A 57,671-nucleotide genomic window follows, 5' to 3' on the forward strand; every position below is an offset into this window, starting at 1 on the left:
CAACGGCGACGAATCCGAACCCGCGACCTGCAAGGACCGCGAGATCATGCGCCACGATCCGCATACGCTGATCGAGGGGGCGCTGATCGCCAGTTTCGCGATGGGCGCGCATGTGGCCTATATCTATCTGCGTGGCGAATTCATCCGCGAGCGTGAGGCCCTGCAATCGGCCATCGACGAATGTTATGATGCCGGGCTGTTGGGCGCGAATGCCGCCGGTTCGGGCTGGGATTTCGACCTTCATCTGCATCACGGCGCCGGCGCCTATATCTGCGGCGAGGAAACCGCGCTGCTGGAATCGCTGGAAGGCAAGAAGGGCATGCCCCGGATGAAGCCGCCTTTTCCGGCGGGGGCAGGGCTTTACGGCTGCCCGACCACGGTCAACAACGTCGAATCCATTGCCGTCGTGCCGACCATCCTGCGCCGCGGGGCGGAATGGTTTGCGGGCTTCGGCCGTCCCAACAATGCTGGCGTCAAGCTGTTCGGGCTGACCGGCCATGTCAACGCGCCCTGCGTGGTCGAAGAGGCCATGTCGATCCCGATGAAGGAACTGATCGAGAAACATGGCGGCGGCGTGCGCGGCGGCTGGAAGAACCTCAAGGCGGTGATCCCCGGCGGCGCCTCTTGCCCGGTGCTGACGGCGGAACAATGCGAAACCGCGATCATGGATTACGACGGCATGCGCGAGTTGCGCTCGTCCTTCGGGACCGCCTGCATGATCGTGATGGATCAGCAGACCGACATTATCAAGGCGATCTGGCGGCTGTCGGCTTTCTTCAAGCATGAAAGCTGCGGGCAATGCACGCCCTGCCGTGAAGGCACCGGCTGGATGATGCGGGTGATGGAGCGTCTGGTGCGCGGCGAGGCCGAGGTCGAGGAAATCGACATGCTGTTCGACGTCACCAAACAGGTCGAGGGCCACACGATCTGCGCCCTTGGCGACGCCGCCGCATGGCCGATCCAGGGCCTGATCCGCAATTTCCGCGAAGAGATCGAGGATCGCATCAAGGCGAAACGCACCGGACGCATGGGGGCGATGGCGGCGGAATGAGGCTTGCACCGGCATATGCTCACATCCCACGCACGGGCCTGCGCACGAGGACGTGTGGGGCAAAAGCCCCGGCCAGTGGTTATGTCTGCGGACGTAACCACCGAAAGGCCGATGCCATGATCCGCAAGACCCTGACCGCCTTTGCCGCCGTTGCCGCGCTGGCTTCTCCTGCCGCCGCGCTGGAGCCGCTGTCGCAGGAACGCCATATCAATGACAGCCTGATTCAGGCGCGTGTGGCCGATGTGCTGCGCCGGGGCTGCCCGACGCTGAACGCCCGCATGGTCCGCGCCTTCAACGAGGCGCGAAAGCTGAAACGCTATGCGCGGGACAAGGGTTACAGCGAGACCCAGATCGACGCCTTCCTTGATGACCGGGAAGAGCGTCAGCGCATTTATCGCGAGGCCGACCGCTATATGGTCGCCAATGGCGTCGTGAATGGCGAGCCCGAAACATTCTGCCGTCTGGGACAGCAGGAAATCGCCCGGAAGACGATCGCCGGATCGCTTCTGGTTGCCAGGTAAGGATTTGGAATGATGGCCGAATTGCGGACAATCAGGATCGACGGCAAGGAAATCGAGGTTGATCCCAACCTGACACTGATCCAGGCCTGCGAGCAGGCAGGGGTCGAGGTGCCGCGCTTCTGCTATCACGAGCGGCTGTCGATTGCCGGTAACTGCCGCATGTGTCTGGTCGAGGTCGTGGGCGGCCCGCCCAAGCCCGCCGCATCCTGCGCGATGCAGGTGCGCGATCTGCGTCCCGGTCCCGACGGTGCGCCTTCGGAAATCCGCACCAACAGTCCGATGGTCAAGAAGGCCCGCGAAGGAGTGATGGAGTTCCTGCTGATCAACCACCCGCTGGATTGCCCGATCTGCGATCAGGGCGGCGAATGTGACTTGCAGGATCAGGCCGTGGCTTACGGCGTCGATTTCAGCCGCTATCGCGAGCCAAAGCGGGCGACCGAGGACCTGAACCTTGGGCCGCTGGTCGAAACCCATATGACCCGCTGCATTTCCTGCACCCGCTGCGTGCGCTTTACCACCGAGGTCGCCGGGATCACCCAGATGGGCCAGACCGGGCGCGGCGAGGACAGCGAGATCACCAGCTATCTCAATGAAACGCTGGATTCGAACCTTCAGGGCAACATCATCGACCTCTGTCCGGTCGGCGCGCTGGTCAGCAAACCCTATGCCTTCACCGCCCGCCCGTGGGAACTGGTCAAGACCGAGAGCATCGACGTGATGGACGCGCTTGGTTCCTCGATCCGCGTCGATACCAAGGGCCGCGAAGTCATGCGTATCCTGCCGCGCAACCATGACGGCGTGAACGAGGAATGGATCAGCGACAAGACCCGCTTCGTCTGGGACGGGCTGCGTCGCCAGCGGCTGGATCGGCCCTATATCCGCGAAGGTGGCAAGCTGCGCCCGGCGACATGGCCCGAGGCGCTGGACGCTGCCGTCCGTGCGATGAAGGGCAAGAAGGTGGCCGGTCTGATCGGCGATCTGGCCCCGGTCGAGGCCGCCTTCAGCCTGAAGCAACTGATCGAAGGGCTGGGCGGCCATGTCGAATGTCGCACCGATGGCGCGCGGCTGCCTGCGGGCAACCGCTCGGGCTATGTCGGCACGGCGCGGATCGAGGATATCGACAATGCCGCGATGATCCAGCTGATCGGCACCAACCCGCGCGACGAGGCGCCGGTGCTGAACGCGCGGATCCGCAAGGCATGGACCCACGGCGCGCAGGTCGGGCTGGTGGGCGAAGCGGTCGATCTGACCTATGATTACGCCCATGTCGGCAATGACCGGGCGGCGTTGGAAAGCCTGTCCTCGCGCGCAATCAGCGATGAGACCAGGGAAAAGTCCTCGATCGTCATCGTCGGGCAGGGCGCGATCCGCGAGGCCGATGGCGAGGCGGTGCTGGCCCATGCGATGAAGCTGGCCGAGAACTCGAACTCGAAACTGCTGATCCTGCATACGGCTGCCAGCCGCGTGGGCGCGATGGATGTGGGCGCCGTGACCGAGGGTGGGCTGACTGCCGCCATTTACGGTGCCGAGGTGGTCTTCAATCTGGGCGCGGACGAGGTCGATGTCGCGCCGGGTGCTTTCGTGATCTATCAGGGCAGCCATGGCGACCGGGGGGCGCATCGCGCCGATCTGATCCTGCCCGCCGCCTGCTATACGGAAGAAAACGGGCTGTTCGTGAATACCGAGGGCCGCCCGCAACTGGCCATGCGCGCCAATTTCGCGCCGGGCGAGGCCAAGGAGAACTGGGCGATCCTGCGGGCGCTGTCGGCGGAACTGGGCGCGACGCTGCCCTGGGACAGTCTGGCCGCCCTGCGCCGGGCGCTGGTCGCAGAGGTGCCGCATCTGGCGCAGATCGATCAGGTGGCCGAGAACACATGGCAACCGCTGGAGGTTCGCGACATGGGCAAGGCGACATTCGTCAACCCGATCCGTGATTTCTATCTGTCCAACCCGATTGCGCGCAGCTCTCCGCTGATGGCGGAACTGTCACGCATGCAGGCGGCGCGTCGTGCCCCTGCCATGGCCGCGGAGTAGGTCCGATGTGGCCAGCCCCCCGCCAGCCCCGGATCCTGACCGCTGCGTTCGCCATGGCTGCGCTGCTGGCGGGCTGTGGCCAGCAGGGAGACGAGAACCCCCGTCCGCCCGCCAAGCCTGCCGAGGTTTCGGCCAGCGTGGTGTCATCGGGCGGGGCGCCGCTGTCGCGCGCCCGGATCTCGACCAAGACCGGCGAGATCCTGATTCTGGAACCTGACGGGTCGGTCTCGACCATGGCGCTGGACAGCGCCGGCGGGCAGAACGCCTTTGCCGTGACCGAGGCCGATCTGACGGCGCTGAATGCCAATCTGGATCTGAACCTTGCCGGGGTGGCGCTGCCGGCCCGCCGGGTGGGGCCGACGGCGCAGGAACTGGCGATCGAGGCTTTCGCGGCACGGACCCAACCGGCGCTGCCCGTGTGGCGCGAAGGCACCGAGGTTCAGCCCGAGGATTTCATCGGCACGCGGATCGCGGTCCTGAACGAATCGGGCGCCGGCGATCTGGTCGAGGTGACAGCAAATCTGCGCCGGGGGGTGGACGCCGATATCGCCTTTGCGTATGCCACCTGCGCGTTGGCAGGATGGGCCAAGCAGAACGGCGACCGCTATGGCCGCCATATTCGGACCCTGCAGGAAACCCGCAACGGAAAATTGCTGATCGGAGCCGCGTTCACGGTTTCGGAGAAACAGCCGATGGGGCTGCGGGTGATGGAAACGAACGAGACCTTGCAGGAATGCAAGGCACGCGGCATTCCCGCGGCCTAGGAAGAGGGACGGATGATCATGGCTGAATTCTGGGCATCCTCATGGGGCATCACGCTGATCATGCTGTTGCAGGGTCTGGCGATCATTGCCTTCGTGATGCTGTCGCTGGTCTATATGGTCTATGGCGACCGCAAGATCTGGGCCGCCGTGCAGATGCGTCGCGGCCCCAACGTGGTCGGGCCGTGGGGGTTGCTGCAAACCTTCGCCGATGCGCTGAAATATGTCGTCAAGGAAGTCGTGGTGCCCGCCGGTGCCGACAAGTTCGTGTTCTTCCTTGCCCCCTTCCTGTCGATGACGCTGGCCCTGCTGGCCTTCGTGGCGATTCCCTTCGCGCCGGGCTGGGTGATGGCCGATATCAACGTCGGCATCCTGTTCATCTTCGCCGTCTCCTCGCTGGAGGTGTATGGCGTGATCATGGGCGGTTGGGCGTCGAACTCGAAATATCCGTTCCTCGGCGGGCTGCGCTCTGCCGCGCAGATGATCTCCTACGAGGTCAGTCTGGGCCTCATCATCATCGGCATCATCATCTCGACCGGCTCGATGAACCTGACCGCTATTGTCGAGGCGCAGCGCGGCGCGGGCCTGCTGTCGTGGTACTGGCTGCCGCATCTGCCGATGGTGGTGCTGTTCTTCGTTTCGGCGCTGGCCGAGACCAACCGCCCGCCCTTCGACCTGCCCGAGGCTGAATCGGAACTGGTCGCGGGCTTCATGGTCGAATATTCCTCGACCCCCTATCTGCTGTTCATGGCCGGCGAATATATCGCCATGTGGCTGATGTGCGCGCTGATTTCGCTGCTGTTCTTCGGCGGCTGGCTGTCGCCCATCCCCGGTATCCCCGACGGGGCGCTGTGGATGTTCATCAAGATGGTGTTCTGGTTCTTCATGTTCGCGATGGTGAAGGCGATCGTGCCGCGCTATCGCTATGACCAGTTGATGCGGATCGGCTGGAAGGTGTTCCTGCCGCTGTCGCTGGCCTGGGTCGTGATCGTGGCGTTCCTTGCGAAATACCAGGTGCTTGGCGGGTTCTGGACCCGTTGGGCAGGAGTGTAAGCCGATGGCATTCGATATCGTTCGCGCCACCAAATACTTTCTGATGGTGGACTTCATCAAAGGCTTCGGGCTGGGGATGCGTTACTTCTTCGCGCCCAAGCCGACGCTGAACTATCCGCATGAAAAGGGGCCGCTTTCGCCTCGTTTCCGGGGTGAACACGCGCTGCGCCGCTATCCCAATGGCGAGGAACGCTGCATCGCCTGCAAGCTGTGCGAGGCGATCTGCCCCGCGCAGGCGATCACCATCGACGCCGAACCGCGCGAGGACGGATCGCGGCGGACAACGCGCTATGACATCGACATGACCAAGTGCATCTATTGCGGTTTCTGCCAAGAGGCCTGCCCGGTGGATGCCATCGTCGAGGGACCGAATTTCGAATTCTCGACCGAAACCCGCGAAGAGCTGTTCTATGACAAGCAGAAGCTGCTTGACAACGGCGCACGCTGGGAGGCCGAGATCGCCCGCAACCTTGCCATAGATGCGCCCTACAGATGAGTGACGCGCTGCAAAAGATGTTCCGGCAGATGCTGCAATCGGGGCAGGAGATGGCGCGCGCCTTCAATCCGGCGCTGGAGAATGTCGATACCAAGGCATTCGAGAAGCTGATCCCGACCATGCCCTCGGACATGCTGGAAATGTGGTTCGGCAAGACCTTCAACCGCGATGGTCTGGACGCGCGGACGCGGCTGCTGGTGACCATCGCCGCGCTGACCGTGCAGGGCGCCTTTGCCGAGCCGCAGCTGCGCCTGACCATCCGCCACGCGCTGGCCGCCGGCGCGACCCAGCGCGAGATCGCCGAGGTGATCTATCAGATGGGGATGTTCGGCGGTATTCCGGCCATGCAGAAGGCACTGGAAGTCGCGCAGGGCGTCTTTACCGAATCCGAGGGGGACGAGACCTCATGATTACCTTTGCATTCTACCTGTTCGCGATCTCGGTCTGCGTCTCGGGCTTCATGGTCGTGCTGGCGCGCAACCCGGTCCATTCGGTGCTGTGGCTGATCCTGTCCTTCGTGTCGGCGGCGGGCCTGTTCGTGCTGGCGGGGGCGGAATTCGTCGCCATGCTGCTGGTCGTGGTCTATGTCGGCGCGGTGGCGGTGCTGTTCCTGTTCGTCGTGATGATGCTGGATGTCGATTTCGCCAAGCTGAAGGGCGAGCTGGTGCGCTATCTACCGCTGGCCGGGCTGATCGCCATCGTGCTGCTGGCGCAGCTGGGCATTGCCTTCGGCGTCTGGGAAACCTCGCATCTGGCGGAAAGCCTGCGGACCGCGCCGATCTCGGATCAGGTCTATAACACCTCGGCGCTGGGGATGCTGCTGTATGACCGCTATCTGCTGGCCTTCCAGTTGGCGGGGCTGATCCTGCTGGTGGCAATGATCGGCGCGATCACCCTGACCATGCGGCACCGCCGCGACATCAAGCGGCAGGACGTGCTGGAGCAGATGTATCGCGATCCCGCCAAGGCGATGGAATTGCGCAACGTCAAGCCGGGGCAGGGGCTTTGAGCCGGGCCGACTGAACGCGGCGAACGGAATATTCAACGGGTAAGGGCCCGGAGGGACAGAAACGATGATAGGGCTGACACATTATCTGGTCGTGGGGGCGATCCTCTTCGTCACCGGCATTTTCGGGATCTTCGTGAACCGGAAGAATGTCATCGTCATCCTGATGTCGGTCGAGTTGATCCTTCTGGCGGTGAACATCAACTTCATCGCCTTCTCGGCCCATCTGGGCGATCTGGCGGGGCAGGTATTTACCATGTTCGTGCTGACCGTCGCCGCGGCCGAGGCCGCGATCGGGCTGGCGATCCTGGTGGTCTTCTTCCGCAACCGCGGCACCATCGCGGTTGAAGACGTCAACGTGATGAAGGGTTAAGGGATCATGGCGCAATTCATCCTCTTTGCCCCGCTGCTGGCGGCGATCATTGCCGGTTTCGGCTGGCGCGTGATCGGCGAGACCGCGGCGCAGTATCTGACCACCGGCATCCTGTTCGCGGCGGCGCTGTTCTCGTGGATCATCTTCTTCAGCTTTGACGGTCAGACGCAGCATATCCCGGTGCTGGACTGGGTTGTCGTCGGCGATCTGCATACCGAATGGGCGATCCGGCTGGACCGGCTGACCGCAATCATGCTGATTGTGGTGACCAGCGTCTCGGCGCTCGTTCACCTCTATTCGATGGGCTACATGGCCCATGACGACAATTTCGAGCATCACGAACATTACAAGGCGCGTTTCTTCGCCTATCTGTCCTTCTTCACCTTCGCCATGCTGATGCTGGTGACGGCGGACAACCTGTTGCAGATGTTCTTCGGCTGGGAGGGCGTGGGTCTGGCCTCTTATCTGCTGATCGGTTTCTATTACAAGAAACCGTCGGCGGGGGCTGCGGCGATGAAGGCCTTCATCGTCAACCGGGTCGGCGATTTCGGCTTTCTGCTGGGGATGTTCGGCCTGTTCTGGCTGACCGGCGCGCTGCAATTCGATGCGATCTTTGCGCAGGTGCCGCAACTGGCCGAGACGCAGCTGCATTTCCTGTGGCGCGAGTGGAACGCGGCGAACCTGCTGGCCTTCCTGCTGTTCGTGGGCGCGATGGGCAAATCGGCGCAGCTGTTCCTGCATACATGGCTGCCCGACGCGATGGAGGGTCCGACCCCGGTCTCGGCCCTGATCCACGCCGCGACGATGGTGACGGCGGGGGTGTTCCTTGTCTGCCGCATGTCGCCGCTGTTCGAATTCGCCCCCGACACCAAGGCGTTCATCGTGGTGATCGGCGCCTCGACCGCGTTTTTCGCCGCGACCGTGGGTCTGGTGCAGAACGACATCAAGCGCGTCATCGCCTATTCGACCTGTTCGCAGCTTGGCTATATGTTCGTGGCGGCGGGCGTCGGCGTCTATTCGGTGGCCATGTTCCACCTGTTCACCCATGCCTTCTTCAAGGCGATGCTGTTCCTTGGCGCCGGTTCGGTGATCCATGCGATGCATCACGAACAGGACATGCGCAACTATGGCGGTCTGCGCAAGAAGGTGCCGCTGACCTTCTGGGCGATGCTGATCGGCACGCTGGCCATTACCGGCGTCGGTATTCCGCTGACCCATATCGGTTTCGCGGGCTTCCTGTCCAAGGATGCCGTGATTGAGAGCGCCTATGTCGGCTCGTCCTATGCCTTCTGGCTGCTGGTGATCGCTGCGCTGATGACCAGCTTCTACAGCTGGCGGCTGATGTTCATGACCTTCTGGGGCAAGCCGCGCGGTGACCATCACGCGCATGAGCACGCCCATGAAAGCCCGCCGGTGATGACCATTCCGCTGGGGGTGCTGGCGATTGGTGCGATATTCGCCGGGATGGTGTGGTATGGCAGCTTCTTCGGCGACAACGTGCAGCGGTTCTTTGCGATCCCCGTGGCCGAGGCGCAGCATGAAGCCGGCGCGGCCGAGGATCACGCGAATGGGGAAGCCGCCGCCGAAGCCGGGGACGACCACGATGCCGAAGGCGATCACGGAACCACCGTCGTGACCGAGATCACGCCGGGCGCGATCTACATGCACCCCGACAACCACGTCATGCACGAGGCGCATGGCGTTCCGGCCTGGGTCAAGCTGTCGCCCTTTGTCGCGATGCTGACCGGGCTGGGGCTGGCATGGCTGATGTATATCCGCTATCCGCGGGCACCGGCGCAACTGGCGGCGCAGCAACCCGCGCTGTATCAGTTCCTGCTGAACAAGTGGTATTTCGACGAGATCTATCACGTCGTCTTTGTCCGTCCGGCGCTGTGGCTGGGCCGCAAGCTGTGGACGGGCGGTGACGGAGCCGTTATCGACGGCGCCATCAACGGGGTGGCCATGGGAATCATCCCGCGCCTGACCCGTTTCGCCGGGCGGGTGCAGTCGGGCTATCTGTTCCATTACGCCTTCGCGATGGTTCTGGGCATCGTGGGCTTGCTGATCTGGGTGATGATGCGGGGCGCGCACTGACATGACGAACCTTCTTTCCATCATCACCTTTCTGCCGATCGTCGCAGCGGGGATCCTCGCCATCTTTCTGCGCGGCGAGGATGAGGCCGCGCAGCGCAATGCCAAATGGCTGGCGCTGATCGCGACTTCGGCCACCTTCCTGATCTCGCTGTTCCTGCTGGCGGGTTTCGACCCATCCGATACCGGCTTCCAGTTCGTCGAGGATCACCCGTGGATCATGGGTCTGCGCTACAAGATGGGCGTGGACGGCATCTCGATCCTGTTCGTGATGCTGACCACCTTCCTGATGCCGCTGACCATCCTGTCCACATGGGAGGTCAAGGCCCGGGTCAAGGAATACATGATCGCCTTTCTGGTGCTGGAAGGGCTGATGATCGGCGTCTTCACGGCGCTGGACCTGATCCTGTTCTATCTGTTCTTCGAGGCCGGGCTGATCCCGATGTTCCTGATCATCGGCATCTGGGGCGGGGCGAACCGCATCTATGCGGCGTTCAAGTTCTTTCTCTATACCTTCCTCGGTTCGGTGCTGATGCTGATCGCGATGATCGCCATGGCGCGCGTGGCGGGCACAACCGATATTGTCGCGCTGCTGGACCCGGCGCGCACCGCCTTCCCGTCCGAGACCTTCCGCCTGCTGGGCCTTACCATCACCGGCGGCATGCAGACGCTGCTGTTTCTGGCCTTCTTTGCCAGTTTCGCGGTCAAGATGCCGATGTGGCCGGTCCATACATGGCTGCCCGACGCCCACGTTCAGGCCCCGACCGCCGGTTCGGTCGTGCTGGCCGCCGTGCTGCTGAAGATGGGCGGCTATGGTTTCCTGCGCTTTTCGATGCCGATGTTCCCGGTCGCGTCCGACCTGTTCCAGCCGCTGGTCTTCTGGATGTCGGCCATCGCCATCGTCTATACCTCGCTGGTGGCGCTGGCGCAGTCGGACATGAAAAAGCTGATCGCCTACAGCTCGGTGGCCCATATGGGTTACGTCACCATGGGCATCTTCGCGGCCAACCAGCAGGGCGTTGACGGGGCGATCTTCCAGATGCTGTCGCACGGCTTCATCTCGGGCGCGCTGTTTCTGGGCGTCGGCGTGATCTATGACCGCATGCACACGCGCGAGATCGAGGCATATGGCGGACTGGTCAACCGGATGCCGGTCTATGCGCTGGTCTTCATGTTCTTCACCATGGCCAATGTCGGGCTGCCGGGCACCTCGGGCTTTGTCGGCGAATTCCTGACGCTGCTGGGTGTGTTCAAGGCGAATACCTGGGTGGCCTTCGTCGCCGCGACCGGGGTGATCCTGTCGGCGGGCTATGCGCTGTGGCTGTATCGCCGGGTGACGCTGGGGGCGCTGATCAAGGAAAGCCTGAAGACCATCACCGACATGACCCCGCGCGAGAAATGGATCTTCGCGCCGCTGATCGCGATGACGCTGATCCTTGGCGTCTATCCGCGGCTGGTCACCGACATCACCGGCCCCTCGGTCGAGGCCATGCTGGTGAACTTCCACGACGCCCTGCCGTCCGAGGCCGAAGGCCTTGCCGCGGCCGACGCCAGCCATTGAGGTAAGCAAGATGACCGCGCTCGATTTCTCGACAATCCTGCCCGAGCTTTTGCTGGCCATCTATGCGCTGGTGGCGCTGATGGCGGGGGCTTATCTGGGCAAGGATGCCATCGCCCGGCAGATCCTGTGGGTCACTGTGGCGGTGCTGCTGTTGCTGGCCGTCAACCTGGGGCTGACCGACCGGCCGGAGGGCGTGGCCTTCTTCGGCATGTTCATCGATGACGCCTTCGCCCGCTTTGCCAAGGTCACCGTGCTGATCGCCGCCGCCGCCGTTCTGGCGATGAGCGCCGATTACATGCACCGGACCAAATTCCTGCGGTTCGAGTTTCCGATCCTGATTGTTCTGGCCATCATCGGTATGATGATCATGGTGTCGGCGGGCGATCTGCTCAGCCTCTATATGGGGTTGGAACTGCAATCGCTGGCGCTGTATGTCGTGGCCGCCATGCGCCGTGACAGCGTGAAATCGTCCGAAGCGGGGCTTAAATATTTCGTTCTGGGCGCCTTCAGCTCGGGGATCCTGCTTTACGGTGCCTCGCTGGTTTACGGTTTCTCCGGCACGACCAGCTTTGCGGGCATCATCACCACCATCGCGTCGGATCAGATGTCGCTGGGGGTGCTGTTCGGCATGGTCTTCCTGATGGTCGGTCTGGCCTTCAAGGTCTCTGCCGTGCCGTTCCATATGTGGACGCCCGATGTCTATGAGGGCGCGCCGACGCCGGTCGCCGCCTTCTTTGCCACCGCGCCCAAGGTCGCCGCGATGGCGCTGATCGCGCGGCTGCTGTTCGAGGCTTTCGGCACCGTGCCGGGCGACTGGGGGCAGATCATCGCGGCGCTGGCGGTGATGTCGATGTTCCTCGGCTCCATCGCCGGGATCGGGCAGCGCGACATCAAGCGGCTGATGGCCTATTCCTCGATCGCGCATATGGGGTTTGCGCTGGTCGGGCTGGCGGCGGGAACGGCCTATGGCGTGCAGACCATGCTGCTTTACATGGCCATCTATGCGGTGATGAACGTGGGCACCTTCGCCTTCATCCTGTCGCTGGAGCGTGAGGGCCGTCCGGTCACCGATCTGGCCAGTTTGAACCAGTTGGGCAAGGCGGAACCGTTGAAGGCGCTGGCCGTGCTGCTGCTGATGTTCAGCCTTGCCGGGGTGCCGCCGCTTCTGGGCTTCTTCGCCAAGTTCGGCGTGCTGGCGGCGGCGGTCGATGCGGGCATGGCGTGGCTGGCGGTGGCGGGCGTTATCGCCTCGGTCATCGGCGCGTTCTATTACCTGCGCATCGTCTATTACATGTATTTCGGCGAGGAAGCCGAAGGCGTGTCCTGTCGCATGGGTGCGGTGCAGCTGACCGCGCTGCTGGTGCCCGCGCTGGTGCTGATCCTTGGCGCGATCACCATGCTGGGGGTCGAGGACGCGGCTGCGCTGGCCGCGCAATCGCTGGTGGGCGGAGAGGTCGCCGCCGTGGTCGAGCCTGCGCTGGGTGGCTGAGCCATCGCGGCACATCTGGCCCGAGGGTGTGGCCAGACATATCCTCGAACGGGTGGACAGCACCAATGCCGAAGCGATGCGGCTGGCCCCCACGCTTGGCGGGCCGGCATGGATTCTGGCGCGGCGGCAAGTGGCCGGTCGCGGCCGGCGGGGGCGGGCATGGGCCGACCCGCCGGGGAACTTCGCCGCCACGCTGGTGATGCGCCCCGAGGGCGGGCCGGGCGATGCGGCGCGGCTGTCCTTTGTGGCGGCGCTGGCGCTTTATGATGCGCTTGGCGGGCTGATCGGCCCGCATGGACGGCTGGCGCTGAAATGGCCCAATGACGTGTTGCTGAATGGCGGCAAGCTGTCGGGTATTCTTCTGGAAAGCAGCGGCACCGGGCCGGGCGTTCACGCGCTGGCCATCGGGGTCGGCGTCAATCTGGCCGCCGCCCCCGACAATGCCGTGGTGGAAGGCGGCGCGCTGCGCCCCGTCAGCCTGAAGGACGAGACCGGTCTGACCATCCTGCCCGAGGAATTGCTGGACGCGCTGGCCCCCGCCTTCGACCATTGGCAGCGCCAGCAGCGCGATTTCGGCTTTGCCACGATCCGCAATGCCTGGCTGGCCCGCGCCGCCCGACTGGGCGAAACCATCATCGCCCGCACCGGCCAGTCCGAAACCGAGGGGCGTTTCGACGGCATCGACGATTCCGGCGCGTTGATGTTGACCACATCACGGGGCAGGGTGCTGATCCCCGCCGCCGACATCTATTTCCGCGAGGGCTGAGATGCTGCTCTGTATCGATACCGGCAATACGAACACGATCTTTTCCGTCTGGGACGGCGAGAAGTTTCTGGCCCATTGGCGGATCAGCACCAATCACCGCCGCACGGCGGACGAATATTTCGTCTGGCTGACGACGCTGATCGAGGCGCAGAAGCTGGACCTGCAAATCAACGCCTGCATCATCAGCGCCACCGCGCCGCGCGTCGTGTTCAACCTGCGGGTACTGTGCAACCGCTATTTCGACACGCGCCCGCTGGTGGTGGGGCGGCCCGACTGCCTGCTGCCGGTGGCGCCGCGGGTGGATTTCGGCACCACGGTCGGGCCTGACCGGCTGGTGAATACGGTGGCCTCGTTCGACCGGCATGGCGGCGACCTGATCGTGGTCGATTTCGGCACCGCGACGACCTTTGACGTGGTCGATGCGGATGGGGCGTATATCGGGGGGGTGATCTCGCCGGGGGTGAACCTGTCGCTGGAGGCGTTGCATATGGGTGCCGCCAGCCTGCCGCATGTCGATGTGACCTTGCCACAGATGGTGATTGGCACCAATACGGTCGCCTGTATCCAGTCGGGCATCTTCTGGGGCTATATCGGGCTGGTCGAAGGCATTGTGAACAAGATCCGGGACGAACATGGCAAAACCATGAAGGTGGTGGCCACCGGAGGGCTTGCGCCGCTGTTCGATCAGGGATTTGATCTTTTCGACGCAATCGAGGACGACCTGACGGTGCACGGCCTGCGATTGATACATGATTTTAACAAGGAGATGGGCAATGGCTGAGCGCCTGATCTATCTGCCGCTTGGCGGCGCGGGCGAAATCGGCATGAACGCCTATGTCTATGGATATGGCGCGCCGGGCAAGGAAAGGCTGATCCTGATCGATCTGGGGGTGACCTTCGGCGACATGGACGGCACTCCCGGCATCGATCTGATCATGCCGGACATGACGTGGCTGGAAAAGAACCGCGACCGGCTGGAGGCGATCTTCATCACCCACGGGCATGAGGATCATCTGGGCGCCCTGGGCCATCTGTGGCAGCGTCTGGGCGTGCCGATCTATGCCCGCCAGTTCACCGGCGCGCTGGTGCGACTGAAGCTGGAGGAAATGGGCCATCCCGGCAATACGGTGAACATCACCGGCGCCCGCCCCGAGGTGACCCGGATCGGGCCGTTCACGGTGCAATTCGTGCCGGTCAGTCACTCGATCCCCGAAAGCGCGGCGCTGATCATCGACACGCCTGCGGGCCGCATCCTGCATACCGGCGATTTCAAGCTGGACGGCACGCCGGTCGTGGGTGACCCCTTCGACCCCGAGATGTGGCACGAGATCGCCAATGAGGGGCGCGGCGTCAAGGTTCTGGCCTGCGACTCGACCAATATCTTCACGCCCCATCCGGGCCGGTCCGAGGCGCTGCTGGCCGATCCGATCCGCGAATGGGTGCTGTCGCAGCCCAATCTGGTCGTCGCCACCACGTTTGCCAGCAATATCGCGCGGCTGAAGACGCTGGCCGAGGCCGCCATTGCCGCGGGCCGCAAGGTCTGCCTGCTGGGCCGGGCGATGCGGCGGATGGTTTCGGTCGGGATGGAAACCGGGGTGCTGACCGATTTCCCCGACACGATCAGCCCCGAAGAGGCCACGAACCTGCCGCGCAATCAGGTGATGCTGATCGTCACCGGATCGCAGGGCGAACGCCGCGCCGCCAGTGCGCAATTGTCGCGCGGCCGCTATCTGGGGTTGCAGTTGAAAGAGGGCGACAGCTTTCTGTTCAGTTCCCGCACCATTCCCGGCAATGAACGCGGCGTCAGCCGCATCATGAACGCGCTGAGCGAGCTGGGGGTCGAGGTCTATGACGCCGATGACGGGTTCTATCACGTCTCGGGCCATGCCAACCGCCCCGATATCGAGGCGCTGCATGATCTGCTGAAGCCGCGCATCGTCATTCCCATGCATGGCGAGCATCTGCATCTGCGCGAGCATGTGCAGCTGGCCCGTGCCAAGGGGCTGGCAGCCGAAATCGCGGTTAACGGCAATGTGCTGGACCTGACCGGCGATGCGCCGAAGATCGTGGATCAGGTCGAGACCGGCCGGGTCTATCTGGATGGCACGGTGCTGATCGGCGCGATGGACGGGATCGTGCGCGACCGCATCCGCATGGCGCTGAACGGTCATGCGCTGGTCAGCGTGATCGTGGACGAGGAAGACAACGCGCTGCCCGATGCCTGGGTCGAGCTGATGGGCCTGTCCGACCGCACCCGTGGCGGCGCCGATCTGGCGGGGCATATCGAGGGCGAACTGGCCGAATTCCTTGAAGGGGCCGATGCCAGAACCGTCGGCAATGATGCCAAGCTGGACGAGGCGCTGCGCCGGATCACCCGTCAGGTCTCGATGGAAGAGATCGGCAAGAAGCCAGAAGTGACCGTCATCATCAGCCGGTTGATGGCGGATTGAGGTTGCGGGGGCAAAGCCGGGGGCCAGCCCCCCGGCCCCCCGGGATATTTGAGCACCAGTGATATGGAGGCGGCGCGAATTTCGGTCAGCGATCTTGACCCGGAGGCGGGGTTGCGGCACATCCCCGCGCCATGAGTGACACGCCGAAATCCGCTTTCGATCCGAATCCGCCGCGCCGCAACTTTTATGGGCGGCGACATGGCAAGACCCTGCGCCAGAGCCAGAAGGGCTATCTGTCCGAGGATCTGGGCGATCTGCGTCCGCGTGGCATCACCTTGCAGGACAATCCCGACCGCAAGCCCGTCGATCCGGCCGGTTTCTTTGGCGACGACCGCCCGATCTGGCTGGAGATCGGCTTTGGCGGGGGCGAGCATATGGTGCATATGGCCGCCCGCTATCCTCAGATCGGCATGATCGGTTGCGAGCCTTTCATCAATGGCGTCGCCATGCTGCTGGGCAAGATCCGTGCGGCGGGGGTCGGCAATGTCAGCGTTCATCCGGGCGATGCGCGTGATCTGATGGATGTGTTGCCGGACGCCTCGATCAGTCGCGCCTTTCTGAACTATCCCGATCCCTGGCCCAAGGCGCGCCATCACCGGCGCCGTTTTGTCACGCCCGAGCATCTGGTTCCGCTGGCCCGCGTCATGCGGCCGGGGGCGCAGTTCCGGGTTGCGACCGATATTCCCGATTATGTGCGCCAGACACTGGAAGAGGTGCCGCCAGCCGGTTTCGATCTGGTGTCCGAGGGGTCGCAGCCCTGGGATGACTGGTTGTCCACCCGCTATGAGCAGAAGGCGCTGCGCGAGGGGCGGGTGCCGCATTATGTCACCTTCCGCCGTCAGGGCGGGGAAACCGGGTGATTTTACGCCATGGCGCGGCATCGGGCATTGGTGCCGCAAGGCATCCCATATGCGGCGTCGTCTTGCCGTTCGGTTTTTCGGCATTGAAATTTACCTGATATAACCTCTATGTTGCATTCATGCGCCTTGCGGCCCGCAACGATGGGTTGAATGCGCCGACAGTTTCGCAGCGCGGCACCTCTGATCCCGACCGGATGGCGGGCAGTAAGCGTCACGCGGGAAAACGCGTCCGGGCAGCGACTTTCGCGCCAGGACGGTGACAGACAGTGACCCGGTTGGTTCGTGCCGCCGGGTATTTCGAAGGAACAGACGCGATGACGCGCGTGCAGGATGGATCAGAGAGCGGCAGGCGGGTGATGAACCCGGTCCCGGCCTGTTCTGTCCTTGCCGCGATGCCCGTGTCCTTATCATACCGCAGCCGGAATCCGGGGGAACCGATGGTTCCACCCGGTTTCCGCCTGCGCGAAAGACATAAAAATGGCAAAGAAAATGCTGATCGACGCCACCCATGCCGAGGAAACTCGGGTGGTGGTGGTGGACGGAACCAAGGTCGAAGAATTTGATTTCGAGACTGTAAACAAAAGGCAAATTTCGGGAAATATCTATCTGGCCAAGGTGACGCGGGTCGAACCCTCGTTGCAGGCGGCCTTTGTGGATTATGGCGGGAACCGGCACGGTTTTCTGGCCTTTGCCGAGATTCATCCCGATTATTACCAGATCCCCTCCGCCGATCGCGAGGCGCTGATGGCCGAGGAGCGCGCCTATGCCGAGGCGCAGGAGGCGGAAGAGGCCAGCAACCGTGGCCGCCGCCGCAGGTCATCGACCCGTCCGCAGCGGGCCGAGAATGCGGATGAGACCGTCACGGCGGAAGTCGCGGGCGACGAGGCGTCGGAGACGGATGATGCCGGGTCCGGTGACACCGGGACCAGTGATGCCGTGGCGCATGACGAGGCCGCAAGCGCCGATGCCGCATCCGGCAATGAGGTCGCGCAGGACGATGGCAACGGTTCCGATGACGATTCCGGCGATTCGGGTCGCAGCGATGCCGGCGACAAGGACGAGAATATCGAATCGGTGGCCGACGAGGATGTCTCGGAAGAGATCAACACCCGTCGCAAGCCGCGCCCGCGCCGCTACAAGATCCAGGAGGTCATCAAGGTCCGGCAGATCATGCTGGTCCAGGTGGTCAAGGAAGAGCGTGGCACCAAGGGCGCGGCACTGACCACCTATCTCTCGCTGCCCGGCCGTTACTGCGTGCTGATGCCCAATACCGCACGCGGCGGCGGGATCAGCCGCAAGATCACCAATGTCGCCGACCGCAAGAAGCTGAAGGACATCGCCGCCGAACTGTCGGTGCCGAAGGGCGCCGGGCTGATCATCCGCACCGCGGGCAGCCAGCGCACCCGGACCGAAATCAAGCGCGATTACGAATATCTGCTGCGCCTGTGGGAACAGATCCGCGACCTGACCTTCCAGTCGGTTGCCCCTGCGCCGATCTATGAGGAAGGCGATCTGATCAAGCGCACCATCCGCGATCTCTACAGCAAGGAGATCGACGAGGTGCTGGTCGAGGGCGAACGCGGCTATCGCGTGGCCAAGGACTTCATGAAGATGATCATGCCGTCCCATGCCCGCAACGTGAAGCATTACGCCGACCCGATGCCGCTTTTCGCCCGCTATCAGGTGGAAAGCTATCTGGGCGGCATGTTCAACCCGGTGGTGCAGCTGAAGTCCGGCGGCTATATCGTCATCGGCGTGACCGAGGCGCTTGTCGCCATCGACGTGAACTCGGGCCGGGCGACCAAGGAAGGCTCGATCGAGGATACGGCGCTCAAGACCAACCTCGAGGCCTCGGATGAGGTGGCGCGCCAGTTGCGTCTGCGCGATCTGGCCGGGCTGATCGTCATCGACTATATCGACATGGAAGAGCGTCGTAACAACGCCGCTGTCGAGAAGCGTCTGAAGGACCGGCTGAAATCGGACCGTGCGCGGATTCAGGTGGGCCGCATCTCGGGCTTCGGCCTGATGGAGATGAGCCGCCAGCGCCTGCGCCCCGGCATGCTGGAATCGACCACGCAGCCCTGCGCCCATTGTCACGGCACCGGCCTGATCCGTTCCGATGACAGCCTTGCGCTGACCATCCTGCGCGCCATCGAGGAAGAGGGCACCCGCAAGCGGTCGCGCGAAGTGCTGGTCAAGGCGCCGGTCGCGGTCGTCAACTATCTGATCAACGCCAAGCGCGAACATGTCGCCGGGATCGAGGCGCGCTATGGCCTTTCGGTCCGGCTGGAGGCCGATCCGGCGCTGATCTCGCCCGATTACGCCATCGAAAAGTTCAAGACCGCGACCCGTGTGCTGCCCGAAGTGACCCATGCCGCGCTGTCCGTCGATGCCAGCCTGATGGCGCAGATCGACGACGAGGACGACGACGATCTGGTCAGCGAGGATCAGGAGACCGACGATCACCACGCCGAGGCCGATCAGTCGGCCGATAATGGCGACAATGGTGCCGAGGACGAGAATGGCGAGGGCCGCAATCGTCGTCGCCGGCGGCGCAGGCGGCGGCGGACGGGCGATCAGCCCGACCGCGCGGAAGGCGATGACGCTAATGGCGACGACTCCAATGGCGATGTCGAGGATGACATCACCGTCGGGACCGAAACCGACAGCCCCGCCCCCGAAGGCGAGGCGGAAGGCGACGGCGGCAACCGGCGCCGTTCGCGCGGCCGGTCACGCTCGCGTCGCCGCAAGCCCGAGGATGCCGCCGCGCTGCCCGAGGTCGTGGATCTGCGCGATCAGGTCGAGGATGCCCGGGCCGAGGGGCTGCCGGGTGTGAACGCCGCGAAACGCGCCGAAGTGACCGCGCCTCAGGAAACGGCTGAACCGCAGGAACAGGCGCAACCGCAGGAACAGGCCGCAGAAGCGCCGGTCGCGGAACCCGCGGTCGAGGATGCGCCTGCCCCGGCTGTCGCCGAACTCGTCCTGGAACCGGTGGTCGAGGACAGCGCAGTCGCCGAAGCGGAACCTGAAGCCGAGGCCGAACAGCCCGAGCAAGCGGAACCCGCAATCGAGCCGACCGAGGCCGAGCCCGCGCAGGAACAGCCTCAACCCGCCCTTGCCGAGGCCGAGGACAACCGGCCCAAGCGCCGCGGCTGGTGGTCGGTCGGAAGCTGAACGACCACGGACAGGATGAACAGGGGCGCAGGGATTTCCTGCGCCCTTTTCGTGACATGCACGAAGGCGTGACGTCCTGACCACTGGCCCCGCCCGCGCCAAAGGCTAAAGTGCCGCCCATGCTGGGAATCGAACTTGCCACCGCCGCCTTTCTGCCCGCCGCCTTCGTGGCGCTGCTGGCGGGCTTGCTGTCCTTTCTGTCGCCCTGCGTGCTGCCGATCGTGCCGCCCTATCTGGCCTATATGACCGGGGTGGGCGTCGGCGGGCTGAAATCGGGCGAACGCAGCGCGGTGCTGCCCGCCTGTTTCTTCGTGCTGGGCCTTTCGACGGTGTTTCTGGTGATGGGTTTCGCCGCCTCGGCCTTCGGGCGCGCCTTCCTGCAATATCAGGAGGTGCTGGCCAAGGTCGCCGGGGTCATGGTCATCGTGATGGGGCTGCATTTCCTGCATGTGTTCCGCATCCCGATCCTTGACCACGAGGCGCGGCTGGAGGCGGGTCGACAGGATGGCGGTGCCTTCGGCGCCTATATCCTCGGCCTTGCCTTTGCCTTCGGCTGGACCCCCTGCATCGGCCCGCAACTGGGCATGATCCTGTCGCTGGCCGCAACCGGAGGCGAGCTGTCGCGCGGTACCGGCCTGCTTGCGGTCTATGCGCTGGGGCTGGGGATCCCCTTCCTGCTGTCGGCGATCTTCATCAACCGTGCCATCGGGGTGATGAACCGCATCAAGCCCTGGCTGAAAACCATCGAAAGAGCGATGGGCCTGCTGCTGATCCTGGTGGGTGTGATGCTGGTGACCGGGGCATTCTCGGCCTTTGCCTTCTGGCTGCTGGAAACCTTCCCGATCCTCGCCGAACTGGGCTGACCCCCGGGACAATCCCCGATCCCCTCGCACTCCTGAAAAATACCTTGGGGGAGTCGCGAAGCGACGGGGGCAAAGCCCCCATCCCTGCTTTCCCTTACGAAATCCTGTCAAGTATCTGCGAGCATGCTGCAATCGATTATGGCGCAGGCGCAGCTTTCGGGTTATGCTCGCCCGCAGATCCGGGACAAACCGGACATGATCAGAGGCAGTGACGGCGGTACCCCATGACCGAGATGGTCTTTGGCACCACGCCCATCCGGGCGGGTGATCCGATTCTTCCCCGCTGGTGGCGGACGCTGGACAAATGGTCCCTGGCCTGTGTGCTGGGCCTGTTTGCGATGGGTTTGCTGCTGGGACTGGCGGCATCCGTGCCGCTGGCGGAAAAGAACAATCTGGCCCGCTTCTATTATGTCCAGCGACAGGCCTTCTTTGGCGGTGTCGCGATCTGCGTGATGCTGGTCATTTCGATGCTGTCGCCGCGTCAGGTGCGCAGACTGGGCGTTCTGGGCTTTGCCCTGTCCTTCCTGCTGATCCTTGCGCTGCCGGTGATCGGAACCGATTTCGGCAAGGGCGCGACCCGCTGGCTCAGCCTTGGCTTCGTATCGCTGCAACCGTCCGAGTTCCTGAAACCCGGTTTCGTCGCGCTCTGTGCATGGTGCATGGCGGCGTCGCAACAGGTTGGCGGGCCTCCGGGGCGTATGATCTCGCTGGGGGCGGCGATCGCGGTCGTGCTGCTGCTGGCGCTGCAACCCGATTTCGGGCAGGCCTCGCTGGTGCTGTTCTCGTGGGGTGTGATGTATTTCGTGTCGGGCGCCTGGCTGTTGCCGCTGATGCTGGTGGCGGGGCTGGCGATCGTCGGGGGGATCTTCTCCTATGGCGCGTCCGAGCACTTTGCCCGCCGCATCGACGGCTTTCTGTCGCCCGAAATCGACCCGCGCACCCAGATCGGCTATGCCACCCATGCGATCAAGGAAGGCGGCTTCTTCGGTGTTGGCGTCGGCGAGGGCAGCGTGAAATGGCAATTGCCCGATGCCCATACCGATTTCATCATCGCCGTCGCGGCCGAGGAATATGGCCTGATCATGGTGCTTGCGATCATTGCGCTTTACGCGATCATCGTGGTGCGCAGCCTGCTGCGGATGATGCGCGAACGTGATCCCTTCACCCGCATCGCCGGATCCGGGATGGCCTGCGCCTTTGGGGTGCAGGCGCTGATCAATATGGGCGTGGCCGTGCGACTGCTGCCCGCCAAGGGGATGACCCTGCCGTTTGTCAGCTATGGTGGTTCGTCCGTGATCGCCTCGGGGATCGCGGTCGGCATGTTGCTGGCGCTGACCCGGTCGCGCCCGCAGGGCGAGCTGGGCGAATTGTTGCGGCGGGGCCGCTGATGCCGTCGGTTGCCGACCATGCACCGCTGGCGCTGATTGCCGCCGGTGGCACCGGCGGGCATATGTTTCCTGCCCAGTCGCTGGCCGAGCTGTTGTTGGCCGAGGGCTGGCGTGTCAAGCTGTCCACCGATGATCGCGGCGCGCGCTATGCCGGGGCCTTCCCGCCCGAGGTCGCGCGCGAAGTCGTCCCTTCCGCCACCACCGCGCGCGGCGGGCTGGCGGGCAAGCTGGCCGCGCCCTTCCGGATCGCCGCAGGCGTGCTGGCGGCGCGGCGCGGCTTTCGCCGGGACCGGCCCGCCATCGTGATCGGCTTTGGCGGCTATCCCACCATTCCGGCGCTGTCGGCGGCGGTGATGATGGGGCTGCCGCGCATGATTCATGAACAAAATGGCGTGATGGGCCGCGTGAACCGCAGCTTTGCGTCGCGCGTCCATCGCGTCGCCTGCGGCACCTGGCCGACCGAATTGCCCGACGGCATCAGCGCCACCCATACCGGCAACCCGGTTCGCGGCGCCGTGCTGGAACGGGCCGGGGCGCCCTATGCCGCGCCGGGCGATGGGGCGCTGAATCTGCTGGTGATCGGCGGCTCTCAGGGGGCGCGGGTGCTGTCGGATGTGGTGCCTGCCGCCATTGCCGCCTTGCCTGATGATCTGCGAAAACGCCTTCATATCAGTCATCAGGCCCGGGCCGAGGATGGCCAGCGCGTGACCGAAGCCTATCGCGCCGCAGGTGTCGCGGCCGAGGTTCAGCCCTTCTTTGCCGATGTGCCCGAACGGATCGCCGACGCGCAACTGGTCATCAGCCGGGCGGGCGCGTCTTCGATCGCCGATATCACTGCCATTGGCCGGCCCGCGATCCTGATCCCCTATGCGGTGGCGGCGGGCGATCACCAGACCGCCAATGCCCGCGCCCTGTCAGGGGCGGGGGCGGCGAAACTGTGCCCGGAATCGGGGCTTGACGCCAACGGCCTTGCGGGTGACATCCTCGCGATCCTTTCCGACCCCGCGCAGGCGCAAGCCATGGCCAGGGCTGCGTTATCCCTTGGCCGGCCCGATGCGGCACGGCGACTCTATGAAATCGTGACGGAGATAGCGACATGAACGCCGCCACCAAGCTGCCCGGAGAACTGGGCCCGATCCACTTTGTCGGGATCGGCGGGATCGGCATGTCCGGCATTGCCGAGGTGCTGCTGACCCTTGGCTATCAGGTGCAGGGCAGCGATCTGAAACGCTCGAAGATCACCGACCGGCTGGAAGGGCTGGGCGCGCAGATCTTCGAGGGCCAGAGGGCCGAAAATATCGGCGATGCCGGGGTGGTGGTGATCTCGACCGCGATCCGCAAGGGCAATCCCGAACTGGAAGAGGCCCGCCGCCGTGGCATGCCCGTTGTGCGCCGCGCCGAGATGCTGGCCGAACTGATGCGGATGAAATCGAACATCGCCATCGCCGGAACGCATGGCAAGACCACCACCACAACGATGGTGGCGACGCTGCTGGATGCCGGCGGGCTGGACCCGACGGTCATCAATGGCGGCGTGATCCACGCTTACGGCTCGAACGCGCGGGCGGGCGAGGGCGAATGGATGGTGGTCGAGGCCGATGAGAGCGATGGCAGCTTCAACCGCTTGCCCGCCGATATCGCCATCATCACCAATATCGACCCCGAACATATGGAGCATTGGGGCAGTTTCGATGCGCTGCGTCAGGGGTTCTATGATTTCGCCTCGGGCATTCCCTTCTATGGGCTGGCCGTCTGCTGCACCGATCACCCCGAGGTTCAGGCGCTGGTGGGCAAGCTGACCGACCGCCGCGTCGTCACCTTCGGCTTCAACGCGCAGGCGGATGTGCGGGCGATGAACCTGCATTATGAAAACGGCATCGCCCATTTCGACATCGCCTTGCAGAACGAAGGTCCCTCTGAGACCGGCGATATCGAGATGATCGAGGGCTGCACCCTGCCGATGCCGGGCGATCACAACGTCTCGAACGCGCTGTCGGCGGTGGCCGTGGCCCGCCATCTGGGCATGAAAAAGGCCGAGATCCGCGAGGCGCTGGCAAAATTCGGCGGCGTCGGCCGGCGCTTTACCCGCGTCGGAGAGGTGGGGGGCGTCACCATCATCGACGATTACGGCCATCACCCGGTCGAGATCGCGGCGGTGCTGAAGGCTGCCCGTCAGGCGACCAATGGCCGGGTGATCGCGGTGCACCAGCCGCATCGCTATTCCCGCCTGTCGAACCTGTTCGACGATTTCTGCACCTGCTTCAACGAGGCCGATGTCGTCGCCATCGCCGAGGTCTATGCCGCAGGCGAGGATCCGATTCCCGGCGCCAACCGTGACGATCTGGTCGCCGGGCTGATCGCCCACGGCCACCGCCACGCCCGCGCCATCCTGTCCGAAGACGATCTGGAACGGCTGGTCCGCGAACAGGCCCGCCCCGGTGACATGGTGGTCTGCCTTGGTGCGGGCACCATCTCGGCCTGGGCCAACGGATTGCCGGCGCGTCTGCAAGGGCAGGCGGCGTGACCCAGCCGCATTATATCTCGTTGCTGTTCGTCGCGATCTGGCTGGTGATGGCCTGCCTGATCCCGTTTCTGCGCGCGCAGCACCGGCCCGCGGCCTTCTGGGCGATGGTTCTGGTGGGCGTGCCGGTGCTGGGCTGGCTGACGCTGCATTGGGGGCCGGGCATCGGTTTCGGCACGCTGGTTCTGGCGCTTTGGGTGCTGCTGCGTTCGCCCCTTGACCCGTCGCGCCGCCGTCGCGGAAATATTCACAGCGGGCTGCATTAGGAATGTCGCGGGATGGATGCCAGCATTCCCGCCGATCCCGCATCCGCGCCTGTTTCGGGCTTCTGATCCGCAGGCGGGGATGCTAACTCTCTGTGCCATGACCAGCGAACTTCCCCAGACCCGAGGCAACCTGATCCCGAACCGCGCCCTTGACGGGCTGACATGGCTGCGGGTGGGCGGGCCTGCCGACTGGCTGTTCCAGCCCGCCGATGCCGGTGATCTGGCGGATTTTCTGCGCGATCTGGACCCGGCCATTCCGGTCTTTCCCATGGGCGTGGGCAGCAATCTGATCGTGCGCGACGGCGGTATTCGCGGCGTGGTGATCCGGCTGGGGCGCGGCTTCAATACGGTGACGGTCGAGGGCGATCTGGTCACGGCAGGGGCCGCCGCGCTGGATGCACAGGTGGCCAAACGCGCCGCCGATGCCGGGCGCGACCTGACCTTCTTGCGCACCATCCCCGGCAGTATCGGCGGGGCGGTGCGGATGAATGCGGGCTGTTACGGCTGTTACGTCGCGGATCATCTGGTTCAGGCCCGCGCCGTCACCCGCGACGGGCGCGAGGCGATGCTGACGCCGTCCGACCTGAATTTCGCCTATCGCCATTCGGATCTGCCCGAGGGCTGGGTGCTGACCGAGGCCACATTCCGCGCCGCCCCCGGCGATCCCGACGCGCTGCATGACAGGATGGCCGCGCAACTGGCCAAACGCGACGAGACCCAGCCGACCCGCGAACGCAGCGCCGGTTCGACCTTCCGCAACCCGGCGGGCTTCAGCTCGACCGGGCGCGAGGACGACACCCATGACCTCAAGGCGTGGTCGCTGATCGACCGGGCGGGCCTGCGCGGGCACAGCTGGGGTGGGGCGCAGATGTCGGAAAAGCACCCGAATTTCCTGTTGAATACCGGCGGCGCCACGGCGGCCGAACTGGAGGCGCTGGGGGAACTGGTGCGCCGCCGCGTGCTGGAGGACAGCGGCCATGAGCTGCAATGGGAGGTGATCCGCATCGGCGATCCGCTTCCCGAGGCCGGGGACGCCCCCTGATTCGCCGCATGGGCCGGTAATCGCCAATATTCTGATGCGATTGCGATAAATGGCCCTTTTGTGATTCGTTCTTTGCGGCTATTCTGACCGGGCAGGCAGCGAACCGGGTCAACCCGGCATTGCCAAAATGGTAAAACAGCCCGGAAAAACCGGGCGCGAAAGGCGAAAACGTGGCGGGCAGGTCGAGCAGGACAGCCCATACCGTAGCCGTTCTGATGGGCGGACCCTCGGCTGAACGCGAGGTGTCCCTGTCCTCGGGTCGCGAATGCGCGGCGGCATTGCGGGTGGCGGGCTTTGAAGTGATCGAGATCGATCCGGGTGCGACACCCGGTACCGGCTTTGTGTCCGAACTGGACCGGGCGCGGCCCGATGTCGTGTTCAACGCGCTGCATGGCCGCTGGGGCGAGGATGGCTGCGTGCAGGGCATCCTTGAATGGCTGCGGCTGCCCTATACCCATTCGGGGGTTCTGGCCTCGGCCCTTGCGATGGACAAAAGCCGGGCCAAGGATGCGTTTCGCACCGCCGGTCTGCCCATCGTCGAAAGCGTGATCGCGGATGCCGATGAGGTCCGCCGCCGCCATGTCATCGCGCCGCCCTATGTGGTCAAGCCGAATGACGAGGGGTCTTCGGTCGGGGTCTATATCGTCCATGACGGCGCCAACCAGCCGCCGCAACTGGCTGATACCATGCCCGCGCGGGTGATGGTCGAAACCTATGCCCCGGGCCGAGAGCTGACCACCACGGTCATGGGCGACCGCGCGCTGGGGGTGACCGAGATCATCACCGAGGGCTGGTATGACTATGACGCCAAATATTCCGTCGGTGGGTCGCGTCATGTGATCCCGGCCGAAATTCCCGCCGACATTCAGGCCGCTTGCCTCGATTACGCGCTGCGCGCCCATGTCGCGCTGGGATGCCGGGGTCTGTCGCGCACCGATTTCCGCTGGGACGAGGCGCGCGGTCTGGACGGTCTGATCCTGCTGGAGGTGAACACCCAGCCGGGCATGACGCCCACCTCTCTGGCCCCCGAACAGGCCGCCCATGCCGGGATCGACTTTCCCACGCTGATGCGCTGGATGGTGGAGGACGCGCTGTGTCCCAGGTGATCGACCATCGTCCGGGCCGCCAGCAGGCCGCCGCCCCTCAACCCGCGCCGCAGCAGGTGAACCGGGTCCGTCGCGATCCGGCGCCGTCGCGGCTGAAATACCGGTTGGAGCGGATGTGGCTGCGCCCGATCTGGCGGCGCCTTGTGCGCCTTGGGCTGCCCGTCTTTCTGGTCGCCATGACCGCTGGCATCTGGCTGTCGGACGAGGATCGCCGCGCGACGCTGACCGATGGCATCGACGGCATGGTCCGCAAGGTCCAGAGCCGAGAGGAATTCATGGTCAAGACGATGACCATCGAGGGCGCGACGCCGGTTGTCGAAAACGCCCTGCGCGCCATGCTGCCGGTCGATCTGCCCGCCTCCAGTTTCGATCTGGACCTGACGGCGCTGCGGTTGCAGGTGATGCGGCTGGATGCGGTCGAAAGCATCGATCTGCGGGTCAGGCCGGGCGGGGTGCTGGCGGCTTCGGTCAAGGAGAGGGTGCCGGCGCTGCTGTGGCGCCACGGTCGCGGGATCGAGATCCTTGATGCGGGCGGCCACCGGGTGGCCAGCGTGACATCGCGCGAGGTGCGGGCCGATTTGCCGCTGATCGCCGGAGAGGGAGCCGACCTTGCCGCGGCCGAGGCGCTGGCGCTGATCGACGCCGCCGGGCCGATCCTGCCGCGTGTGCGCGGGCTGGTGCGGCGCGGAGAGAGGCGCTGGGATGTGGTGCTGGATCACGGCCAGCGGATCATGCTGCCCGCCGACGGCGCGGTGATCGCGCTGGAGGTGGCGGTGACGCTGCACGGCAAGGAAGACCTTCTGGGGCGCGATATCGACGTGGTCGATCTGCGCGATCCCACCCGCCCGGTCATGCGGCTGGGCATCAATGCCAGAAACACGATTCGTTCCGCACGCGGGATCCCTCTGCTGGGGCCCGACGGACGGGTTGTTGACGACAAGCAGGGGGGCTGAGCGATGGCGGCACTGTATCAAACGCAACGGGCAATGCGGAACATGCGGCGCGCGGCTTTGCAACGCGGCGTGATCGGGATTCTGGATGTCGGAACCTCGAAGATTTCCTGCCTCGTGCTGAACTTCGACGGCACCGGCACCTTCCGCGAAACCGATGGCGTCGGGCCGATGGCGGGACAGGTGAATTTCCGCGTGATCGGTGCCGCCTCGACCCGTTCGCGCGGGATGCGTCACGGCGAGATCGAGACGATGGGCGAAACCGAAAAGGCGATTCGCACCGTGGTCCAGCAGGCGCAGAAGATCGCCGGTGTCCGCGTCGATCACGTCATCGCCTGCCTGTCGGGCGGGCGTCCGGCGTCATATGGGCTGGCGGGGGAAATCGCGCTGCCCTCGGGCAAGGTGACGGAACAGGATATCGCCGCGGTTCTGGCCGCATGCGATGCGCCGGATTTCGGCCGGGGACGAGAGGTCCTGCACGCGCAGCCGGTGAATTTTGCGGTCGATAACCGCTCGAATCTGGCCGATCCGCGCGACCATTCCGGCAACAAGCTGGCCTGCGACATGCATGTGCTGACGGTCGATGGCGATGCGGTCGGCAATCTGGTGCAATGTATCCGGCGCTGCGATCTGGAACTGGCGGGCATCGCCTCGGCCTCTTATGCGGCGGGTCGGGCGGCGCTGGTCGAGGATGAACAGGAACTGGGTGCGGCCTGTATCGACTTTGGTGGCGGCGGCACCGGCGTTTCGATTTTCATCAAGAAACACATGATCTTCTCGGATGTTGTTCGAATTGGCGGCAATCTGGTGACGCAGGATATCGCGCAGGGACTGCGGGTCTCGTTGCCCGTGGCCGAGCGGCTGAAGACCCTGAATGGCGGGATCGAGGCCACCGGCCGCGACGATCGGGACATGATCGAGGTTGGCGGCGATACCGGCGACTGGGAATCGGATCGCCGCACCGTCAGCCGAGCCGATGTCATCGGGGTGATGCGGCCAAGGGTCGAGGAAATTCTGGAGAACGTGCGCGAAGTCCTTGATGCGGCTGGATTTGATTACCTGCCCAGCCAGCAGATCGTGCTGACTGGCGGCGGCAGCCAGATCCCCGGTCTGGACGGGCTGGCGGCGCGGATTCTGGGGCCGACCATCCGCTGCGGGCGTCCGTTGCGCATCGACGGGCTGGCGCATCAGTTCACCGATCCCAGCTTTTCCAGCGCGGTGGGGCTGGCGCTGTTCGCCGCCCATCCGCAGGACGAATGGTGGGATTTCGAGATCCCGGCGGACAGTTATTCCGCGCGCAGCCTGCGCCGGGCCTATCGCTGGTTCCGCAACAACTGGTGACGGTGCGAACTCTTGTCCTATGGTGGAGGGGTGGCCCTTCCACTATATTGTGGTGTCGTGGCAAGATACCGCCGAGAGTTGCGGAATTCACCGCCAGATTTTGCGTTACTTCGCCCTTTTTCGGGTGACGTGACGCTGCATAGGGGCTACGATTGCCCGTAATACGGGGATTCGAGCGGGCGGCCCGCGCCCGGCCAGATCGACGACAACAGGCGGAAACCATGAACCTCAATCTGATGATGAACGACGAAGAAGAGCTGAAGCCGCGGATCACCGTCTTCGGTGTTGGCGGGGCAGGCGGCAACGCGGTCAACAACATGATCGAAAAACAGCTCGGCGGGGTCGAGTTCGTGGTTGCCAATACCGATGCGCAGGCGCTGTCCAGCTCTCGCGCGAACAACCGCGTCCAGATGGGTCCGAAAGTGACTGAAGGTCTGGGCGCGGGGGCGAAGCCCTCGATCGGCGCCAAGGCGGCCGAGGAAACCATCGAGGATATCGTCGATCACCTGATGGGCGCGCATATGTGCTTCATCACGGCAGGCATGGGCGGCGGCACCGGCACCGGCGCGGCCCCGATCATCGCGCAGGCCGCGCGCGAGATGGGCATTCTGACCGTCGGCGTGGTGACCAAGCCCTTCCAGTTCGAGGGCAGCAAGCGGATGCGTCAGGCCGAAGAGGGCGTCGAAGCCCTGCAAAAGGTCGTCGATACGCTGATCATCATCCCGAACCAGAACCTGTTCCGGATCGCGAACGAAAAGACCACCTTCACCGAAGCCTTCGCCATGGCCGACGACGTGCTGTATCAGGGCGTCAAGGGCGTGACCGACCTGATGGTGCGTCCGGGCCTGATCAACCTCGACTTCGCCGACGTGCGCGCGGTGATGGACGAGATGGGCAAGGCGATGATGGGTGCGGGCGAAGCCTCGGGCGACAACCGCGCGCAAGAGGCCGCCGAGCGCGCCATCGCCAACCCGCTGCTGGACGAGATCAGCCTGACCGGCGCCAAGGGCGTGCTGATCAACATCACCGGCGGCTATGACATGACCCTGTTCGAACTGGACGAGGCCGCCAATGTCATCCGCGACAAGGTCGATTCGGATGCGAACATCATCGTCGGCTCGACGCTGGACCCGGACATGGAAGGCACCATCCGCGTGTCGGTCGTGGCCACCGGCATCGACGCTGCCGCCGCCGCCGCTGGGGGCGAGATCCCGGCGGCGCGTCGCAGCATGGCCGAGCCGCTGACCCAGAACCCGGCCGTCGCGCAGAAAGAGGCACCCGCCCGTGTGGACAGCGCCCGCGTGGACGATGTCGATCAGGTGCCGCCGCGCCGCATGCCCGCGCCTCGCGCCGAGGCCCGCCCGGCTGAACCGGTCGCGCATGACGACGATATGCCCGCCCCGGCCTACAACGCCCGCCCGGCGCGTCCGGCCGCTCCGGCTCCGGCGCCCTCGCTGGATCAGGGCACGGATACCTTCGTCGCCCCGACCCGCGGCACGGCTGCGGCCCCCTCGGCGGCTCAGGTGCAGGAACGTCTGCGCCGTGCGGTCGAAAATCAGCCAGCCCGCGCCGCCCAGAACGCAGCGCCCGCGCCGCAGAACGAGCATGATCGCCATCAGGGCCGCATGGCCGGTCTGGGCCGTATGCTGGAGCGGATCGCGGGTCATTCGGGCGATCAGCCGGCGGGCAAACCCGCCGCCGCCTCGATCGCGGAACGTGTCAACGACCGGATGGCCGTGCGTTCGCGCCAGCAGCAGCCCGAATTTGACGATCTGGCCAACCCGGACAGCGCGCAGGACAATGTCGAAATCCCGGCTTTCCTGCGTCGTCAGGCAAACTGACCCCATCACGAATCTGACACAATCGGAAATCGGAAGGGCCGCCCGCAGCGGCCCTTTTATTTTGTTTTTCAGTATCTTGACGGGGCACCCGCAGGGGTGGTGCCGGGGCGGGGCGCGAATGTTTCACCCCGTCACAAAACGTTAATTGAATGCCCCGGGCACCCGGCCTAGCTGAGATGAACCGGAGTGAATTGATTCCGGATGGAATAATAGACAGGCAGGCATGACATGCAGGCGACGCTGAAATCCAGATGTGTGTTCACCGGGGTCGGGCTTCATTCCGGCGCCCCGGCGCGGCTGGAGATTCATCCGGCCCCCGCCGGGTTCGGCATCATGTTCCGTCGCACCGACCTGAACCCTTCGGTCGATATCCCGGCCCGCTGGGACCGCGTCACGCCCTCGAAGCTGTGCACGCTGATGGATAACGGGCAGGGCGTGACCCTGTCCACGGTCGAACATATCATGGCCGCGCTGGCCGGGACCGGCATCCATAACGCGCTGGTCAGCGTCGATGGCCCCGAGGTTCCGATTCTCGACGGCTCGGCGGCGCCTTTCGTGCGGGGTATCCTGCGCGCGGGGATCCAGATACAGGCCCAGCCGCTGCGCGCCATCCGCGTGCTGCGCCCGGTCGAGGTGCGCGAGGGCGAGGCCTTCGCCCGCCTGACCCCGGCCGATCATCTTGAGATCGATTTCGAGATCGACTTTACCGATGCCGCCATCGGCCATCAGGAGAAGGTGCTGGACATGGCCAATGGCGCGTTCCTGCGCGAACTGGCCGACAGCCGCACCTTCTGCCGTCAGGCCGATGTCGATGCGATGCGCAAGAACGGCCTGGCCCTTGGCGGCACATATATGAACGCGGTCGTGGTCGATGGCGCGCGGGTGCTGACGCCGGGCGGTCTGCGCCACGCCGATGAGGCTGTGCGCCACAAGATGTTGGACGCGATGGGCGATCTGGCACTGGCCGGTGCGCCGCTTCTGGCGCGCTATACCGGGCATCGCGCCGGTCACGCCATGACCAACCGGCTGCTGCGGGCGCTGTTCGCGGACCCGACGGCATGGGAATGGGTGACCTGCTCGGACGAGATGGAGAGCCGTCTTCCGGGTGCCGGAGTCGCCGCCTATGGCGCGGATGCGGGAATCGCTGCGGTGGCCGTCTGAGGCTGCCACCGCAGGGCAAAATACCGCCGCTTTTCCCCATCGGTCAACTTCTGCAAAACACGCGCGGAATTCAACGGATTGCCATTTTGCGCCCCCTGATGTTCTGTGCTAGGAGGTGCCGTCGGCCAGCCAAAAGCGGACGGCACAGCAGGATCTAAGGGCAGGATGCAGATGGCGCGCGCGAAACTTTCGGCTTCTTTGATTGCTGCGGTGGTGTGTTCGGCGATGCTTGCAGGATGCGGGGATCGGAATACGCTCTCGTCAGCCGAAAAGCGCAACCTCGACCGGTTCACCGCCGAGGAGATCTATAAACGCGGCGAGTTCGAGCTGGAAAACAGCCGCCGCCCCGGCGAGGCGGTGTTCTATTTCGCCGAGGTCGAGCGGCTTTACCCCTATTCCGAATGGGCCAAGCGGGCGCTGATCATGCAGGCCTATGGCCATCACCGCGCCAAGGAATACGAAGAGGCGCGCGGTGCCGCACAGCGATTCCTTGACACCTATCCGGGCGATGCGGATGCGGCCTATGCGCAATATCTGCTGGCGCTGTCCTATTATGACCAGATCGACGACGTGGGCCGCGATCAGGGCCTGACCTTTCAGGCGCTGCAAGCCCTGCGCCGCGTGATCGAGGAATATCCCGACAGCGAATATGCCCGCAGCGCGATTCTCAAATTCGATCTGGCCTTCGACCATCTGGCCGCGAAAGAGATGGAGATCGGGCGTTACTATCTGAAACGCGGGCATTACGCCTCGTCCATCAACCGTTTCCGCGTCGTGGTCGAGGAGTTCCAGACCACCACCCAGACGCCCGAGGCGCTGCTGCGTCTGGTCGAGGCCTATCTGGCGCTTGGCCTGACCGACGAGGCGCAGACGGCGGGGGCGATTCTGGGGCACAACTTCCAGTCCTCGCCCTTCTATCAGGACGCTTTTGCCCAGCTTCGCGGTCGCGGCCTGTCCGCCACGGTGCAGGGCGACAGCTGGCTGACCTCGGTCTATCGCCAGATGGTGCAGGGTCGGTGGCTGTAAGGGCCACTCGCGCGCATTAAGGGGGCGGGGATGCTGCGTTCGCTGGACATCCGCGACATGCTGCTGATCGACCGGCTGGAACTGTCCTTTGGGCCGGGCCTGAACGTGCTGACCGGAGAGACCGGGGCGGGCAAGTCCATCATGCTGGATTGTCTGGGCTTTGTTCTGGGCTGGCGCGGCCGGGCCGATCTGGTCCGGCAGGGCGCGGCGCAGGGCGAAGTCACGGCCGTTTTCGATCTGCCCGAAGGTCATCCCGCCCGCGCGATTCTGTCCGAGGCGGGAATCGAGCCCGAGGATGATCTGATCCTGCGCCGCATCAATGGCGCCGATGGGCGCAAGACCGGCTTTGTCAACGACCGCCGCGTGTCCGGCGAGGTTCTGCGCCAGCTTTCGGATGCTCTGGTCGAATTGCACGGCCAGCATGATGATCGCGGGCTGCTGAACCCACGCGGCCACCGGGCGCTGCTGGATGCTTTCGGGGCGCTGGATATGACGCCGGTGCGGCAGGCCTGGGCGGCGCGGCGCGAAGCCAATCGCGCGCTGGCCGAGGCTGAAGCCGCGCTGGCCCGCGCGCGCGAGGAAGAGGATTTCCTGCGTCACGCCGTCAAGGAACTGGACGATCTGGCCCCGGTCGCCGGCGAAGAGGCCGAACTGGACAGTCGCCGCCGGTCGATGCAGGCGGCCGAGCGGATCCGCGAGGATGTCACCCGCGCCTTGCAGATGCTGGGACCCGAGGGGGCCGAAGGCGCCATGCTGGACGCTAACCGCTGGCTGGAGGGCGCGGCGGACCGGGCCGAGGGGCGGCTGGACGATCCGATTTCGGCCCTGTCGCGGGCGCTGATCGAGTTGGGCGAGGCGCATCACGGTGTCGAGGCGGCGCTGTCGGCGATGGATTTCGACCCCGCAGCGCTGGATGCGACCGAGGAACGGCTGTTCGCCCTGCGCGCGCTGGCCCGTAAACATGATGTGCTGGCAGACGATCTGGCGGGGCTGGCCGATGATCTGCGCGGGCGGCTGGGCCGGATCGAGGCGGGCGAGGCCTCGCTGGCGGCGTTGCAGCAGGCGGCGCGTCAGGCGGGCGAGGCCTATGCCGAGGCCGCCGATGCGCTGAGCGTGGCGCGGGCCGAGGCCGCTGTGCGTCTGGACAAGGCCGTGTCAGCGGAACTGGCGCCGCTCAAGATGGAACGTGCAGTGTTCGAGACCCGGCTGTCCGAGGCCGAACCCGGCCCCGAGGGGCAGGACATGGTGGCCTTTACCGTCGCGACCAATCCCGGCGCCCCGGCGGGGCCGCTGGACAAGATCGCGTCGGGCGGGGAACTGTCGCGCTTTCTGCTGGCGCTGAAGGTCTGTCTGGCGCGTGGCAACAATGCGCTGGTGATGATCTTTGACGAGATCGACCGCGGCGTCGGCGGCGCCACCGCCGATGCGGTGGGGCGCAGGCTCAAGCGGTTGTCGGGCGATGCGCAGGTGCTGATCGTTACCCATTCGCCGCAGGTCGCGGCGCTTGGCGACCGGCATTTCCGGGTGGCGAAATCGGTCAGCGATGGCATGACCACCTCTACCGTCACGCCCCTGCAACCCGATCAGCGCATCGAGGAAATCGCGCGGATGCTGGCGGGCGACCGTATCACCGACGCCGCGACCGAGGCCGCGCGCGCCCTGATCGCGGGTTAGTCCAGTATCCGGTCGGCGTGCCGCAGCACCGACAACAACTGCCCGTCATTGGCATCCACCCGCACCAGCCGCCCCGAAATGACGCCATAACGGCTGCCGCTGGGGGCTTCCGCCAGACCATAGCGGCCCGGATGGGTGATGACATGCAGCGAATCCTCGGCCACGGGTTCGCCCACGGGGGGCAGGGCGGTCGGGCTGCCGCAATCGCTGTCATCGCAACTGGCAACATCAGAGATCCCGGCCACGCTCAGCGTGGTGTCGGTCGGTTCGGCGGCGGGCTGGTCGGTCAGGACCCAAGTGGCTGTTGCGGCAATGGCGAACAGCGAGATGCCCACCGCCGCGGCGGTTCGGTCATGCTTCTGTGCCACGGTTTTTTCCTCTGCTCGTTTTCATGACAACGATCAGAAGGGGGAAGGGTTCCGCACAAGGTCGGTTCAGTCCAGCAGGCGTGGCTGATCGCGCAGGATCGACAGCACTTTGAAGGATGACGGGTCGATGCGGATCAGCTTGCCATGCGCCACGGCATAGCTGCTGCCGGGTACGCCCGATCCCAGCCCATAAAGCCCCGGAGAGGTCACCAGATGCACCTCGGCCTGATCCAGACTGTCGCCCACATGGAACTCTTGCGCGGCAGAGGGGGCCGGCGTCTCAACATCTTCGGCGGATGGCGCGATAACGGTCGTGGCGATGATCAGCGCCGATATTACGGCGCAAACCGCGACCGGTCTGGCTATCGTCATCGTGGGCTGTCCTTGCCTGCGTCAATTCCGCAGACAAAACGCCCCGCTTTGGGCTTCGTTCCGCCACCCGCCGGTTGGTTCCCTGAAAAATGCGCCCTTCAGCGATTATTTTCGGCGAACCGTTGCAACATTGCCGAAAAATCGCGTCCCTGACCGCCTTCATGCTCGACAAAACGGTCGTAAAGCTGCCGTGCCAGCGCGCCCATTGGCGTATCCGCTCCCACTGAACCGGCGGCCTGTTGCGACAGGTTCAGGTCCTTCAGCATCAGTTCGGCGGCAAAACCGGGCTGATAATCGTTGTCGGCCGGGGATTGCGGGCCGATGCCGGGTGCCGGGCAATAGGCGTTCATCGACCAGCTGTAACCCGAGCTGGTGGACACAACGTCGAACATCTTCTGCCGGTCCAGCCCCAGCCGGTCGGCCAGCCCGAAGGCCTCGCAGGTGGCGATCATGGTGACGCCAAGGATCATGTTGTTACAGATCTTGGCCGCCTGACCCGCCCCCGAATCGCCGCAATGCACGGCCTTCTGGCCCATGATGTCGAACAGCGGCGCGACGGTGGCGAAATCCGCGTCCGAGCCGCCGACCATGAAGGTCAGCGTCCCCGCCTGCGCGCCGCCGATCCCGCCCGAGACCGGCGCATCCAGCGCACCCAGCCTGGCGGCGCGGGCCTGATCGGCAACCGCGCGGGCGCTGTCCACATCGACGGTCGAACAGTCGCAAAGCACCGCACCCTTGCGCATTGCCGGGATCACCTGATCGGCCACCGCGCGCAGGATATGGCCGTTTGGCAGCATGGTGATGACCACATCCGCCCCTGCCGCCGCCTCGGTCGCGCCAAGCGCGGCGGTCACGCCCTCGGGTTCCGGCGCGGCGGTATCATAGCCCCGAACCTCATGCCCCCCACGGGCCAGATTGACGGCCATGGGCGCGCCCATATTGCCCAGACCGATGAAACCGATCTTCATACATATTCCTCCCACCGAAGTTCCTCTTCGCCCAAGGGTGCCAGCAGCGCCTGCACATGCGTCTCGGACGCGTCGGCGGCCCATTTCGGATTGCGGTCCTTGTCGATGATCTGCGCGCGCACGCCTTCCAGAAAATCGGTCTCGGTCGTCGCGCGCCATGTAAAGCGGTATTCGCGGCTGAGCGATTCCTGCATCCGCTGATCGCCGCGCGCGGCCCGGACCAGCGCCAGACTGGCGGCCATGGACAGCGGCGAATTGCGTTTCAGCGGCTTCAGCGCATCGCTTTCACCGGTCTTTTCCAGCGTATCCATGATCTCGGCCAGGGTCGCGCCGCCAAAGGCCGACAGATCGCGGGTCTGAAGCGAGGCCGAGGGCACATCCTCGCCCTCGATCAGCGACACGTCGCCGGTCTTTTCCAGCCGGGCGATCAGGTCGGGCCATTCCTCTTCGGGCAGATAGGTGTCGGCAAAGCCTGCATGGATCGCGTCGCCCGCGCCGATCCGCGCGCCGGTCAGCGCCAGATATTCGCCGATCCGCCCCGGTGCCCGGCTCAGCAGCCAAGAGCCGCCGACATCGGGGATCAGGCCGATCCCGGCCTCGGGCATGGCGATCTGGGTGCTGTCGCCGACGATGCGGTGGCTGGCATGGCCGCCCACGCCGACGCCGCCGCCCATGACGAAGCCCTGCATGAAGGCCACGATGGGCTTTGGAAAATCGGCGATCGCGGCGTTCATCCGGTATTCATCGGCAAAGAACCGGCGCCCGACGCTGTGATCGCCCGCGATGGCGGCACGCCAGACGGCGGCGATATCGCCACCGGCGCAAAAGGCGCGCTCGCCCTCGGCGTCGATCACGACCAGCGCCACATCCGGGTCGTCGCGCCAGCCCTGCAATGCGGCATGGATCGCCTGCGCCATGTTGCGGCTGAGTGCGTTCAGGGTCTTTTCGCGGGTGAAGGTGATCCGTCCGGCGCGGCCGGTTTTACGGATGTTCAGGTCTTCCATGTCAGCTCCGTTCCGCCAGAAGCGTGCGGCTGACGATCAGCCGCATGATTTCATTCGTGCCTTCCAGAATCTGATGCACGCGCAGGTCGCGCACGATCTTCTCGATTCCGTAATCGGCAAGATAGCCATAGCCACCATGCAGTTGCAGGCATTGATTTGCGACCTCGAAGGCGCGATCGGTGACGTAGAGCTTGGCCATCGCGCAGAATTTGGTCGCATCGGGGGCGCCGGTGTCAAGCTTCCAGGCCGCCTGCCGCAGGAAGATCCGCGCCGATTGCAGCGCGGTTTCCATATCCGCCAGCCGGAATTGCAGCGCCTGAAACCGATCAAGGCTTTGCCCGAAGGCATGACGCTGACCCATATAGGTCAGCGTCGCATCCAGCGCCGCCTGTGCACCGCCAAGCGCCCCCGCCGCGATGTTCAGCCGCCCGCCATCCAGCCCCGCCATGGCATAGCGGAAGCCGTCACCTTCCTGCCCCAGCAGGTTTTCGGCGGCAATGTCGCAATCGTCGAACTGGACCTGTGCGGTCGGCTGGGCGCGCCAGCCCATCTTGTCCTCGGGCGCGCCAAAGCTGAGGCCCGGCGTGCCGTCCGGCACGATCAGCGCGCTGATGCCGCCCGGTCCGTCCTGTCCGCTGCGGACCATGACGATATAGGCATCCGAATAGCCCCCGCCCGAGATGAAGGCCTTGGTGCCGTTCAGCCGCCAGCCTTGCGGCACCCGTTCGGCGCGGGTCCGCAGGGCGGCGGCATCCGATCCCGATCCCGGTTCAGTCAGGCAATAGGAAAAGATCGTCTCCATGCTGCACAGGCCGGGCAGCCAGCGTTCCCTGACCTCGGCGCTGCCGAAACGGGCGATCATGCCGCCACACATATTGTGGATCGACAGGAACGAGGCGACCGAAGGGCAGGCCATCGCCAGCGCCTCGAAAACCAACGTGCCATCCAGACGCGACAGGCCTGCGCCGCCGTAATCTTCCGGAACGTAAAGCCCGCCAAAACCCAGCTGTGCAATCTCGGACCACAACTGTTTCGGGATGGTGCCGGCGGCTTCCCATTCGCGGGCGAAGGGGGCGATCCGGCTTTGGCCGAAATCGCGGGCCATGTCGAAGATCGCCTGCTGTTCCTCTGAAACTGCGAAATCCATTCCGCGCCTTTCTCAGATCCGCATCTGCCCAATCTCTAGTGGCAAGGGGCCGTGGCGGCAATGCGGGTGTGGGTGGTCAGAGATCCTTGCGGAACTCTTCGGCCAGATGGCGGACCACGGCGCGCAGGGCCTCATTGCGGCTGGCCCCGGCGGCCATGGCGCCCGACAGCACCGTGCGCTGACGCTCGGCGGCGCTGCCCTGACGGACCATGTCGCGCATCCCGGCGATGGCGGCCTGCGTTCCCAGCGCATCGGCATCCTCGGCGATCAGGGCGATCCAGTCCTCGGCCAGTTCGGGGAAGGGCTCGATCCGGTGGGCGCCGAAATCGATCAGCCCCTGCGACATGCCATAGCGGATCGCGCGCCAGCGATTCTCGCCCAGCAGGAAGTTGTCATATTCGCGCCAGCGGATATTGGTGCGCGACAATCGCCACAACATGCGGATCGTAGCCTGGATCAGCGCCGCGAGCGTGATGGTCTGTGACAGGCGCGGCGAGGCATCGCAGATCCGGGTCTCCAGCGTCGGGAAGCGGTGCGAGGGGCGCAGATCCCACCAGATCTTGCTGGCATCCTCGACGATGCCCAGCTCGGTCAGCGCCTCGATCGAGCGTTCATATTCCGGCCAGCTGTCGAAGCGCGGCGGCAGGCCGGTGCGGGGCATATTGCCGAAGACGGTCGAGCGATAGGAGGCAAGGCCGGTATCCTCGCCCTGCCAGAACGGGCTGGAGGCCGACAGCGCCAGCAGATGCGGCATGAAATAGCCAAGCTGGTTCATGATGTCGATGCGCATGGCCTGACTGGGCAGGCCGACATGGACATGCATCCCGCAGATCAGCATCCGCCGCGACACCGCCCCCATATCGCGCGAGAGGGCGTTATAGCGATCCTTGTCGGTATGCTGCTGGTCGCGCCAGTCGGCGAAGGGGTGGCACGAGGCCGAGATCGGCGCCAGCCCGTATTCGCCCGCGATCCGGGCGATGCTGCTGCGCAACCTGAGCAGATGGGCGCGGGCCTCGGCGATATTGGCGGAAACCGGGGTGCCGACCTCGATCTGGCAGCGCAGGAATTCGGGGCTGACCTGATCGGCCAGTTCGACCGCACAGGCTGCCATCAGGGCATCGGGGGCCTCGGCCAGATCGCCGGTGTCAATATCGACGAGCAGGTATTCCTCTTCGATGCCGAGGGTGAAATCGGGTTCGGTCATGGCGTGTCCTCGGGTGCCATTGCGTCCCGCGATGGCCGGGGGCTGTCTGCCCCCGGACCCCCGAGGATATTTCGGCACCAGAGATGGGATCAGTCGAGCGCCTTGAAGTTCAGCGCCACGCCATCCTTGATGCCCGAGAACCAGCGGGCGGTGACGGTCTTGGTCTTGGTGTAGAAGCGGAACGCGTCGGGGCCGTATTGGTTCAGGTCGCCGAAGGCCGATTTCTTCCAGCCGCCGAAGGAGTAGTAGCTGAGCGGCACCGGGATCGGGAAGTTGATGCCGACCATGCCGACATTGACGCGGCTGGCGAAATCGCGCGCGGTGTCGCCATCGGCGGTATAGATCGCCGTGCCGTTGCCATAATCGTTGTCCATGACCAGATTCAGCGCGTCCTCGTAGCTTTGGGCGCGGACGGTGGTCAGGACGGGGCCGAAGATTTCCTCTTTGTAGATGTCCATGTCGCGGGTGACGTTGTCAAACAGCGACGGGCCGCAGAAGAAGCCGTTCTCGTAGCCCTGGATCTTGAGGTCGCGGCCATCGACGAGCAGTTTCGCGCCTTGATCGACGCCCGAGGCGATCAGCCGGTTGATCCGGTCGCGCGAGGCGCTGGTGATGACCGGGCCGAAATCCACGTCATCGCCTGCGGTATAGGGGCCGACCTTCAGGTTCTCGATCTTCGGGATCAGTCGTTCGAGCAGCGCATCGGCGGTCTTTTCGCCCACCGGCACCGCGACCGAGATCGCCATGCAGCGTTCGCCGGCCGCGCCGAAACCTGCGCCGATCAGCGCATCGGCGGCCTTGTCCAGATCGGCGTCGGGCATGATCAGCATGTGGTTCTTGGCGCCGCCGAAACATTGCGCGCGTTTGCCGTTCGTCGCCGCGCGGCCATAGATATATTGCGCGATGGGCGTCGAACCCACGAAGCCCACGGCCTGAATGGTCGGGTGATCCAGGATCCCGTCAACGGCGTCCTTGTCGCCATTGACGACCTGCAGCACGCCATCGGGCAGCCCGGCCTGTTGCGCCAGTTTCGCCAGCATCAGCGAGGTCGAGGGCACGCGTTCGGACGGTTTCAGGATCATCGCGTTGCCTGCCGACAGCGCCGGGCCCATCTTCCACAGCGGGATCATCGCCGGAAAGTTGAAGGGGGTGATGCCCGCGACCACGCCAAGCGGCTGGCGCATCGCGTAAAGGTCGATGCCCGGGCCGGCATTATCGGTGAACTCGCCCTTGAGCAGGGCGGGCGAGCCCATGCAGACCTCGATCACCTCGAGCCCGCGCTGCACGTCGCCCTTCGCATCGGGCAGGGTCTTGCCATGTTCGCGGCTGACGAGTTCGGCCAATTCGTCCATGTGTTCGTTGATGAGCGCGCCGAACCTCATCATCACCCGGGCGCGGCGCTGAGGGTTGGTGGCGGCCCAGCCGATCTGCGCCTTTTCGGCGCTGGCGATGGCGGCGTCCAGTTCGGCCGCGCTGGCCAGCGGGACGCGGGCGATCACCTCGCCCGTGGCGGGGTTGTAGACATCGCTGAAACGGCCCGAAGTCCCCTTGACCTCTTTGCCGTCGATCCAGTGGTGAAGTTCTTCCATATCGTCCTCCTGATCGTTGGGTGATCCTTGGAACGTAACTTAGCCTTGCGGAAATGCGACAAGAAGAGGAAGTGTGGCAAAAGCGATTTGCATTTTTGCAAAGGGGCGGCAATGGACTGGGATGATCTGCGCATCTTTCTGGCGGTGGCGCGCGATGAAAGCCTGTCGGCGGCGGGGCGACGGCTGGGGATGGATGCCTCGACCGTGGGGCGGCGGGTGGCGCGGCTGGAAAGCGCCATCGGCAGTGCGCTGTTTTTGAAAACGCCGCAGGGTTATGCCCTGACCGAGGCCGGAGAGCGGCTGGTGGCCCCTGCCGAGACCGCCGAACAGGCCGCGCAGGCCGCGGCCGAGGCCACGCGGCGCGAGGCGGGGATTTCCGGGCAGTTGCGCATCGGGGCGCCGGATGGCTGCGCGAATTACCTGCTGCCGCAGATTGCCAGCGCCATGTGCGCGGCGCATCCGGGGCTGGAGATCCAGATCGTCGCCCAGCCCCGTGTGGCGAATCTGTCGCGGCGCGAGGCCGATATGGCGATTTCGGTTTCGGCCCCAGATACCGGGCGGCTGGTGGTGCAGCGGCTGAGCGAATACCGCCTGCATCTGGCCGGGCAGGCGGATTATCTGGCGGGCCATCCGCCGATCCGGTCGCTGGATGATCTGAAGCGGCACGCGATGATCGGCTATATTCCCGACATGATCTTTGACCGCGAACTGGATTACCTGTCGGCGACGGGGGTGGCCTCGGCGGTGATCAGCTCGAATTCGGTATCGGTGCAGATGCAGGCGATCCGGGCGGGGGCGGGGCTGGGGATCGTGCATGGTTTCGCCATGCCCTTCGTGCCCGAGCTGCGTCCGGTGCTGGGTGACCAGATCGCCCTGACGCGCAATTTCTGGTTGCTGCGCCATGCCGACGACCGCGCGTCGCGCCGCCTGAACCTGCTGGCCGAGGAACTGGCGGGCCGTATCCGGCAGGAAATCCAGCGGCTGGAGGCGCTGTTGTGGCAGGGGGCCTGAAGTCTGACTTGACGGGAAGGTTTTCACCGAAAAAGATGGACATAAACCTGCAAGGAGGGTGTGCGATGTTGGTGAATCAGATGCTGTCGATGAAGGGTGCCTCGGACAAGGCCGGGATCGAGGCGCAGACGATCGTGACCATCGCCCCCGAGGCGACGCTGGCCGATGCCGCGCAACTGCTGGCGGAAAAGCGGATCGGGGCTGTGGTCGTGTCCTCGGACGGGGTCCGGCCCGAGGGGATCCTGTCGGAACGCGATATCGTGCGGCAACTGGGCCGCAACGGGATCGACATCCTGAAGATGCCCATCCACGAGGTGATGACCAAGGCGGTCCAGACATGCGCCATGGGCGAGGATGCGCTGAACGTGCTGGAGCGGATGACGGCGGGGCGCTTTCGTCACATGCCGGTGGTCGATGAGGATGGCAAGATGCTGGGCGTGATCTCGATCGGGGATGCGGTCAGCGGTCGCCTGAAGGAACTGGCCGCCGAGAAAGAGGCGCTGACCGGGATGATCATGGGCAGCTGAACCTTACCCGCGGCGGGCGTCGAAATGGTTGCAATTCCGGCGCAAATCCGTTTTGGCTGACGCGACATTTCTGTTCGAGGACGCCCGATCATGCGCATTGGCCTCTATCCCGGAACCTTCGACCCCATCACGCTGGGGCATGTCGACATCATTCAGCGCGCGATGGCGCTGGTGGATCGGCTGGTCATCGGCGTTGCCATTAACCGCGACAAGGGGCCGATGTTCGATCTGGATGAGCGGGTCGGGATGGTGCGCGCTGAATGCGCCGACATCGTCAAGCGCACAGGCGGCGAGATTCTGGTCCACCCGTTCGAGAACCTGCTGATTGATTGCGCCCGCGATGTCGGCGCCACGGTGATCGTGCGGGGCCTGCGGGCCGTGACGGATTTCGAGTATGAATTCCAGATGGTTGGCATGAACCGGGCGCTGGATGCCGAGGTCGAGACGGTGTTTCTGATGGCCGACGCGCAGCGGCAGGCGATTGCCTCGAAGCTGGTCAAGGAGATTGCCCGGCTGGGCGGCGATGTGTCGAAATTCGTCACCCCCGCCGTGCGCGAGGCGCTGATCCAGCGGGTTCGGCGGGGCTGAGAATCGCGCATTGCCAGCGGGCCGTGGCCGCACTAACCTTTCTCTGCGCGCGAGTGGTGAAAGGTAAGTGATGACCCGTTCCGACTTGTCGATTCCGCGCCCGGTGCCCGAACCGCGCCGAGAGCCGTTGCCAAATCCGCAGCCGGACCAGCCCGACGACCTGCCCGACAGCGAACGGATCGGATTCGACGCGATTCCCGGGGCGCTGGCCGATGGCTGGCGGGATTTCCGCCGCGCGCCCGCCTTCGGGCTGCTGTTTTCGGCCTTCTATGTGGCGGGCGGGCTGGTTCTGGCGACGGTGGCCACGGCCTCGGGGCAGGACTGGTGGCTGATTCCCTTCATCGCGGGCTTTCCGCTGATCGCGCCCTTCGCGGCGGTCGGGCTCTATGATGTCAGCCGCCGGATCGAGGCCGCCGAGCCGCTGGACTGGCGTGCCGTCATCCGCGTCGTCTTTGCCCAGAGGAACCGGCAGATTCCGTCGATGGCGATGGTGATTCTGCTGCTGTTCATGTTCTGGGTCTTTGTCGCCCATACCGTTTTCGCGCTGTTCATGGGGGTTTCGGCGCTGACCAACATCACCAGCTCGCCCGAGGTGATGCTGCAAGGGCGGGGTCTGCTGATGCTGCTGATCGGCACGCTGATCGGCGGGGGCTTCGCGGCGGTGCTGTTCTGCATCACCGTGGTCGGCCTGCCGCTGCTGCTGGAGCACGAGGTCGATTTCGTCACCGCGATCATCGCCTCGTTCCGGGCGGTGGGGCAGAATCCGTTGGTCATGCTGCTGTGGGGCGCGGTGATCGCCGGGCTGCTGCTACTGGCGATCCTGCCGCTGTTTCTGGGCCTGTTCATCGCGCTGCCGGTGCTGGGCCATGCAAGCTGGCATATGTATCGGCGGCTGATGCCGTAAGCTGTCAGCCCCGCCCGATAAAGGGCATGTTCGTCGCCATCACGGTCATGAACTGGACATTCGCGCCGTTGGGCAGGCTTGCCATATGCAGCACGGCCTCGGCCACGGTGCGGACATCCATCATCGGTTCAGGATCGGGCGCGGACTTGCTGACCTGCACCAGCAGATCGGTCGCGGCATTGCCGATATCGATCTGGCCGCAGGCGATGCCGAAATCGCGCCCGTCCAGCGACAGGCTGCGGGTCAGCCCGGTCACCGCGTGTTTCGACACCGTATAGGCGACCGAGCCCGGACGCGGCGCATGGGCCGAGATCGAGCCGTTATTGATGATCCGCCCGCCCTGAGGCTGCTGCGACCGCATGATCCGGAAGGCCGCGCGGGCGCACAGAAACATGCCCGTCACATTGATGTCGATCACGTCGCGGAAATCATCGGGCGCGACACGATCGGGCGTGGCCGGGGTCAGCCCGCGCCCGGCATTGTTGAACAGCGCGTCGATCCGGCCCCAGCGGGTCGCGATCTGGTCGAAACAGGCATCCACCGCCGCGGCATCGCGCACGTCGCAGGGCAGGGTCAGGGCATCGGCATGGTCCTGCGCGGTTTCGGCCAGCGTGTCCTGATGGCGACCGATCAGCGCCACACGCCAACCGGCTTGCAGGAACTGCCGCGCCGTGGCGCGGCCGATGCCGCTGCCCGCGCCGGTGATGACGATTCCCTGCTGCATCCGTTCCTCCCTGTCAGCCTGCGATCACGCGCTGGCACTGGCTGCCCAGACCCTCGATGCCCAGCCGCATCTCTTGCCCGGCCTGCAGATAGCGCGGCGGCTTCATCCCCATGCCGACACCCGCCGGGGTGCCGGTGGTGATGATATCGCCAGGATGCAGCGTGCCATAGCGCGAACATTCCGCGACCAGCCGGGCGACGCCAAAGATCATGCTCTGGGTGCTGCCGTCCTGCATCCGTTCGCCGTCCAGATCCAGCCACAGGCGCAGGTTGCCGGGGTCGGCGATCTCGTCTCGGGTGACCAGCCAGGGGCCGATCGGGCCGAAACCGTCATGGCCCTTGCCCTTGTCCCATGTGCCGCCACGACGCAACTGCCAGTCACGCTCGCTGAGGTCGTTGACGACGCAAAAGCCCGCGACATGCTCCATCGCCTCGCTTTCCGCGATGTTTTTCGCCGTGGTGCCGATGACCACGCCCAGCTCGACCTCCCAATCGGCGGCGGTCGAGCCATGCGGCAGATGCAGCGAATCATCCGGCCCGGTGATCGAGCTGGTCCATTTGGTAAAGATCACCGGCTCGGCCGGGGCCTCCATCCCGGTTTCGGCGGCGTGGCAGGCATAGTTCAGCCCGATGGCCAGAAACTTGCCGACACCCGCGACGCAAGCGCCAAGGCGCAGGTCCTGCTGCGGCTGGCCATCCACCAGCGGCAGATCCTGCGGGTCCAGCGCGGCCAGCCGGCCAAGGCTGGTGGGGTCCAGCATGTCAGGGCCGATATCACTGACATGGGCCGACAGGTCGCGGACACGGCCTTCGCCGTCCAGAAGCCCGGGCCGTTCCTGACCGGGCGCGCCAAAGCGTAGCAGTTTCATCTGTTTCCTCCTCTTGCCGGCCGACAGGGCCGGGCAGGGGCAATCTAACCCCCGATCCGCGCGGCGGCTTTCACCGATCCATGAATGCTGTCTATCGCCCCTGCGGGCAATGGGGCGCGCATGTGGGCCTGAATGTCAAACGGCCCGCAATGCGGGCCGCTGTCACGAAATGCCGGGAACGGGTCAGGCGCCCGTGGGCGGGGCCAGTTTCTTGGTGGCGCCACCGGCCAAGGGGTCGTCCTGACGCTGGACCGAGCCCTCGAAATGCGCACCCGATTCGATGGCGATGGTCTTGTGGATGATGTCGCCTTCGACCCGCGCGGTGGCGGTCAGGCGCACCTTCAGGCCGCGAACGCGACCGACGACGCGGCCATGCACGACGACTTCATCGCCGACGATCTCGCCCTTGATGGTGGCGGATTCGCCGATCACCAGCTGATGGGCGCGGACATCGCCTTCGACATTGCCCTCGATCTGGATATCGCCTTCGGTGCCGATATTGCCGGTGACGGACAGATCCGCCGACAGCACCGAGGGGGTGCTGCGCGGGCGCGACGACGGTTGTGGCGGCTGTGCCTGCGGCGTGGGCGCTTCGCTGCGCTCGGGCAGCGGTGCGGGCGCGGGTTCGGCCGGTTGCGAGGGACGATTTTCAGTTACGCGGGTCTTAGAAAACATTTTCTGCAGCCTTGATGAAGCTCATCGGATCGACGGCGCGACCGTTCACACGCACTTCATAGTGCAGATGTGGCCCGGTCGAGCGTCCGGTATTTCCCATATCACCGATCAGATCGCCTTGCGACACCCTTTCACCAACCTTCACGCGAATGCGCGACAGATGGGCGTAACGGGTTTCGGTGCCCAGTTCATGCTCGATCTTGATCAGGTTGCCATAGGCGCCCTGACGACCGGCAAAGGTCACCACGCCGTCGCCGGTGACATGAACCGGGGTGCCGACCGGCGCGGCCATGTCGATTCCTTCATGCGCGCGACCCCAGCGGCGGCCAAAACCCGAGGAATAGCGGAAAGAGCTTTTGACCGGCATCGCCAGCGGCAGCTTTTCCATGGCGATGCGATAGGTGTTCACCTGATCCAGCGTGACCATGATCTGACGGGCTTTGACCTCACGCTCGCTCAGCGCGGCATCGCCACGGCTGGAGCGCGACAGCGGCGTCAGCGGCCCGCCCTGACCGGCATAGCCCGAGCGGATCTTTTCCAGCACCGTGTCGGGGTTCATCCCGACCGAGCGGAACACGTCGTCCAGCGGCTTGGTCGAGATGGCGACGGCGCTTTCGACCTCGGACAGGATTTCGTCGTTGCGGGCGATGATCGCGTCGCGTTCCTGTTGCAGCTGCTCGACGGCCAGACGCGATTCCTCGGCGTCCTTCTGGGCTTCGCTGCGTTCGGTGGCGGCCTGTTTCAACTCGCCCGACAGAATATCCAGCGCGACCGAGAATTCCTCGTTGCGGCTGGCATTCGCCAGTTGTTCGGGGTCGGCGCCCAGATCGCGGGCGGCCACACGGGCATTGTCGCGTTCGGAAATGGCGTTGCGCAGGGTGGACTGAACAACGCCCAGCCCGGTTTCCAGCTCGCGGCGGCGTTCCTCGGTGCTGAGCAGTTGCGACTGCATCTGCGACACCTGATCCAGCGCCACGCTGAAACGATTCTGTGCAGCCAGAGCCTCGGCGGCGCGGGCATCGCGTTCGGCGGACAGCTGGTCCAGTCGCGCCTCGAACGCGGACTGGCTGCGCATAGCCTCGTCGCGGGTGGAACCGGCGCTGACCGCGTCGATCACCAGAATCGAGCTGGCGATCATGGTCCAGGAAAACATCAGCGTGATGCCACCGATGGCGACAAGCTGGGTGACGGGGCGAAGCCTGATGAACCGCGTTGTGCTGTCCGACCGAAGAAAAAGACGCTTTTCAGGCAACCAATTTTCCAGCGATGCGTTCAGACGGTTCGTAAGGCGCTTTGGCAAGTCGTATCCCCCGGCGAGTCGCGCTCGTTTCAGCCGAGGCACGTTGGTTCCGCTCGCCCTGCGGTAAACAGGACCTGTTCCTTCTTGGCAACAGAGCAGGTGCCTTGCACGGGTCAGATGGGCGGATATGTGCCGCTTTTCGCGAGAATCCGCCGAAACCCTTGCGGATGGGCCACAACTTTCAGGCGATTTCATAGGGCAGGGGACCGTTCCTGTCGCTTGGGATGCGAACCGGCCGGTCTATCGGCGGGACCGATCGCTGATGGCAGTCGGGTCGCGGGCAGATCCGGCAGGAAATGCCGATGGGTTCGAAGATGCGGGGCTTCGACAGATCCAGCCCGTCGGCATAGACCATCCCTTCCGCATGGATGACCTCGCATCCCAGCCCGATGGCAAAGCGGCGGATGGGGGCGTTGAACGCGCCCGCCGGTTTCGAGACATCGCGCGACAGCAGCAGATAGCGCACCCCGTCCGGCGTTTCGGCCAGCTGGCGCAGGAAACGGCCCGGTTGCTCGAACGCCTGATGCACGTTCCACAGCGGGCAGGCGCCGCCGAAACGCGCGAATTGCAGCCTTGTGGCCGAGTGGCGCTTGGTGATGGTTCCGGCCTGATCGACGCGTACGAAGAAGAACGGCACCCCCTTGGCCGCCGTCCGTTGCAGGGTGGACAGCCGGTGGGCCACCTGTTCCAGCGAGGCGTCGAACAGATGCGCCAGCCGTTCCAGATCGTGCCGTTCGGCCTGCGCGGCGTTCAGAAAGGCGCGATAGGGCATCAGCGCCGCCCCCGCGAAATAGTTGGCCATGCCGATGCGGGCGATGTCGCGGGCCGCCTGACTGCGGAAGCGCGCCAGATCCAACGTCGCCTCCAGCAGGTCGCGCTGGCGCTCCAGCGCCACCAGATGCAGCAGTTGAAAGACGCGGGTCGGCGCCTCGGCCGTGGCGTTCATGGTGATGTGGTTGCCCTGCCGGCGAAAGACCGCGCCCGATGGCATATCCGCCAGCGACACCCGGATTCCCATTCCGTCCAGCGCCGCCACCGCCGTCTGCCACGGATCGGCGCGCTGACCGCCGGGGCAGGCAAACCGTTCGGCCGCGCGATCCACCGCGTCGATATAGTTGTCGCAGTAATGGAAGAAGTCGCGCACCTCTTCCCACGGTGTGGTCATGGCGTTTTCGCCTGCCGTGCCGATCGCCTCATCCAGCGCGGCCAGCCGTTCCTGCCCCAGCCGATGCGCACGATAGAGGTCCAGAAAGGCCCGCGCCAGCACCGGCGCATTGGTCGCCGCCAGCCGCAGATCGGCCAGGGGTGGCACGGTGTCGAACAGCGGGTCGGCCAGCGCCTCCTGCATGTCGATGACCATGCGGTCAGCATCGCCCGCCGCCAGCACCGACAGATCGATGCCGAATTCCTGCGCCAGCCGCAGCAGCACCCCGGCCGAGATCGGGCGGTGGTTGTTCTCCATCTGCGACAGATAGGGCAGCGACACCCCCAGCCGGTCCGCGAATTGCCGCTGGCTGAGGCCCGCGCGCGCCCGCGTTTCCCGCAGCGACGCCCCGGCATAGATCTTCTGAGTCGCCATCACCGCCTCCCGCATTTGCAAAGGCGTGTCTATCCTTTGCAAAGCGGGTGGGGCAAGCAGGGTCGTGGTCAGGTTGTCCATGAGGCCAGCATGACATCATGGCGTTAAGATATGGTTGCCGTCAGCCGCTTCTGCGCAGCGCGGCCTCTCGGCGCATGACCCACAGGATCGAGGCGACCGAGCCCGTCGCCGACAGGGCCATGATGATCAGCAGCGGCGTGGCGCCCGCGCCCGGTTTCAGCATCGCACCCGCCAGTGCCGCCATTGCCGCGCCGCCCGCGATGGTCAGCGCGCCGCCCAGACCGCTGGCGGTTCCGGCCAGTTGCGGGCGCACGCTCATCATGCCGGCATTGGCACTGGGCAGCACCATGCCATTGCCGATCCCCATGACCGCAATAGAGCCGAAGAAGATGAACGGATTGACGATATCGGCCAGATCCGCCAGCAGCGCCGCCGACAGGGCGACGACGCAAAGGGTTGCGCCCATCAGGATCATCCGGTTCATGCCCAGCTGCGCCGCCTTGCGCCCCGATATCGCATTGCCCAGCAGATAGCCGATCGAGGGCAGGGCAAAATAATAGCCGACCTGCGCCGGGGACAGGTGAAACACATATTCGCCCACGAAAGGCGCGCCGCCCAGATAGGCGAAGAACGATCCCGAGGCCAGCGTCGCCGCCCCGCAATAGCCCCAGAACCGGACCGAGCGCGCCAGCACCGGATAGTTCTGCATCTGCACGCGCAGGGAAATGCCGCCGTCGCGCACCGTCTCGCCCATGTCGCGCCATGCGACCACGGCAACGATCACGCCCAGCACGCCCATCATGGCGAAATTCGCCCGCCAGCCGAAGGCCTCGTCCAGAATGCCGCCCACCACCGGGGCCAGCATCGGGATCACCGACATGCCCATGGTGACATAGCCCAGCATCGAGGCCGCCCGATCGCCGTCGTAAAGGTCGCGGATCACCGCGCGCGGCACCAGCATGCAGGTGCCGATGGCGGCCTGCACCATGCGGAAGATCAGGAATGTGGTCGCGTCTTGCGCCAGCAGCGTGCCCACGGTGGCCAGCAGAAAGATCGCCAGCCCCGCCAGCACCACCGGCCGCCGCCCCAGCCGGTCGCTGATCGGCCCGGCCAGCAATTGCAGCACCGCCGTCGCCCCGATATAGGCCGAGACCGACAGCTGCATCACCGCGTAATCGACGCCGAAATCGCGCGCCATGCCCGGCAGGGACGGCAGGAACACGTTCATCGACAGCGCCGCGATTCCGGTCAGCGCGACCAGCGTCAGCAGATGGGGCGCGGATCTGCGGGAAGGGATTTCAGGTGACGTCATGGAATATGAACCAGGCCCCCGGACAGATCAGCCCAAGGCCCACGCCATGCCGCCACGGTCCTGACGACGTCCGACGTGTTGGGCAGGCCGATGGCGACGACCGGAACAGGCAGGGACACGTCGTCAGTCCCACTGGCTCTGTCGGTCGCGGGCAAGGTTGCCAAAGCGGGTGAACTGGCCTTCGAAGGACAGCTCGACCGTGCCGATGGGGCCGTGGCGCTGCTTGCCAAGGATCACTTCGGCCTTGCCGTGGCATGTCTCCATCACCTGCTGCCATTTCGCCATCGCGTCCAGATCGCTGTCCGAGGGCTTTTCGCGTTCGCGGTAATATTCCTCGCGGAAGACGAACATGACGATATCGGCGTCCTGCTCGATCGAGCCGGATTCGCGCAGGTCGGACAGTTGCGGGCGCTTGTCCTCGCGGTTCTCGACCTGACGCGACAGCTGCGACAGCGCGATGACGGGGATGTTCAGCTCCTTGGCGACGGCTTTCAGCCCTTGTGTGATCTCGGACACCTCGTTGACGCGGTTGTCGCGGGCGGATGCGGCCTTCAGCAGTTGCAGATAGTCCACCATCAGCACATCCAGCCCATGCGTCCGCTTCAGCTTGCGCGCGCGGGCGGCCAGCTGGTTGATCGGCAGGGCGGGCGTGTCGTCGATATAAAGCGGGCAGTTCTGCAACGCATGGGCGGCCTCGACAAAGCGGCGGAACTCGGCCTCGTCCATATTGCCGCTGCGGATGCGCTCGCTTGGCACTTCGGCGGCCTCGGACAGGATGCGGGCGGCCAGCTGTTCGGCCGACATCTCAAGGCTGAAAAAGCCGACGACGCCGCCCTCGATGGTGCCGACAGAGCCGTCGGGACGTTCGCCGGCCTTGTGCGTCTTGGCGATGTTGAAGGCGATGTTCGTCGCCAACGAGGTTTTCCCCATCGAGGGGCGACCGGCCAGAATGATCAGGTCGGATTTGTTCAGCCCACCCATCTTGCCGTCCAGATCGACCAGCCCGGTCGAGATCCCCGACAGCTTGCCGTCGCGCTGATAGGCGGCATTCGCGGTCTCGACCGCGCCGGTGACGGCCTTGAGGAAGGACTGGAAGCCGCGCTCGGCCACCCCCTGCTCGCCCAGCTTGTACAGTGTCTGTTCGGCGGTCTTGATCTGTTCTTCGGCGTCGTCGCCGACCTCGACCGTCGCCGCGCGCGAGGCGATGTCCTGCCCCAGCGCGATCAACTCGCGGCGCAGGGCGAATTCGCGGATCATCTGCGCATAGTCCCGCGCCGCATAGGCCGAGATCGCCGCCCCCGCCAGCCGCGCCAGATAGGGTGCGCCGCCCAGTTCCTTCAGCCCCTCATCATGCTCCATGAAGGCCTTGATGGTGACCGGGCTGGCCAGCGCATTCTTGCGGATGCGTTCGGCACAGATATCGAAGATGCGGGCATGGACCGGGTGATAGAAGTGATCGCCCTTGATGATCTGGCTGACCCGGTCGAACACGTCGTTATTGGTCAGCAGCGCGCCCAGAAGCTGCTGCTCGGCCTCGATCGAATAGGGGACGGCCTGCTTGTCCTCGGCGGTGCCGTCCTGCCCCGGAATGATCGCGCGCAAACCGCTCATTTTGACCCATGCCCCGATTTTGTGGTTATGACGACCCTTCTACCTCATGTGAAGGCCGCGCGAAATCCCGCGCGGCCGCATTTCGGTGGGCAGGTCTGTGGATGGCCTGTGGATAACCTCGCCGTCAGCCGTTTGCCGCCTGCCATGCGCGCGGATCGGTCAGGAACGCCTCGACCTCGGCCAGTGTTTTGTCGTCGAAGGCCTTTTGCGCGCGGGCCTCGGCCAGCACGTCCCACCATGTGCAGAGATAATGCAGGGCGACCCCGTGATCGGCCAACCGCTGCGTCGTTTCCGGAAAGATGCCGTAATAGAAGATCACCGCCGTATGCGCGCAGCTTGCCCCGGTGTCGCGGATCGCATCGACGAAGGACAGCTTGGATCCGCCATCCGTGGTCAGATCCTCGACCAGCAGCACCCGCTGGCCCTCGGTCATCACGCCCTCGATCCGGGCATTTCGGCCGTAACCCTTGGGCTTCTTGCGCACATAGGTCATCGGCAGGGCCAGACGTTCGGCCATCATGGCGGCAAAGGGGATGCCTGCGGTTTCGCCCCCCGCCACATTGTCGAAGACCTCGAAACCGGCATCGCGCATCACCGTTGCGGCCATGAAATCCAGCAGCGTCTGGCGCACGCGCGGAAAGCTGATGATCCGGCGGCAATCGACATAGGTCGGCCCCTTCAGGCCGGACGCATAGGTAAAGGGAGTTTCGGCGTTGAAGTCCACCGCCTTGATCTCCAGCAGCATCCGGGCGGACAGGCGGGCGATTTCCTCGCGCGTGGGAAAGGTCAGGCTCATGCGTCCTCCAGATGCCAGTACAGGGGATGGCCGGGGTCGAAGACCGTCACGGTCTCGTCCCCGGCATTGATGGTTGCCGGATAATCGGCGGGCGTGTCGCGTTTCACCAGCCGGATGCGGTCCGCGTTCGCGGGCAGGCCATAGAAGGCGGCGCCGTTCAGGCTGGCAAAGGCTTCCAGCCGGTCCAGCGCGTTTTCTTCCTCGAAGACATGGGCAAGGATCGACATGGTATTGGGCGCGGTAAAGCACCCGGCGCACCCGCAGGGTTGCAGCTTGGCGCTGTCGGGATGGGGCGCGCTGTCGGTGCCAAGGAAGAACCGCGCCTCGCCACTGGTCGCCGCATCGCGCAGGGCAAGGCGATGGGATTCGCGCTTGGCCACCGGCAGGCAGTAATAATGCGGCCGGATGCCGCCCGCCAGAATGGCGTTGCGGTTGATGACCAGATGATGCGTGGTAATCGTCGCGCCCAGATCATCCCCGCCGCTGCGCGCATAATCCACGCCGTCGCTGGTCGTGATATGTTCCATCACCACGCGCAGGCCGGGGGTCGCGCGGCGGACCGGGTCCAGCACGCGGTCGATGAACACCGCCTCGCGGTCGAAGATGTCCACGGCGGGGTCGGTCACCTCGCCATGAACACACAGTGGAATGCCGGCTTCGGCCATCGCCTCCAGCACCGGGCGGACGCGGTCGAAATCGGTCACGCCGCTGGCGGAATTGGTGGTCGCGCCTGCCGGATACAGCTTGACCGCGCGGATGATTCCGTCCCGATGGGCGGCCACCACATCGGCGGGATTGGTGCCGTCCGTAAGGTAAAGCGTCATCTGCGGCTGCAACGCCGCGCCGTCGGGCAGGGCGGCAAGGATGCGGTCGCGATAGGCGGCGGCCTGGGCGCCCGTAACCACGGGCGGCACCAGATTGGGCATGATGATCGCGCGGCCAAAATCCGCGGAATGCCCTGCAACTGCTTGCAGCATCGCGCCATCGCGCAGATGCAGGTGCCAGTCGTCCGGGCGGCAAAGGGTGATGCTGTGCTGGTCCATGGCCTGTCTCTATACACGGGCCGCGCGGCTTGCCAAGCCGCCTCGAACCCGGCGCCAGCCATTCGTTCCGGCGATGAGAGCTATACCAAAGTGCCGGTTGTGCGAGCGGCGAATGACTTGCAGCATGCACCACCTGCCTTTGAACCACGCCATTATAACGGATTTATGTATATGACCCCATCGGACGCAAAGCGTATCATCTCGCAGAACATGCCGCTTTATCTGTGGTTTCAGATGGGGCGGATTGCCTTTGAATCGCAGATGGTGATCGCAATGCGGATGGCGGGCATGATGGGCATCGTCGAGCAAAGCCCCGGAGAACCGTACCGGATGGTGGCCGAAAAGCAGGCCGCCGCGTCCGAGGCCTTTCACGGCGTCGTCCGCGCCGCCAGTCGCGGGCAGGGCTATGACCGGATGATGGCGGCGGCGCTGCGGCCCTATAGCCGTCGCACCAATGCCAATTCGCGCCGCCTGACCCGCGCCAAGGCCCGCTGAACGGGTCCCGTCAGGCCGAGATGAACTCGACCCCCGGAAGCGCCGCGATTTCGGCCACATCCGCGTAATAGGTCGCCGTCACCTCATCCACCAGCGCCTGATCCCAGCCGGGCAGGTTGATGTCCTGTTCCAGCGCGCCGGGCAGGGCGTGCTGATCCAGCGCCTCGGCAAAGATCCGGCGACGGTCGGCGATGGACAGCTGATCGCGTTCGCCCAATGCCGCGCGCAGATGCGGCAGACCGGCATCGCCCAGCAATTCATGCATATAGACCAGAGAGCCAGCCAGAGGCTGATCGGCCGGCAGATCGGCAGCCAGCCGCACCACCTCGGGCCAGATCATCGGCACATCCTCGTGGCACCAGACGACCAGCCGCCGTCCGCGCAGGGATTGCAGCAGCCTGCGGATCGCGTCGTTCCAGCGCAGGTCCAGAGGGGTGATCCCCTGCATCAGCGCCTGATAATTGCCGCCCGCGACAAGGGGGCTGATCTCGGTCAGCAGCGGGCCGGGATTGCGCAGGGCCAGAAAGAACTCGGCCTCGATGCTGGGAAAGAGGTTCGCCAGTGCCAGCGCCCGCGATGCGATCTGCGGATACATGACGCCGCGTCCCGCCACCCGTCCCGGTGCGCCCAGAAAACCGGAATTGGACAGGACCACGCGTTGGGTGTCGTCATGCTCCAGCACCGCGTCCAGCATGATCTGTTCCATGTCCGGCGTCGCCATGCCGCCGTTCAGCGCCATCAGCGCCTCTTCGAAGATCCCGCGATAGCGGGCGGGCGTGACGATCTCGGTCTGCCGCGCCAGCAACGGGGTGCGGTTGTTCAGCAGCGTCTTCAGCATGCGGTCGCCGTCGGTGCAATGCACCCCGAGATGGAAGACCATATGCATGTTGGCTGCCCCGTCCGTTTCCGTGTCCTGCCCCTTGCGGGTCGCGCGCACATTATCGCCCCCGGTCGCGCAGTCAAATCGGTTTCGGCAAGCCCTTGCTGACATCTGCGCGAACGCCCGCGCCCGATCGTTCCGGGCCACCCGGCGCACAGCCCGCTTGCAGAATTGGTCCAGTCGCGCTATCGCAACCCTGCGGTGCCGCACGCGCCGCCGCGCCGGTATAGCTCAGCTGGTAGAGCACGTGATTTGTAATCTCGGGGTCGGGGGTTCGATTCCCTCTGCCGGCACCATCTTGACCTTAATAATAACTTGTTATCAATAACTTGGACTGAAGGGTGTATTTTTGGCTCCCCTTTAGGTCAACCTTATCCTCGCGCGCGTAACAGCATGTTAGGGTGCGGCAAAGAAGCAACAGCAACCATAACGGGCCAACTCTGCTGGGCTGCCCCTCGATCCGGCCATGTAAAGGCCGACGATATCCTGCACCTTGTCGACAAACAGCGGATCGGTCGAGAGCTTGAAGGTCTCGCTCCGATGTGGCTGCAGTCCGAAGGCGGCCCAGATCCGGCGGATCGTGGTATGCGACAGGCCCGTCGCCGCAGCCATCGAACGGATCGACCAATGGGTGGCGTCCTTCGGCGTGGTGTTCAGCGTCCGTTCGATGACCTCGGCCACCTGGTCGTCCGATACCGTGCGGGGCCGGCCGGGACGATATTCGTCGGTCAATCCTTCAATCCGGTCCTTCACGAACCGTCTGCGCCACTTGCCGACAGTATGCTCATGCACCCCGAGCCGCGCGCCGATCTCCTTGCTTTGCTAGCCCTTCCGCGCAGAGCAGAACCATCCGGCATCGGTCCGACAGCGACCGCGCGGCCTTGTGACGCCGGACCTGCGCCTCGAGAAAGTCGCGTTCATCGGCACTCAGAACCACCTCGTCCGCCACCCGGCCTACCATATCATCCATCCGAAATCGTCAGGGTCAATGATATGAACTACAGTTCCAGGTGACTAGAGAAACCCGCGCCGCACCGGCAGATAGGTGATGTCGGCGCACCAGACCTGATTGGGCCGATCGACCCGCAGCCCACCCAGCAGATAGGGATGGGTCTTGTGCCCCTTCGCCGGCCTGCTGGTAGCGGTTTTCTGCTAGATCGGCATCGGACACCGAAGAAGGGCGTTTCCAGGAACTGTTCATCGATCAGCCGCATGAGGGCGAGGTTCTGCGCGCTCTCGCCCTTTGCTGCGTAATGGAAGGACGGGCGCGAGATCGACAGCAGCTTGCACCGCCGAGTGATCGACAAGTCCGGATGATCCGGCTCAACCATGCCGCGCCCCACTTCCCGTCCAGGGCTTCAGCCTTCTTTCCAAAAAAAGCACTGGCCACCACCAGTTCCCCGATCCAGGCGTGGAGGTCCCTCACCTGCACCTCGTCGATCTCGGGCTTTTCCGACCCCCGCGTTCGAACACATCCAAGGCGCCTTCCAGCAGGGCGCGTTTCCACTGCTGAACCATCGTCAGATGAACGCCGAACCGGCTTGCCAACCCGGCCGCAGTCTCTTCGCCCTTCAAGGCTTCCCGGGCGACATCCGCCTTGAACCCGGGCGCGGGCTGCTTGCGTTTCGACAGCTCTGATCTCCTTTTCGACGAAGATCAGCAGGCTGCAAATCATAGCTTATATCAGTGCCCAAAAATCGGGGGGTGGCTCAAAATTAGCGAAGAAGGCGTCCGTGAAACATCGGCATATTCAAAAGACGCGACCATCAAACGCTTCCCTTACGAAGACCAAACAATTTCGCACCCATCTCGCTTACTTC

52 protein-coding genes, 1 tRNA gene and 1 pseudogene (1 of these 54 running past the window's edge) are annotated in these 57,671 nt (G+C 64.9%); 36 read left to right on the forward strand and 18 right to left on the reverse strand.

From position 1 onward, the window contains the following. From nuoF to recN, 30 genes are all read left to right on the forward strand, one after another. A protein-coding gene (gene nuoF / locus JHW40_RS07190; RefSeq protein WP_090613151.1) for an NADH-quinone oxidoreductase subunit NuoF crosses the window boundary here: on the forward strand, positions 1-1,051 show its 3' portion. The gene continues 245 nt to the left of window position 1, outside the view; 1,051 of the gene's 1,296 nt are visible here — the last part of the coding sequence; its start codon lies off the left edge, out of view; it ends in the stop codon at positions 1,049-1,051. A gap of 116 nt (positions 1,052-1,167) precedes the next feature. After that, positions 1,168-1,572 (forward strand): DUF5333 domain-containing protein, encoded by a 405-nt coding sequence (locus tag JHW40_RS07195; RefSeq protein WP_090613148.1) that lies wholly within the window; start codon positions 1,168-1,170, stop codon positions 1,570-1,572. 12 nt (positions 1,573-1,584) lie between these two features. Next, on the forward strand, positions 1,585-3,606 hold the full coding sequence (nuoG, locus tag JHW40_RS07200; protein WP_090613226.1) for an NADH-quinone oxidoreductase subunit NuoG: 2,022 nt from the start codon (positions 1,585-1,587) through the stop codon (positions 3,604-3,606). A 5-nt stretch (positions 3,607-3,611) separates the two neighbouring features. Beyond that, positions 3,612-4,370 (forward strand): hypothetical protein, encoded by a 759-nt coding sequence (locus tag JHW40_RS07205; protein ID WP_244519230.1) that lies wholly within the window; start codon positions 3,612-3,614, stop codon positions 4,368-4,370. An 18-nt stretch (positions 4,371-4,388) separates the two neighbouring features. After that, the gene (gene nuoH, locus JHW40_RS07210; RefSeq protein ID WP_090613221.1) at positions 4,389-5,420 is read left to right on the forward strand and encodes an NADH-quinone oxidoreductase subunit NuoH; all 1,032 of its coding nucleotides are present in this window, start codon (positions 4,389-4,391) and stop codon (positions 5,418-5,420) included. A 4-nt stretch (positions 5,421-5,424) separates the two neighbouring features. Continuing rightward, positions 5,425-5,916, forward strand: a complete 492-nt coding sequence (gene nuoI / locus JHW40_RS07215; protein WP_090613146.1) for an NADH-quinone oxidoreductase subunit NuoI — start codon at positions 5,425-5,427, stop codon at positions 5,914-5,916. Next, complete coding sequence (locus JHW40_RS07220; protein ID WP_090613145.1) at positions 5,913-6,326, forward strand: carboxymuconolactone decarboxylase family protein; 414 nt, start codon at positions 5,913-5,915, stop codon at positions 6,324-6,326. The genes nuoI and JHW40_RS07220 overlap by 4 nt, the downstream gene beginning before the upstream one ends. Further along, positions 6,323-6,925: an NADH-quinone oxidoreductase subunit J gene (locus tag JHW40_RS07225; RefSeq protein ID WP_090613143.1), complete on the forward strand. Its 603-nt coding sequence runs from the start codon at positions 6,323-6,325 to the stop codon at positions 6,923-6,925. The genes JHW40_RS07220 and JHW40_RS07225 overlap by 4 nt, the downstream gene beginning before the upstream one ends. 64 nt (positions 6,926-6,989) lie before the next feature. Continuing rightward, positions 6,990-7,295: an NADH-quinone oxidoreductase subunit NuoK gene (gene nuoK / locus JHW40_RS07230; protein ID WP_090613141.1), complete on the forward strand. Its 306-nt coding sequence runs from the start codon at positions 6,990-6,992 to the stop codon at positions 7,293-7,295. A gap of 6 nt (positions 7,296-7,301) precedes the next feature. Further along, complete coding sequence (nuoL, locus tag JHW40_RS07235; protein ID WP_090613139.1) at positions 7,302-9,389, forward strand: NADH-quinone oxidoreductase subunit L; 2,088 nt, start codon at positions 7,302-7,304, stop codon at positions 9,387-9,389. Position 9,390: 1 nt separating this feature from the next. Next, positions 9,391-10,947, forward strand: a complete 1,557-nt coding sequence (locus JHW40_RS07240) for an NADH-quinone oxidoreductase subunit M (protein ID WP_090613137.1) — start codon at positions 9,391-9,393, stop codon at positions 10,945-10,947. Positions 10,948-10,957: 10 nt separating this feature from the next. After that, positions 10,958-12,436, forward strand: coding sequence for an NADH-quinone oxidoreductase subunit NuoN (nuoN, locus tag JHW40_RS07245; RefSeq protein WP_090613134.1), 1,479 nt, complete (start codon positions 10,958-10,960; stop codon positions 12,434-12,436). After that, positions 12,429-13,202 (forward strand): biotin--[acetyl-CoA-carboxylase] ligase, encoded by a 774-nt coding sequence (locus JHW40_RS07250; RefSeq protein ID WP_244519229.1) that lies wholly within the window; start codon positions 12,429-12,431, stop codon positions 13,200-13,202. Before nuoN ends, JHW40_RS07250 begins: the two co-directional genes overlap by 8 nt. A gap of 1 nt (position 13,203) precedes the next feature. Beyond that, positions 13,204-13,983: a type III pantothenate kinase gene (locus JHW40_RS07255; protein ID WP_090613131.1), complete on the forward strand. Its 780-nt coding sequence runs from the start codon at positions 13,204-13,206 to the stop codon at positions 13,981-13,983. Continuing rightward, positions 13,976-15,652: a ribonuclease J gene (locus JHW40_RS07260; RefSeq protein ID WP_090613129.1), complete on the forward strand. Its 1,677-nt coding sequence runs from the start codon at positions 13,976-13,978 to the stop codon at positions 15,650-15,652. The genes JHW40_RS07255 and JHW40_RS07260 overlap by 8 nt, the downstream gene beginning before the upstream one ends. A gap of 131 nt (positions 15,653-15,783) precedes the next feature. Next, entirely contained in the window at positions 15,784-16,512 is a 729-nt protein-coding gene (gene trmB, locus JHW40_RS07265; protein WP_090613126.1) for a tRNA (guanine(46)-N(7))-methyltransferase TrmB, read from the forward strand. Positions 16,513-16,989: 477 nt separating this feature from the next. Next, positions 16,990-19,686: an Rne/Rng family ribonuclease gene (locus JHW40_RS07270; RefSeq protein ID WP_090613124.1), complete on the forward strand. Its 2,697-nt coding sequence runs from the start codon at positions 16,990-16,992 to the stop codon at positions 19,684-19,686. Positions 19,687-19,805: 119 nt separating this feature from the next. Beyond that, the gene (locus JHW40_RS07275; protein ID WP_090613121.1) at positions 19,806-20,549 is read left to right on the forward strand and encodes a cytochrome c biogenesis CcdA family protein; all 744 of its coding nucleotides are present in this window, start codon (positions 19,806-19,808) and stop codon (positions 20,547-20,549) included. 224 nt (positions 20,550-20,773) lie between these two features. Then, positions 20,774-21,937, forward strand: a complete 1,164-nt coding sequence (locus tag JHW40_RS07280; RefSeq protein WP_090613119.1) for a peptidoglycan glycosyltransferase FtsW — start codon at positions 20,774-20,776, stop codon at positions 21,935-21,937. Beyond that, the gene (locus JHW40_RS07285; protein WP_090613117.1) at positions 21,937-23,037 is read left to right on the forward strand and encodes a UDP-N-acetylglucosamine--N-acetylmuramyl-(pentapeptide) pyrophosphoryl-undecaprenol N-acetylglucosamine transferase; all 1,101 of its coding nucleotides are present in this window, start codon (positions 21,937-21,939) and stop codon (positions 23,035-23,037) included. The genes JHW40_RS07280 and JHW40_RS07285 overlap by 1 nt, the downstream gene beginning before the upstream one ends. Then, entirely contained in the window at positions 23,034-24,461 is a 1,428-nt protein-coding gene (murC, locus tag JHW40_RS07290; RefSeq protein ID WP_090613116.1) for a UDP-N-acetylmuramate--L-alanine ligase, read from the forward strand. Before JHW40_RS07285 ends, murC begins: the two co-directional genes overlap by 4 nt. After that, positions 24,458-24,724 (forward strand): DUF2484 family protein, encoded by a 267-nt coding sequence (locus tag JHW40_RS07295; RefSeq protein ID WP_244519228.1) that lies wholly within the window; start codon positions 24,458-24,460, stop codon positions 24,722-24,724. Before murC ends, JHW40_RS07295 begins: the two co-directional genes overlap by 4 nt. A 97-nt stretch (positions 24,725-24,821) precedes the next feature. After that, positions 24,822-25,766 carry a UDP-N-acetylmuramate dehydrogenase gene (murB, locus tag JHW40_RS07300; RefSeq protein ID WP_090613113.1) on the forward strand — a complete coding sequence of 315 codons (945 nt, stop codon included), beginning with the start codon at positions 24,822-24,824 and terminating at the stop codon, positions 25,764-25,766. Between the two features lie 215 nt (positions 25,767-25,981). Further along, complete coding sequence (locus JHW40_RS07305) at positions 25,982-26,872, forward strand: D-alanine--D-alanine ligase (RefSeq protein ID WP_244519227.1); 891 nt, start codon at positions 25,982-25,984, stop codon at positions 26,870-26,872. Beyond that, positions 26,860-27,825 (forward strand): cell division protein FtsQ/DivIB, encoded by a 966-nt coding sequence (locus JHW40_RS07310; protein WP_244519226.1) that lies wholly within the window; start codon positions 26,860-26,862, stop codon positions 27,823-27,825. Before JHW40_RS07305 ends, JHW40_RS07310 begins: the two co-directional genes overlap by 13 nt. A 3-nt stretch (positions 27,826-27,828) precedes the next feature. Further along, on the forward strand, positions 27,829-29,163 hold the full coding sequence (ftsA, locus tag JHW40_RS07315) for a cell division protein FtsA (protein ID WP_090613109.1): 1,335 nt from the start codon (positions 27,829-27,831) through the stop codon (positions 29,161-29,163). A gap of 221 nt (positions 29,164-29,384) precedes the next feature. After that, positions 29,385-31,004 (forward strand): cell division protein FtsZ, encoded by a 1,620-nt coding sequence (gene ftsZ / locus JHW40_RS07320; protein WP_090613106.1) that lies wholly within the window; start codon positions 29,385-29,387, stop codon positions 31,002-31,004. A gap of 228 nt (positions 31,005-31,232) precedes the next feature. Next, positions 31,233-32,165, forward strand: a complete 933-nt coding sequence (lpxC, locus tag JHW40_RS07325; protein ID WP_090613104.1) for a UDP-3-O-acyl-N-acetylglucosamine deacetylase — start codon at positions 31,233-31,235, stop codon at positions 32,163-32,165. Between the two features lie 225 nt (positions 32,166-32,390). After that, a complete protein-coding gene (locus JHW40_RS07330; protein WP_244519225.1) occupies positions 32,391-33,191 on the forward strand; it encodes an outer membrane protein assembly factor BamD in 801 nt (266 codons plus the stop codon). Positions 33,192-33,221: 30 nt separating this feature from the next. Then, positions 33,222-34,865, forward strand: coding sequence for a DNA repair protein RecN (recN, locus tag JHW40_RS07335; RefSeq protein WP_090613099.1), 1,644 nt, complete (start codon positions 33,222-33,224; stop codon positions 34,863-34,865). Here recN and JHW40_RS07340 read toward each other — a convergent pair. From JHW40_RS07340 to JHW40_RS07370, 7 genes are all read right to left on the reverse strand, one after another. Continuing rightward, complete coding sequence (locus JHW40_RS07340; protein WP_090613097.1) at positions 34,862-35,233, reverse strand: hypothetical protein; 372 nt, start codon at positions 35,231-35,233, stop codon at positions 34,862-34,864. The genes recN and JHW40_RS07340 overlap by 4 nt on opposite strands. A 66-nt stretch (positions 35,234-35,299) precedes the next feature. Continuing rightward, complete coding sequence (locus JHW40_RS07345; RefSeq protein ID WP_090613095.1) at positions 35,300-35,605, reverse strand: hypothetical protein; 306 nt, start codon at positions 35,603-35,605, stop codon at positions 35,300-35,302. Positions 35,606-35,703: 98 nt separating this feature from the next. Beyond that, positions 35,704-36,573: a 3-hydroxyisobutyrate dehydrogenase gene (mmsB, locus tag JHW40_RS07350; protein WP_090613092.1), complete on the reverse strand. Its 870-nt coding sequence runs from the start codon at positions 36,571-36,573 to the stop codon at positions 35,704-35,706. Next, on the reverse strand, positions 36,570-37,577 hold the full coding sequence (locus JHW40_RS07355) for an enoyl-CoA hydratase/isomerase family protein (protein ID WP_090613090.1): 1,008 nt from the start codon (positions 37,575-37,577) through the stop codon (positions 36,570-36,572). Before JHW40_RS07355 ends, mmsB begins: the two co-directional genes overlap by 4 nt. A gap of 1 nt (position 37,578) precedes the next feature. After that, positions 37,579-38,724 (reverse strand): acyl-CoA dehydrogenase family protein, encoded by a 1,146-nt coding sequence (locus JHW40_RS07360; protein ID WP_090613088.1) that lies wholly within the window; start codon positions 38,722-38,724, stop codon positions 37,579-37,581. Positions 38,725-38,800: 76 nt separating this feature from the next. Continuing rightward, entirely contained in the window at positions 38,801-39,928 is a 1,128-nt protein-coding gene (locus JHW40_RS07365; RefSeq protein ID WP_090613085.1) for a carboxylate-amine ligase, read from the reverse strand. Positions 39,929-40,017: 89 nt separating this feature from the next. Then, positions 40,018-41,517, reverse strand: coding sequence for a CoA-acylating methylmalonate-semialdehyde dehydrogenase (locus tag JHW40_RS07370; protein ID WP_090613082.1), 1,500 nt, complete (start codon positions 41,515-41,517; stop codon positions 40,018-40,020). A gap of 111 nt (positions 41,518-41,628) precedes the next feature. On the opposite strand from JHW40_RS07370, the gene JHW40_RS07375 reads away from it, so the two are divergent. From JHW40_RS07375 to JHW40_RS07390, 4 genes are all read left to right on the forward strand, one after another. Next, the gene (locus tag JHW40_RS07375) at positions 41,629-42,528 is read left to right on the forward strand and encodes a LysR family transcriptional regulator (RefSeq protein WP_090613080.1); all 900 of its coding nucleotides are present in this window, start codon (positions 41,629-41,631) and stop codon (positions 42,526-42,528) included. A 65-nt stretch (positions 42,529-42,593) separates the two neighbouring features. After that, entirely contained in the window at positions 42,594-43,055 is a 462-nt protein-coding gene (locus JHW40_RS07380) for a CBS domain-containing protein (RefSeq protein ID WP_090613078.1), read from the forward strand. 90 nt (positions 43,056-43,145) lie between these two features. After that, a complete protein-coding gene (gene coaD / locus JHW40_RS07385; protein WP_090613075.1) occupies positions 43,146-43,643 on the forward strand; it encodes a pantetheine-phosphate adenylyltransferase in 498 nt (165 codons plus the stop codon). A gap of 70 nt (positions 43,644-43,713) precedes the next feature. Further along, a complete protein-coding gene (locus JHW40_RS07390) occupies positions 43,714-44,547 on the forward strand; it encodes a DUF2189 domain-containing protein (RefSeq protein WP_090613073.1) in 834 nt (277 codons plus the stop codon). A 4-nt stretch (positions 44,548-44,551) separates the two neighbouring features. Here JHW40_RS07390 and JHW40_RS07395 read toward each other — a convergent pair whose 3' ends face one another. The 9 genes from JHW40_RS07395 to pyrC form a co-directional block, all read right to left on the reverse strand. Beyond that, positions 44,552-45,271: an SDR family oxidoreductase gene (locus tag JHW40_RS07395; RefSeq protein WP_090613071.1), complete on the reverse strand. Its 720-nt coding sequence runs from the start codon at positions 45,269-45,271 to the stop codon at positions 44,552-44,554. 13 nt (positions 45,272-45,284) lie between these two features. Beyond that, complete coding sequence (locus JHW40_RS07400; RefSeq protein ID WP_090613069.1) at positions 45,285-46,139, reverse strand: fumarylacetoacetate hydrolase family protein; 855 nt, start codon at positions 46,137-46,139, stop codon at positions 45,285-45,287. Positions 46,140-46,322: 183 nt separating this feature from the next. After that, entirely contained in the window at positions 46,323-46,814 is a 492-nt protein-coding gene (locus JHW40_RS07405) for a bactofilin family protein (protein WP_090613065.1), read from the reverse strand. Further along, entirely contained in the window at positions 46,804-48,156 is a 1,353-nt protein-coding gene (locus JHW40_RS07410) for a M23 family metallopeptidase (protein WP_336390108.1), read from the reverse strand. The genes JHW40_RS07405 and JHW40_RS07410 overlap by 11 nt, the downstream gene beginning before the upstream one ends. Before the next feature lie 139 nt (positions 48,157-48,295). Next, the gene (locus JHW40_RS07415; RefSeq protein ID WP_090613211.1) at positions 48,296-49,693 is read right to left on the reverse strand and encodes a helix-turn-helix domain-containing protein; all 1,398 of its coding nucleotides are present in this window, start codon (positions 49,691-49,693) and stop codon (positions 48,296-48,298) included. A 121-nt stretch (positions 49,694-49,814) separates the two neighbouring features. Continuing rightward, complete coding sequence (locus JHW40_RS07420; protein ID WP_090613060.1) at positions 49,815-51,026, reverse strand: multidrug effflux MFS transporter; 1,212 nt, start codon at positions 51,024-51,026, stop codon at positions 49,815-49,817. 123 nt (positions 51,027-51,149) lie between these two features. Further along, a complete protein-coding gene (locus JHW40_RS07425; RefSeq protein ID WP_090613058.1) occupies positions 51,150-52,637 on the reverse strand; it encodes a replicative DNA helicase in 1,488 nt (495 codons plus the stop codon). Positions 52,638-52,761: 124 nt separating this feature from the next. Continuing rightward, a complete protein-coding gene (locus JHW40_RS07430) occupies positions 52,762-53,433 on the reverse strand; it encodes an orotate phosphoribosyltransferase (protein ID WP_090613056.1) in 672 nt (223 codons plus the stop codon). Continuing rightward, a complete protein-coding gene (gene pyrC / locus JHW40_RS07435; protein WP_090613053.1) occupies positions 53,430-54,476 on the reverse strand; it encodes a dihydroorotase in 1,047 nt (348 codons plus the stop codon). The genes JHW40_RS07430 and pyrC overlap by 4 nt, the downstream gene beginning before the upstream one ends. A 171-nt stretch (positions 54,477-54,647) precedes the next feature. Here pyrC and JHW40_RS07440 point away from each other — a divergent pair, with 171 nt between their 5' ends. Continuing rightward, positions 54,648-54,971 (forward strand): antibiotic ABC transporter, encoded by a 324-nt coding sequence (locus tag JHW40_RS07440; protein ID WP_244519223.1) that lies wholly within the window; start codon positions 54,648-54,650, stop codon positions 54,969-54,971. A gap of 10 nt (positions 54,972-54,981) precedes the next feature. Here JHW40_RS07440 and JHW40_RS07445 read toward each other — a convergent pair whose 3' ends face one another. After that, positions 54,982-55,857: a hypothetical protein gene (locus tag JHW40_RS07445; protein ID WP_090613050.1), complete on the reverse strand. Its 876-nt coding sequence runs from the start codon at positions 55,855-55,857 to the stop codon at positions 54,982-54,984. Between the two features lie 214 nt (positions 55,858-56,071). On the opposite strand from JHW40_RS07445, the gene JHW40_RS07450 reads away from it, so the two are divergent. After that, positions 56,072-56,147, forward strand: a tRNA-Thr gene (locus JHW40_RS07450). Positions 56,148-56,313: 166 nt separating this feature from the next. Here JHW40_RS07450 and JHW40_RS07455 read toward each other — a convergent pair. After that, positions 56,314-56,821: pseudogene (locus tag JHW40_RS07455) on the reverse strand (IS630 family transposase); the annotation flags it as partial. Positions 56,822-57,671: the final 850 nt, after the last annotated feature.

Source organism: Paracoccus alcaliphilus (assembly GCF_028553725.1).
GTDB lineage: Bacteria > Pseudomonadota > Alphaproteobacteria > Rhodobacterales > Rhodobacteraceae > Paracoccus > Paracoccus alcaliphilus.

Excerpts from the sequence above, each read along its gene's own strand:
- JHW40_RS07195 (WP_090613148.1), top strand. The coding sequence starts at position 1,168 with ATGATCCGCAAGACCCTGACCGCCTTTGCCGCCGTTGCCGCGCTGGCT.
- nuoG (WP_090613226.1), top strand. The coding sequence starts at position 1,585 with ATGGCCGAATTGCGGACAATCAGGATCGACGGCAAGGAAATCGAGGTT.
- JHW40_RS07205 (WP_244519230.1), top strand. The coding sequence starts at position 3,612 with ATGTGGCCAGCCCCCCGCCAGCCCCGGATCCTGACCGCTGCGTTCGCC.
- nuoH (WP_090613221.1), top strand. The coding sequence starts at position 4,389 with ATGGCTGAATTCTGGGCATCCTCATGGGGCATCACGCTGATCATGCTG.
- nuoI (WP_090613146.1), top strand. The coding sequence starts at position 5,425 with ATGGCATTCGATATCGTTCGCGCCACCAAATACTTTCTGATGGTGGAC.
- JHW40_RS07220 (WP_090613145.1), top strand. The coding sequence starts at position 5,913 with ATGAGTGACGCGCTGCAAAAGATGTTCCGGCAGATGCTGCAATCGGGG.
- JHW40_RS07225 (WP_090613143.1), top strand. The coding sequence starts at position 6,323 with ATGATTACCTTTGCATTCTACCTGTTCGCGATCTCGGTCTGCGTCTCG.
- nuoK (WP_090613141.1), top strand. The coding sequence starts at position 6,990 with ATGATAGGGCTGACACATTATCTGGTCGTGGGGGCGATCCTCTTCGTC.
- nuoL (WP_090613139.1), top strand. The coding sequence starts at position 7,302 with ATGGCGCAATTCATCCTCTTTGCCCCGCTGCTGGCGGCGATCATTGCC.
- JHW40_RS07240 (WP_090613137.1), top strand. The coding sequence starts at position 9,391 with ATGACGAACCTTCTTTCCATCATCACCTTTCTGCCGATCGTCGCAGCG.
- nuoN (WP_090613134.1), top strand. The coding sequence starts at position 10,958 with ATGACCGCGCTCGATTTCTCGACAATCCTGCCCGAGCTTTTGCTGGCC.
- JHW40_RS07255 (WP_090613131.1), top strand. The coding sequence starts at position 13,204 with ATGCTGCTCTGTATCGATACCGGCAATACGAACACGATCTTTTCCGTC.
- JHW40_RS07260 (WP_090613129.1), top strand. The coding sequence starts at position 13,976 with ATGGCTGAGCGCCTGATCTATCTGCCGCTTGGCGGCGCGGGCGAAATC.
- trmB (WP_090613126.1), top strand. The coding sequence starts at position 15,784 with ATGAGTGACACGCCGAAATCCGCTTTCGATCCGAATCCGCCGCGCCGC.
- JHW40_RS07270 (WP_090613124.1), top strand. The coding sequence starts at position 16,990 with ATGGCAAAGAAAATGCTGATCGACGCCACCCATGCCGAGGAAACTCGG.
- JHW40_RS07275 (WP_090613121.1), top strand. The coding sequence starts at position 19,806 with ATGCTGGGAATCGAACTTGCCACCGCCGCCTTTCTGCCCGCCGCCTTC.
- JHW40_RS07280 (WP_090613119.1), top strand. The coding sequence starts at position 20,774 with ATGACCGAGATGGTCTTTGGCACCACGCCCATCCGGGCGGGTGATCCG.
- JHW40_RS07285 (WP_090613117.1), top strand. The coding sequence starts at position 21,937 with ATGCCGTCGGTTGCCGACCATGCACCGCTGGCGCTGATTGCCGCCGGT.
- murC (WP_090613116.1), top strand. The coding sequence starts at position 23,034 with ATGAACGCCGCCACCAAGCTGCCCGGAGAACTGGGCCCGATCCACTTT.
- murB (WP_090613113.1), top strand. The coding sequence starts at position 24,822 with ATGACCAGCGAACTTCCCCAGACCCGAGGCAACCTGATCCCGAACCGC.
- JHW40_RS07305 (WP_244519227.1), top strand. The coding sequence starts at position 25,982 with ATGGGCGGACCCTCGGCTGAACGCGAGGTGTCCCTGTCCTCGGGTCGC.
- ftsA (WP_090613109.1), top strand. The coding sequence starts at position 27,829 with ATGGCGGCACTGTATCAAACGCAACGGGCAATGCGGAACATGCGGCGC.
- ftsZ (WP_090613106.1), top strand. The coding sequence starts at position 29,385 with ATGAACCTCAATCTGATGATGAACGACGAAGAAGAGCTGAAGCCGCGG.
- lpxC (WP_090613104.1), top strand. The coding sequence starts at position 31,233 with ATGCAGGCGACGCTGAAATCCAGATGTGTGTTCACCGGGGTCGGGCTT.
- JHW40_RS07330 (WP_244519225.1), top strand. The coding sequence starts at position 32,391 with ATGCTTGCAGGATGCGGGGATCGGAATACGCTCTCGTCAGCCGAAAAG.
- recN (WP_090613099.1), top strand. The coding sequence starts at position 33,222 with ATGCTGCGTTCGCTGGACATCCGCGACATGCTGCTGATCGACCGGCTG.
- JHW40_RS07345 (WP_090613095.1), bottom strand. The coding sequence starts at position 35,605 with ATGACGATAGCCAGACCGGTCGCGGTTTGCGCCGTAATATCGGCGCTG.
- mmsB (WP_090613092.1), bottom strand. The coding sequence starts at position 36,573 with ATGAAGATCGGTTTCATCGGTCTGGGCAATATGGGCGCGCCCATGGCC.
- JHW40_RS07355 (WP_090613090.1), bottom strand. The coding sequence starts at position 37,577 with ATGGAAGACCTGAACATCCGTAAAACCGGCCGCGCCGGACGGATCACC.
- JHW40_RS07360 (WP_090613088.1), bottom strand. The coding sequence starts at position 38,724 with ATGGATTTCGCAGTTTCAGAGGAACAGCAGGCGATCTTCGACATGGCC.
- JHW40_RS07365 (WP_090613085.1), bottom strand. The coding sequence starts at position 39,928 with ATGACCGAACCCGATTTCACCCTCGGCATCGAAGAGGAATACCTGCTC.
- JHW40_RS07370 (WP_090613082.1), bottom strand. The coding sequence starts at position 41,517 with ATGGAAGAACTTCACCACTGGATCGACGGCAAAGAGGTCAAGGGGACT.
- JHW40_RS07375 (WP_090613080.1), top strand. The coding sequence starts at position 41,629 with ATGGACTGGGATGATCTGCGCATCTTTCTGGCGGTGGCGCGCGATGAA.
- JHW40_RS07380 (WP_090613078.1), top strand. The coding sequence starts at position 42,594 with ATGTTGGTGAATCAGATGCTGTCGATGAAGGGTGCCTCGGACAAGGCC.
- coaD (WP_090613075.1), top strand. The coding sequence starts at position 43,146 with ATGCGCATTGGCCTCTATCCCGGAACCTTCGACCCCATCACGCTGGGG.
- JHW40_RS07390 (WP_090613073.1), top strand. The coding sequence starts at position 43,714 with ATGACCCGTTCCGACTTGTCGATTCCGCGCCCGGTGCCCGAACCGCGC.
- JHW40_RS07395 (WP_090613071.1), bottom strand. The coding sequence starts at position 45,271 with ATGCAGCAGGGAATCGTCATCACCGGCGCGGGCAGCGGCATCGGCCGC.
- JHW40_RS07400 (WP_090613069.1), bottom strand. The coding sequence starts at position 46,139 with ATGAAACTGCTACGCTTTGGCGCGCCCGGTCAGGAACGGCCCGGGCTT.
- JHW40_RS07405 (WP_090613065.1), bottom strand. The coding sequence starts at position 46,814 with ATGTTTTCTAAGACCCGCGTAACTGAAAATCGTCCCTCGCAACCGGCC.
- JHW40_RS07415 (WP_090613211.1), bottom strand. The coding sequence starts at position 49,693 with ATGGCGACTCAGAAGATCTATGCCGGGGCGTCGCTGCGGGAAACGCGG.
- JHW40_RS07420 (WP_090613060.1), bottom strand. The coding sequence starts at position 51,026 with ATGACGTCACCTGAAATCCCTTCCCGCAGATCCGCGCCCCATCTGCTG.
- JHW40_RS07425 (WP_090613058.1), bottom strand. The coding sequence starts at position 52,637 with ATGAGCGGTTTGCGCGCGATCATTCCGGGGCAGGACGGCACCGCCGAG.
- JHW40_RS07430 (WP_090613056.1), bottom strand. The coding sequence starts at position 53,433 with ATGAGCCTGACCTTTCCCACGCGCGAGGAAATCGCCCGCCTGTCCGCC.
- pyrC (WP_090613053.1), bottom strand. The coding sequence starts at position 54,476 with ATGGACCAGCACAGCATCACCCTTTGCCGCCCGGACGACTGGCACCTG.
- JHW40_RS07440 (WP_244519223.1), top strand. The coding sequence starts at position 54,648 with ATGACCCCATCGGACGCAAAGCGTATCATCTCGCAGAACATGCCGCTT.
- JHW40_RS07445 (WP_090613050.1), bottom strand. The coding sequence starts at position 55,857 with ATGCATATGGTCTTCCATCTCGGGGTGCATTGCACCGACGGCGACCGC.